This is a genomic window from Ruegeria sp. HKCCD4884, from assembly GCF_013110855.1.
Taxonomy (GTDB): domain Bacteria; phylum Pseudomonadota; class Alphaproteobacteria; order Rhodobacterales; family Rhodobacteraceae; genus Ruegeria.
On record NZ_WVRJ01000014.1, the window covers coordinates 1 to 57,671 of the forward strand.

At 56.7% G+C, this 57,671-nt stretch carries 54 protein-coding genes and 1 riboswitch (1 of these 55 running past the window's edge); of the genes, 21 read left to right on the forward strand and 33 right to left on the reverse strand.

Going from position 1 to position 57,671, the window contains the following annotated elements; all coding sequences use genetic code 11:
- Both GS636_RS17970 and GS636_RS17975 read left to right on the forward strand, forming a co-directional pair.
- The coding region (locus GS636_RS17970; RefSeq protein ID WP_216602954.1) for a helix-turn-helix domain-containing protein at positions 1-1,078 on the forward strand (1,078 nt) is incomplete at its 5' end.
- A gap of 301 nt (positions 1,079-1,379) precedes the next feature.
- A complete protein-coding gene (locus tag GS636_RS17975) occupies positions 1,380-1,847 on the forward strand; it encodes a cytochrome d ubiquinol oxidase subunit II (RefSeq protein ID WP_253762869.1) in 468 nt (155 codons plus the stop codon).
- Between the two features lie 48 nt (positions 1,848-1,895).
- On the opposite strand, the gene GS636_RS17980 is transcribed toward GS636_RS17975, so the two are convergent.
- From GS636_RS17980 to GS636_RS17990, 3 genes are all read right to left on the reverse strand, one after another.
- Positions 1,896-3,413, reverse strand: a complete 1,518-nt coding sequence (locus GS636_RS17980) for a cryptochrome/photolyase family protein (RefSeq protein WP_171671310.1) — start codon at positions 3,411-3,413, stop codon at positions 1,896-1,898.
- A gap of 245 nt (positions 3,414-3,658) precedes the next feature.
- The gene (locus tag GS636_RS17985; protein ID WP_171094499.1) at positions 3,659-4,237 is read right to left on the reverse strand and encodes a carboxymuconolactone decarboxylase family protein; all 579 of its coding nucleotides are present in this window, start codon (positions 4,235-4,237) and stop codon (positions 3,659-3,661) included.
- A 162-nt stretch (positions 4,238-4,399) separates the two neighbouring features.
- A complete protein-coding gene (locus GS636_RS17990) occupies positions 4,400-5,485 on the reverse strand; it encodes a hypothetical protein (protein ID WP_171671313.1) in 1,086 nt (361 codons plus the stop codon).
- Between the two features lie 96 nt (positions 5,486-5,581).
- On the opposite strand from GS636_RS17990, the gene GS636_RS17995 reads away from it, so the two are divergent.
- Together GS636_RS17995 and GS636_RS18000 are read left to right on the forward strand one after the other, a co-directional pair.
- Complete coding sequence (locus tag GS636_RS17995; RefSeq protein WP_171094953.1) at positions 5,582-6,505, forward strand: LysR substrate-binding domain-containing protein; 924 nt, start codon at positions 5,582-5,584, stop codon at positions 6,503-6,505.
- A gap of 99 nt (positions 6,506-6,604) precedes the next feature.
- Entirely contained in the window at positions 6,605-7,651 is a 1,047-nt protein-coding gene (locus GS636_RS18000) for an aromatic ring-hydroxylating dioxygenase subunit alpha (RefSeq protein WP_171671316.1), read from the forward strand.
- A gap of 110 nt (positions 7,652-7,761) precedes the next feature.
- Here GS636_RS18000 and GS636_RS18005 read toward each other — a convergent pair whose 3' ends face one another.
- The 5 genes from GS636_RS18005 to GS636_RS18025 are packed head-to-tail and all read right to left on the reverse strand — an operon-like array spanning position 7,762 to position 11,174.
- Positions 7,762-8,418: an energy-coupling factor ABC transporter ATP-binding protein gene (locus GS636_RS18005; RefSeq protein ID WP_171671319.1), complete on the reverse strand. Its 657-nt coding sequence runs from the start codon at positions 8,416-8,418 to the stop codon at positions 7,762-7,764.
- The gene (gene cbiQ, locus GS636_RS18010; protein ID WP_171671321.1) at positions 8,415-9,197 is read right to left on the reverse strand and encodes a cobalt ECF transporter T component CbiQ; all 783 of its coding nucleotides are present in this window, start codon (positions 9,195-9,197) and stop codon (positions 8,415-8,417) included. The genes GS636_RS18005 and cbiQ overlap by 4 nt, the downstream gene beginning before the upstream one ends.
- Complete coding sequence (locus GS636_RS18015; RefSeq protein WP_171671324.1) at positions 9,197-9,775, reverse strand: cobalt ABC transporter permease; 579 nt, start codon at positions 9,773-9,775, stop codon at positions 9,197-9,199. Before GS636_RS18015 ends, cbiQ begins: the two co-directional genes overlap by 1 nt.
- On the reverse strand, positions 9,772-10,383 hold the full coding sequence (gene cbiM, locus GS636_RS18020; protein WP_171671327.1) for a cobalt transporter CbiM: 612 nt from the start codon (positions 10,381-10,383) through the stop codon (positions 9,772-9,774). The genes GS636_RS18015 and cbiM overlap by 4 nt, the downstream gene beginning before the upstream one ends.
- A 5-nt stretch (positions 10,384-10,388) precedes the next feature.
- Complete coding sequence (locus tag GS636_RS18025; protein WP_171671330.1) at positions 10,389-11,174, reverse strand: DUF4198 domain-containing protein; 786 nt, start codon at positions 11,172-11,174, stop codon at positions 10,389-10,391.
- Positions 11,175-11,302: 128 nt separating this feature from the next.
- A riboswitch (cobalamin riboswitch) is annotated at positions 11,303-11,506 on the reverse strand.
- A 217-nt stretch (positions 11,507-11,723) separates the two neighbouring features.
- Between GS636_RS18025 and GS636_RS18030 the strand changes: the two genes are divergently transcribed.
- The 11 genes from GS636_RS18030 (at position 11,724) to GS636_RS18080 (ending at position 23,900) form a co-directional block, all read left to right on the forward strand.
- Positions 11,724-12,881 (forward strand): LacI family DNA-binding transcriptional regulator, encoded by a 1,158-nt coding sequence (locus GS636_RS18030; RefSeq protein WP_171671333.1) that lies wholly within the window; start codon positions 11,724-11,726, stop codon positions 12,879-12,881.
- Positions 12,878-14,233: an ABC transporter substrate-binding protein gene (locus GS636_RS18035; RefSeq protein WP_171185692.1), complete on the forward strand. Its 1,356-nt coding sequence runs from the start codon at positions 12,878-12,880 to the stop codon at positions 14,231-14,233. The genes GS636_RS18030 and GS636_RS18035 overlap by 4 nt, the downstream gene beginning before the upstream one ends.
- A gap of 57 nt (positions 14,234-14,290) precedes the next feature.
- A complete protein-coding gene (locus tag GS636_RS18040) occupies positions 14,291-15,523 on the forward strand; it encodes a carbohydrate ABC transporter permease (RefSeq protein WP_171671335.1) in 1,233 nt (410 codons plus the stop codon).
- On the forward strand, positions 15,523-16,731 hold the full coding sequence (locus GS636_RS18045; RefSeq protein WP_171671337.1) for a carbohydrate ABC transporter permease: 1,209 nt from the start codon (positions 15,523-15,525) through the stop codon (positions 16,729-16,731). The genes GS636_RS18040 and GS636_RS18045 overlap by 1 nt, the downstream gene beginning before the upstream one ends.
- 5 nt (positions 16,732-16,736) lie before the next feature.
- Positions 16,737-17,984, forward strand: coding sequence for a hypothetical protein (locus tag GS636_RS18050; protein WP_371808744.1), 1,248 nt, complete (start codon positions 16,737-16,739; stop codon positions 17,982-17,984).
- Positions 17,984-19,039, forward strand: a complete 1,056-nt coding sequence (locus GS636_RS18055) for an ABC transporter ATP-binding protein (RefSeq protein WP_171671342.1) — start codon at positions 17,984-17,986, stop codon at positions 19,037-19,039. The genes GS636_RS18050 and GS636_RS18055 overlap by 1 nt, the downstream gene beginning before the upstream one ends.
- A 323-nt stretch (positions 19,040-19,362) precedes the next feature.
- Positions 19,363-21,105, forward strand: coding sequence for a thiamine pyrophosphate-dependent enzyme (locus tag GS636_RS18060; RefSeq protein WP_171185683.1), 1,743 nt, complete (start codon positions 19,363-19,365; stop codon positions 21,103-21,105).
- A 40-nt stretch (positions 21,106-21,145) separates the two neighbouring features.
- Entirely contained in the window at positions 21,146-22,726 is a 1,581-nt protein-coding gene (locus GS636_RS18065) for an FMN-binding glutamate synthase family protein (protein WP_171671344.1), read from the forward strand.
- A gap of 89 nt (positions 22,727-22,815) precedes the next feature.
- Positions 22,816-23,202 (forward strand): CrcB family protein, encoded by a 387-nt coding sequence (locus GS636_RS18070; protein WP_253762871.1) that lies wholly within the window; start codon positions 22,816-22,818, stop codon positions 23,200-23,202.
- Positions 23,195-23,557, forward strand: a complete 363-nt coding sequence (crcB, locus tag GS636_RS18075) for a fluoride efflux transporter CrcB (protein ID WP_171185680.1) — start codon at positions 23,195-23,197, stop codon at positions 23,555-23,557. Before GS636_RS18070 ends, crcB begins: the two co-directional genes overlap by 8 nt.
- 43 nt (positions 23,558-23,600) lie before the next feature.
- A complete protein-coding gene (locus GS636_RS18080; RefSeq protein WP_171185678.1) occupies positions 23,601-23,900 on the forward strand; it encodes a DUF202 domain-containing protein in 300 nt (99 codons plus the stop codon).
- Positions 23,901-23,922: 22 nt separating this feature from the next.
- On the opposite strand, the gene GS636_RS18085 is transcribed toward GS636_RS18080, so the two are convergent.
- Positions 23,923-24,855, reverse strand: a complete 933-nt coding sequence (locus GS636_RS18085) for a GlxA family transcriptional regulator (RefSeq protein WP_171671347.1) — start codon at positions 24,853-24,855, stop codon at positions 23,923-23,925.
- Positions 24,856-24,935: 80 nt separating this feature from the next.
- Here GS636_RS18085 and GS636_RS18090 point away from each other — a divergent pair, with 80 nt between their 5' ends.
- From GS636_RS18090 to GS636_RS18105, 4 genes are all read left to right on the forward strand, one after another.
- Complete coding sequence (locus tag GS636_RS18090) at positions 24,936-26,096, forward strand: acyl-CoA dehydrogenase family protein (RefSeq protein ID WP_171671349.1); 1,161 nt, start codon at positions 24,936-24,938, stop codon at positions 26,094-26,096.
- A 2-nt stretch (positions 26,097-26,098) separates the two neighbouring features.
- Positions 26,099-28,114: an acetate--CoA ligase family protein gene (locus tag GS636_RS18095; RefSeq protein WP_171671352.1), complete on the forward strand. Its 2,016-nt coding sequence runs from the start codon at positions 26,099-26,101 to the stop codon at positions 28,112-28,114.
- 3 nt (positions 28,115-28,117) lie between these two features.
- A complete protein-coding gene (locus tag GS636_RS18100; RefSeq protein ID WP_171094540.1) occupies positions 28,118-28,897 on the forward strand; it encodes a carnitinyl-CoA dehydratase in 780 nt (259 codons plus the stop codon).
- Positions 28,898-28,963: 66 nt separating this feature from the next.
- Positions 28,964-29,434, forward strand: a complete 471-nt coding sequence (locus GS636_RS18105; protein WP_171671355.1) for a hypothetical protein — start codon at positions 28,964-28,966, stop codon at positions 29,432-29,434.
- Here GS636_RS18105 and GS636_RS18110 read toward each other — a convergent pair.
- The 5 genes from GS636_RS18110 to GS636_RS18130 are packed head-to-tail and all read right to left on the reverse strand — an operon-like array spanning position 29,425 to position 37,568.
- Positions 29,425-30,495 carry a polyprenyl synthetase family protein gene (locus GS636_RS18110; RefSeq protein ID WP_216602955.1) on the reverse strand — a complete coding sequence of 357 codons (1,071 nt, stop codon included), beginning with the start codon at positions 30,493-30,495 and terminating at the stop codon, positions 29,425-29,427. The genes GS636_RS18105 and GS636_RS18110 overlap by 10 nt on opposite strands.
- A gap of 3 nt (positions 30,496-30,498) precedes the next feature.
- Positions 30,499-32,601, reverse strand: a complete 2,103-nt coding sequence (locus GS636_RS18115) for an FAD-dependent oxidoreductase (RefSeq protein ID WP_171671357.1) — start codon at positions 32,599-32,601, stop codon at positions 30,499-30,501.
- Positions 32,594-33,418 carry a DUF3237 domain-containing protein gene (locus tag GS636_RS18120; protein WP_171671360.1) on the reverse strand — a complete coding sequence of 275 codons (825 nt, stop codon included), beginning with the start codon at positions 33,416-33,418 and terminating at the stop codon, positions 32,594-32,596. The genes GS636_RS18115 and GS636_RS18120 overlap by 8 nt, the downstream gene beginning before the upstream one ends.
- Positions 33,419-33,432: 14 nt before the next feature.
- Entirely contained in the window at positions 33,433-34,317 is an 885-nt protein-coding gene (locus GS636_RS18125; RefSeq protein WP_171671363.1) for an encapsulin, read from the reverse strand.
- 53 nt (positions 34,318-34,370) lie between these two features.
- Positions 34,371-37,568 (reverse strand): adenylate/guanylate cyclase domain-containing protein, encoded by a 3,198-nt coding sequence (locus GS636_RS18130; RefSeq protein WP_171671365.1) that lies wholly within the window; start codon positions 37,566-37,568, stop codon positions 34,371-34,373.
- 465 nt (positions 37,569-38,033) lie between these two features.
- On the opposite strand from GS636_RS18130, the gene GS636_RS18135 reads away from it, so the two are divergent.
- A complete protein-coding gene (locus GS636_RS18135) occupies positions 38,034-38,498 on the forward strand; it encodes a class I SAM-dependent methyltransferase (protein ID WP_171671368.1) in 465 nt (154 codons plus the stop codon).
- Positions 38,499-38,801: 303 nt separating this feature from the next.
- Complete coding sequence (locus tag GS636_RS18140; protein WP_171671371.1) at positions 38,802-39,848, forward strand: glycosyltransferase; 1,047 nt, start codon at positions 38,802-38,804, stop codon at positions 39,846-39,848.
- Positions 39,849-39,894: 46 nt separating this feature from the next.
- Here GS636_RS18140 and GS636_RS18145 read toward each other — a convergent pair whose 3' ends face one another.
- The 19 genes from GS636_RS18145 to nirJ form a co-directional block, all read right to left on the reverse strand.
- A complete protein-coding gene (locus GS636_RS18145) occupies positions 39,895-40,152 on the reverse strand; it encodes a hypothetical protein (protein ID WP_171185655.1) in 258 nt (85 codons plus the stop codon).
- A 13-nt stretch (positions 40,153-40,165) separates the two neighbouring features.
- Positions 40,166-40,858 carry a NapC/NirT family cytochrome c gene (locus tag GS636_RS18150; RefSeq protein ID WP_171185653.1) on the reverse strand — a complete coding sequence of 231 codons (693 nt, stop codon included), beginning with the start codon at positions 40,856-40,858 and terminating at the stop codon, positions 40,166-40,168.
- A 29-nt stretch (positions 40,859-40,887) separates the two neighbouring features.
- Positions 40,888-41,325 (reverse strand): nitrate reductase cytochrome c-type subunit, encoded by a 438-nt coding sequence (locus tag GS636_RS18155; RefSeq protein ID WP_171094559.1) that lies wholly within the window; start codon positions 41,323-41,325, stop codon positions 40,888-40,890.
- A 12-nt stretch (positions 41,326-41,337) separates the two neighbouring features.
- Positions 41,338-42,255: a quinol dehydrogenase ferredoxin subunit NapH gene (gene napH / locus GS636_RS18160; protein WP_171671373.1), complete on the reverse strand. Its 918-nt coding sequence runs from the start codon at positions 42,253-42,255 to the stop codon at positions 41,338-41,340.
- The gene (napG, locus tag GS636_RS18165) at positions 42,252-43,070 is read right to left on the reverse strand and encodes a ferredoxin-type protein NapG (RefSeq protein ID WP_171185649.1); all 819 of its coding nucleotides are present in this window, start codon (positions 43,068-43,070) and stop codon (positions 42,252-42,254) included. The genes napH and napG overlap by 4 nt, the downstream gene beginning before the upstream one ends.
- A gap of 27 nt (positions 43,071-43,097) precedes the next feature.
- Positions 43,098-45,590 (reverse strand): nitrate reductase catalytic subunit NapA, encoded by a 2,493-nt coding sequence (gene napA / locus GS636_RS18170; protein ID WP_171671376.1) that lies wholly within the window; start codon positions 45,588-45,590, stop codon positions 43,098-43,100.
- Positions 45,587-45,880, reverse strand: coding sequence for a chaperone NapD (locus GS636_RS18175; protein ID WP_171094567.1), 294 nt, complete (start codon positions 45,878-45,880; stop codon positions 45,587-45,589). The genes napA and GS636_RS18175 overlap by 4 nt, the downstream gene beginning before the upstream one ends.
- Positions 45,877-46,383 (reverse strand): ferredoxin-type protein NapF, encoded by a 507-nt coding sequence (gene napF / locus GS636_RS18180; RefSeq protein ID WP_253762873.1) that lies wholly within the window; start codon positions 46,381-46,383, stop codon positions 45,877-45,879. The genes GS636_RS18175 and napF overlap by 4 nt, the downstream gene beginning before the upstream one ends.
- Positions 46,384-46,525: 142 nt before the next feature.
- The gene (locus GS636_RS18185) at positions 46,526-47,422 is read right to left on the reverse strand and encodes an FAD:protein FMN transferase (protein ID WP_171671381.1); all 897 of its coding nucleotides are present in this window, start codon (positions 47,420-47,422) and stop codon (positions 46,526-46,528) included.
- Entirely contained in the window at positions 47,419-47,934 is a 516-nt protein-coding gene (locus GS636_RS18190; protein WP_171647289.1) for a nitrous oxide reductase accessory protein NosL, read from the reverse strand. The genes GS636_RS18185 and GS636_RS18190 overlap by 4 nt, the downstream gene beginning before the upstream one ends.
- On the reverse strand, positions 47,931-48,752 hold the full coding sequence (locus GS636_RS18195; RefSeq protein ID WP_171671383.1) for an ABC transporter permease: 822 nt from the start codon (positions 48,750-48,752) through the stop codon (positions 47,931-47,933). The genes GS636_RS18190 and GS636_RS18195 overlap by 4 nt, the downstream gene beginning before the upstream one ends.
- A complete protein-coding gene (locus tag GS636_RS18200; protein ID WP_171671385.1) occupies positions 48,749-49,642 on the reverse strand; it encodes an ABC transporter ATP-binding protein in 894 nt (297 codons plus the stop codon). Before GS636_RS18200 ends, GS636_RS18195 begins: the two co-directional genes overlap by 4 nt.
- The gene (locus tag GS636_RS18205) at positions 49,632-50,888 is read right to left on the reverse strand and encodes a nitrous oxide reductase family maturation protein NosD (protein ID WP_171671388.1); all 1,257 of its coding nucleotides are present in this window, start codon (positions 50,886-50,888) and stop codon (positions 49,632-49,634) included. The genes GS636_RS18200 and GS636_RS18205 overlap by 11 nt, the downstream gene beginning before the upstream one ends.
- A 1-nt stretch (position 50,889) precedes the next feature.
- Positions 50,890-52,797: a TAT-dependent nitrous-oxide reductase gene (gene nosZ, locus GS636_RS18210; protein ID WP_171671390.1), complete on the reverse strand. Its 1,908-nt coding sequence runs from the start codon at positions 52,795-52,797 to the stop codon at positions 50,890-50,892.
- A 14-nt stretch (positions 52,798-52,811) separates the two neighbouring features.
- Positions 52,812-54,935, reverse strand: a complete 2,124-nt coding sequence (locus tag GS636_RS18215) for a NosR/NirI family protein (protein ID WP_216602959.1) — start codon at positions 54,933-54,935, stop codon at positions 52,812-52,814.
- 44 nt (positions 54,936-54,979) lie between these two features.
- Positions 54,980-55,444 carry a DUF2946 family protein gene (locus tag GS636_RS18220; RefSeq protein ID WP_216602956.1) on the reverse strand — a complete coding sequence of 155 codons (465 nt, stop codon included), beginning with the start codon at positions 55,442-55,444 and terminating at the stop codon, positions 54,980-54,982.
- A gap of 88 nt (positions 55,445-55,532) precedes the next feature.
- Positions 55,533-55,796, reverse strand: coding sequence for a hypothetical protein (locus GS636_RS18225; RefSeq protein WP_171671396.1), 264 nt, complete (start codon positions 55,794-55,796; stop codon positions 55,533-55,535).
- On the reverse strand, positions 55,753-57,276 hold the full coding sequence (locus GS636_RS18230) for a nitrite reductase (RefSeq protein ID WP_216602957.1): 1,524 nt from the start codon (positions 57,274-57,276) through the stop codon (positions 55,753-55,755). The genes GS636_RS18225 and GS636_RS18230 overlap by 44 nt, the downstream gene beginning before the upstream one ends.
- A gap of 76 nt (positions 57,277-57,352) precedes the next feature.
- A protein-coding gene (gene nirJ, locus GS636_RS18235; RefSeq protein ID WP_171671398.1) for a heme d1 biosynthesis radical SAM protein NirJ crosses the window boundary here: on the reverse strand, positions 57,353-57,671 show its 3' end. The gene runs 896 nt beyond the window's last position; the window shows 319 of its 1,215 coding nt (coding positions 897-1,215); its start codon lies beyond the right edge, outside the window; the stop codon is at positions 57,353-57,355.

Here is a 57,671-nt window from a genome sequence, read left to right on the forward strand (position 1 = left end):
CCCCGCCAAATCAATGGCGGGGTTTTCGCCAATCGGAAACAAGCGTTCCGATGTGGCGCTGACCGAAACAAGGTTGGTAAATCAAATGAAACACTATGTTGTCTCGAATGCTCACGAGAATGCGGTAAATGGAACGCCCTCGGATTTTGAGCGGTTGCGGTGCATCGATGTCATTTTGTACCGGAGCTCTGACAAAGCCTCGGCAGAAATGGTTTTGGAATTTTACCGGGCATTGAACAGATTGGTGGACAAACATTCTTATGTGGTGAACTTGCGTGTGCCCGCTGAAGATCCTGCTGGAGGACCGCTGTATTGGGCGGGACGGACAGCCATTTTTTGGGGCGATTTCGAAACCGCTTGGTGTCCAACCGCAGCAGAGAAATCCTGGGTCAGTCAGGTCTTGAACCTTTCTCCCAGATCCATCCTTGTCGGAGGCGCGGTCATGCTGCTGGCTCAACTCTGCGGCGCGGAACGCAGCACAGCTGCAGTACATTCAGGTTTTGAAGCGGCAGCGTTGGAATTGGGGATCAGAAACAGCGGTACGTCGACCCACTTTTCCGTTGACGGGCGTGTACACAGCGCCAATACGCGCTTCAGTGCCCTTCGCCTTTTGACCGAGTTTGTGTCCTTGGATCATGGCGAGCATTTGGCGGATACGCTACGGCGCTATGTCGGTTTGACCGAACCCCGGCGAACAACTGAAAGCCAGCTTTCAAACCGACTTATTCGAAAATCCAATGGAGATCGCATTGTAACTCTGGCGGTTGAGACAATGCTTGAGAACATTGAAGATCCGCTGAGAATTTCCGATCTGTCAGATTTACTTGGGACATCCATCCGACAGCTTCAAAGGCGCTTTCTGTGCAAAACCGGTGCGACCCTTTTGGACACGTACAAGGAGCTCAGACTGGAGAGGTCAAATAGCCTGTTGAAATATACTGATATGCCGCTTGTCGAGATTGCGTCTGCGACGGGCTTTTCCTCGAGAACGGCGATGTCGCGGGCCTTTTTCAAGCGCTATAAGTCGCGCCCAGAGCAGGTACGGAACGGGCGCTTTCTTGGGCACGCACTTGATTGAGGCAAAGCGGCAAACACGCAGTTTCTAAGCGGCAAGCCCAGAATGCGCTGAGATCTGAGAAACGATTCTTGCGCGATGGCTTGAGAGCCAAAGTCAGGCAACTAAAAGTCGCGTTCCTAGCCACTCAGATTTAGGCCAATCTGCCGCAGGACGGGTTATCGCGGGGCTTCATGCTGGGTAAATACATCATGGGGTTGGACCGCAGTTTCGGAACCTGGGTCTTTGCCATGATCACAGCCGATTTCTGGCTGTGGGGTATTCCTTTATTGGCGCTTGCTGGATCATCCTGAAGACCAACGGCTTGTTGCAGAAAAAGGCTGTGCGTTGGGCCAAAGGTGGAATTTGGGGGCTGGTTTTGGGCCTGAGTGCCGTTTCGCTGGCCACCCCCTGGGTCAGCCCACGCATCTTTGACAAATGGTTCACATTCCCCGAATTTTTCCTGTTTTTGCCCTTACCGCTCATGTCAGGCATTCTGATCGCTTTATTGTGGTTTGCTTTACGTCATCTTCCAACGCGGAATGACAACTGGGCCTGGTTTCCCTTTGCGGCATCTATCGTTTTATTCACGCTTGCCTTTTTCGGGATGGCTTACAGTTTCTATCCCTATGTCGTCCCTGAGCAAATGACGATTTACGAGGCCGCGAGTGCACCAGAAAGTCTTTTCATAATCCTGATCGGATCGATCTTTGTGCTTCCCGTTATCGCGGGTTACACGGTGCTGTCCTACACGATCTTCCGGGGTAAGGCGACTGAGCTGCGTTATGACTGAGCCCGCATGTCGAGGCGCAATGCAAAAATAGAAGGTGGTGCGGGTAAGCTAAAGCTGGTCCAACACCAACTTCGCGCTTTCAAGATAGTCTTGCTGTTTGTCAGGGGCCATTCGGCCCCACGTTCTGTAGGCATGGCCTAACCGGGGATTGTCGCGCAGTTTTTCCGCATTGCGTACCAGAAAATCCCAATAGAGAGGGTTGAACGGGCAAGCGTTCGGGCCGGTTTTTTGCTTCACATCATAGCGGCATGTGCCGCAATGATCCGACATCTTGTTGATGTAGTTGCCGCTGGCTGCATAAGGTTTCGACCCCAGTAACCCTCCATCGGCAAATTGGCTCATGCCGATGACATTAGGGGCTTCAACCCATTCATATGCGTCGGCATAAACAGCCAGATACCACTCATGCACTTGTGCCGGGTCGATTCCGGCCAACATGGCGAAATTTCCTGTGACCATCAGGCGTTGAATGTGGTGGGCATAAGCTTCATCCCGTGTCTGCAAGATTGCCTGTTTCATACAGGCCATGCCCGTATCCGCAGTCCAGTAAAACGCGGGAAGGGGGCGTGTGGCATTCAGGAAATTCTGCTGCGTATAGCCCGGCATTTGCATCCAATAGATGCCGCGCACAAACTCGCGCCAGCCGATGATCTGGCGAATATAGCCCTCGACCGCGTTTAAGGGGGCTTGGCCTTCATAATAGGCGCGCTCAACGCGGTGGCAGATTTCCAGCGGCAATAGCAGGCCGGCGTTCAAATATTGTGCGAGAACCGAGTGATACAGGAAAGGCTCATCCGTCAACATCGCGTCCTGATAGTCGCCGAAATGCGGTAAGGCGGTTTCCACAAAGTGTTCCAGCGCTTGCAGGGCTTTGTCCCGAGTTACAGCAAACCAGAACGGGCGCAGCGTCCCGAAGTGGGTGCTGAATCGAGCGTCGACCAGTTCCAGAACTTCGGTGGTGATTTCATCCGGTTCGACATGCACAGGCTGCGGCATGAAGAAATCTGACTTTGCGGGTTTGCGGTTCTCTGTATCAAAGTTCCATTTGCCGCCCTCGGGCGCATCGCCGTTCATCAAAAGCCCGGTTTTGCGGCGCATTTCACGATAGAAATATTCCATCCGCAGCTGTTTGCGCCCCTCGGCCCATTGGCGGAACTCGGCATCATCAGCGATGAACCGGTCATCGGGCAGGACTTCCAGGTCGACGCATTCGGAAAAGGCGTGGCACAGGCGGTATTCGCCGGGTTCGGTGACGACCGCCGTTTTCAATCCTAAGTCTTTACGGGCGCGGTCGATTTCACCCACAAGGCTGCCGGTATTGTCTGGATCATCCAGCTTTACATACCGGACTCGCCATCCGGCCTGTTCAAGCTTTTGCGCAAAGTGACGCATTGCCGACAGTACAAAGGCAATTTTCTTCGGGTGGTGCGGAACATAGCGTGTCTCATCCCGGACTTCTGCCATAAGGACGACGTCGCGCGCGGCTATACCTTGTCGCAGCGCAGCCATCTTGGTGGAAAGCTGATCGCCAAGGATAACAATTAGTTTTGGGCGCGTTTTATTCATAAACGCGAAGCTAGAACGTTAGCGTCAGTAGACCAGACCAACATACGCGCCAAAGATTGTGCCGCTGCGGCAGCATAACACCCGTTGCCTCAAAAAGGGGAAAAGTGAGAATTACACCGAGACTTTCGCAAAATGTTTCAGGATTTAAAGAAACAGGCTACACGCATCAGTTGCATCCAGTGCTGCCACCGCACGGGCTGGTTTCAAAAGAACGCAAAGTTGGTCTGGCAGAAAAGCTCTTGGGTTTACTCACTGGCGTAGTAGCCAACCACATCGCCATCTGTTGTTACGCCCAAACCGTTCAGCAATCGATTGGCGTAGTTGAAGTAGCCAACGATCTGGTTGATTTCGAGGATCTCGCCGTCGTCCCAACCTGCTTGTCTAAGAGCGGCGACGTCGGACTCGACCATTTTGGCCGGGGCCACTGTCAACTTCTCGGCGTAGATCAAAGCCTCCAGATGCGCGCCGTCGAAGGCGTCCTGCGGTTTGTGGGCTTTCAGCGCGGCCTCGATCTTGTCCGCACGCGCCTCATCGCCAATCAGGTGTCGGGCATTGGCCCAATGATTGGCGTAAGAGTAAGGACACGTGTTCAGTGTCGAAACATAAGAGCTGATAACTTCCTGAAACCACATGGGGATCGTGTTGCTGTCGTCGTGCAAGCACGCGCGATACAGCACCACGTGCCCTTTCATGGTGTTGGGGCGCAGGGAATGCACCCGCATGACATTGTCCACGGTACCGTGCGGTGTCCGGGCAAGGTCCAGCACCGCCTGCAGAGGTGCATCGGCATCTTCGTCAGAAATCATCCGTATCCAGGCAGACATGAAACGGTTCCCTTTCCTTAGTCATGAGAGCTGTGTTTGCGGCAGGACAGAGCATTGTTCCGCCGATCTATGAACAAGCACTGCCTGCTAAGCAACCAGATTGAGCCTGGTGCGGCGCTGCACCGTGCCCGTATCTCGGATGGTACTACTAAGTCAGACAAGTTAGCCGGCTTTTCGAAGCCCGATATCCATGTCCGGATGGGCAAACAGCCCCGCAGCGCATGGATACCGGCTTAGAATTTCGGTGCCACCCGGAAGGCGATCTGCATAGAAACGCCCGTTTTCCCAATAGGTAGTGCCATCGATGACGATGCTGGGATCGATAACGTTCCAGCAGATTTCACCCGGCGCGTAGGTGCCGCATGTGTGAAAATGCAGGATACGTGGATTGCCGAAGGCAGCCCCGCCCCAACGTTCGTAGTTCTGGCGCATGTCCCAAGGATAGCCGCATCCGGGATGGATGCCTGCGTGCCAGGAATGAACGAGGTTTCGCTCAATGCCGAACTGTTCGGACACCCGATCATAATGCGCTTCGGCCCGTGCCACATCCGTCGGATGCCCTTCGAACCCCGTCAGGCGACCCTGATCGAGGCGGGCGAGAACCGGGTGAGTGAATTCGATTGTGTAGTCATCATAATATTTCGAGCCCGTCCCCGTCAGAAACGTCAGTGCAACACGGCCAGAAAAGCTGTGCGCCGGTACCGGTGTGAAAACTGACATAGGGAACCGCAGGACCGAAGTATCGCCCGACGGGTCGAGGTTCATTTCAGGTTTTCCACGCACATCGGTGCCCAGAGGACAGGTGAACCGAACCTCCTGCGCGGTGTTCAAAACCTCATTGATCCCGGCCTTGAGCTCCATGAAGGCGTCATGATGGCCATTTGAAAAACCGGATCCGAATTGTTCCCGGCTTAAGGCAAAACTGACAATGATCTTTTTGCCTTTTGGCATCTGCGAAAAGCGCAACTGATCCCCAAGGCGCGCCAAAAACAGGATGATGTCAGCAGTCTCGAACCGGGCCAGCAGCTCTGGGGACAAATGCGGTTTGTCAGGGTTGAAACCCACATCAACCGTATCCACGAACAAGCCCATGGACTGGGCCACCCCTGAAACAATTTTCACGCTATCCGCGTCGAAATACCCAAATTCTGGCGGCTCGTACGCGATCAGCAGCCGGTCACCTGCGGTTGCTTGCGCACAGTTGGTCAAAAGGTTTTGCGCGCCGCGTTCGGGCGTAATGTCCGACATTCGCGTCTCCTGAGGGTTTGGGTTTGTAGAGATTACCAACCGGCGAGGTCACCAATCTATTTGAAAGTGATTATGAGTGACATTAGAGTTACTAATATGATCTTGAACTTGCCCTATTCCGCACTAAGAGCGTTCGAGGCCGTTGTCCGCCACTCGGGGTTTTCGCCTGCGGCGACGGAATTGGGCGTTAGCCAAAGTGCAGTCAGCCAGCATGTGCGCAGCCTTGAGGAATGGTTGGGGCGCGAGTTGCTGGTTCGGGGCGCGCGCCAGTCACGCCCGACCCGCGAGGGGGAGTTGCTCGCGCTTGCGATCTCAGAAGGGTTAGGTCGCATTTCGGATGTGTGCGCGCAACTCAGGGACAAAACCCGTTCGGACAGGACAATTGTGATTTCATGCCTGCCGGGTTTTGCCTTCAACTGGTTGTTTCCACGCCTTTTACGCTTTGATATGGCGCATCCGGACCTGTCGATTTCTATTGCAACTGACACCGGGCAATTTCCATTTTCTGGTGCGGATGCCGATATCGGAATTCGGTACGGTTTGGGCGATTACCCGGGCTATCAGGTCGATTTGCTTATGAATGAGCAATTGTTCCCGGTCTGCGCGCCGTCGCTGTTGCCTGATCTGCGAAACGTTGAAGACCTCGCCAGACACACAATGCTGGTGGATGAGAACCTGCATCACGGGGCAGCCAGCCCCACATGGGAGTTCTGGGCGCGGCGCTGTGGTCTGACTCTGCCAACCGCGCTTCGAACACGCCGATTGGGACAGTCCAATATGGTTGTTCAGGCGGCAATCGAAGGTTTAGGCGTGGCATTAGGGCGGGAACCGTTGGTCATTGATATGATGAGCGACGGCCGCTTGGTTCGGCCCTTCAAAGAAATGACCCAATCACCGCTGTCTTATTGGCTGGTCCAACCGCATGAAACCAAAGACAGCGCCAAAGTGTCCGAGTTCCTGACATGGATTCACTCCGAAGTTGCCACACAACCCGAAATCCCGCAGTCTGCATCCTTTTGAAATTAGCCTAGCTTATATAAGCCATTAAAACTCTGGCATGGTATGTGAGTGTTCAGCCACTCATACTGGCAAAAGGCACCTAGAACATTGGAGAGCTGAATGTTTCTGAGAAACTGTTGGTATGTCGCCGCCTGGAGCAAGGACGTCGGGCGCGAACTGAAGGCCGAGACGTTTCTGGGTGAAAACATCGTGCTCTATCGACAAGAGGACGGTACTCCGGTCGCGCTAGAAGATGCCTGTCCCCATCGCAAACTTCCGCTTTCAAAGGGTAATCTGATCGGCGATATCGTCGAATGCGGGTATCATGGCCTAAAATTCGATTGCTCAGGCAAATGTACCGACAGCCCAACTCAGCGCGGAATGACCCCGCGCCGGGCGGTCGTGAAATCCTATCCGGTGGTGGATCGGTACAGGTATCTTTGGATTTGGATGGGTGATCCTGCCCTTGCGGATCCGGACAAGATTTTTCCGATTGAGAATTTCGATGACCCAAGCTGGGGCAAAACCGATGGTGGTGTGATGGATATCGACTGCCATTACCTGTGGGTCTGCGACAATCTACTGGATCCCAGCCATGTGGCCTGGGTCCATGTCACGTCTTTTGCGGGCGCGGGCACGGATGAAGAACCGCTGGATGTTGAGAAAACCGATCGTGGTGTGATCGTGTCACGCTGGATCGAAAACAAACCGCCTTCACCGTATTACGCAAATCTGGTCGCGTTCGAGGGCGACTGTGATCGGCTGCAGCACTACGAGATGTGCCTGCCTGCAATCGCGCTGAACAAATCTGTTTACACGCCCGTTGGAACCGGCGGCTATGGCAAACCCCCGGTCGACAAGACCTATGTCAATATCTCGTACAATTTCATGACGCCGATTGACGAAGACCGCACCCGCTATTTCTGGTTCCAGCATCGCAATACGGATCCCGACAATGCTGAAGTTTCAAAGTTCATGAATGACGGCGCGCGTATGGCCTTTCTTGAGGACAAAGAGGTGTTGGAGGAGGTGCATCTTGGCATGAAGCACGCCAAGACACCTCATATCGATCTTGGCTTGGACAAGGGGGCCAAACTGTTCCGCAAGGCGCTGGACACTGCCATTGAAGCTGAGACGGCATCCGCCGAACTTGCAGTTCAGGCCTGAGCTCTGGTCTAACGATCCACTTCAAATGATCGGAAACGTGGCCGGAAATAGGGCAGATCGGCAGGATCTTGGTGCAATGTATTAGCCAGCTGAAACTGGTGTCTTGCAGGTCAAAACCCAGCCGAAACCAGTTTTCCATTTCTCAGCTCAAGCGTGTCCGGCGCCAATGCCTGGCGGAAGGATGGGGCATGGCTTACCAGCAAAATGGCCTGTGGCAGGTCCTTTAGGATCTCCAGCAGACGGGCCTCGTTCTTGGTGTCGAGCGCATTGGTTGGTTCGTCCAATAACAGCGCTTGCGGCTCCATCGCCAGCACGGTGGCAAGGGTCACAAGCCGTTTTTCACCCCCGGACAATTTATGCGTGATGCGGTCTCGCAGGTGCATCAAGTCCAGATCGGACAGCACCTTGTCAACGATGGCAAGCGCTTCGGCCTTGCTGCGGCCCAGATTGAGCGGTCCAAACGCGATGTCTTCTGCAACGGTGGGGCAAAATAGTTGGTCGTCGGGGTCTTGAAACACCAGCCCGATCTCGCGGCGTACCTCGTGGAAATCTGCTTTGGCCCGTCGGTCCTTGCCAAGGGCAATCACGCGTCCTGCGGTCGGTTTCTGCAATCCAAGGGCAATGCGAAACAGCGTGGATTTTCCCGCGCCATTGGGCCCTGCTATTGACAGGCGTTGCCCCGGATCAAGTGAAAGCGATGCCCCGTCCAGCACGGATGCCTGCCCGGGATAGGCGAAATGGATATCTTCGAGTTTAAGGATCGTCATAGGAAATCCAGGCAAAGAAGACCAAGGCAGATCGAACCCAAGGTCACAGCAAACATGCAATCCCGCCGGGTCAGGTAGAAATCCTGCAGCAAAAGAAGACGCCCAGAAAAACCTCGGCACTTCATAGCGCCCAGTATGCGTTCTGACCGTTCGATGGCACGCACCAGCATCATGCCCACCAGATAGCCAAAGCTGCGATACGTGTGCCAGTTGGTGCCGGGGCGGAAGCCACGAACTTTCATGGCGCCGCGAAGGCGCAGATATTCTTCGCGCAAGACTTCGATATATCTGATGGTGAACATCAACAAATGCACAAGAGCATCTGGGCAGCGTAGTTTGTGCAAAGCATGACCCAGAGTGACGGGTTCCAACGTGCCGACCAGAACCATCAGGGTCAGGACCACGGCGTTGGCTGTCAGAGCGATCTCAATGGCTTTCCACAGTCCCTGCCAACTGGCCGGATACCCAAACAGGGTGAACATCGCGTCACCGGGCATGGAAAAGGGCAAAAGTATCAACATGAAGATGATAAAGCTGTCCATCATGGCCATGCGTTTAAGTGTGCGGCGCACGGGTAGGCGAGACATCAATAGCAAGCCGATAGAGATTGCCAGAGCCACAATCAACGCGGGGATGCTGGATAGCGAAACCGTAACAACAGCAAAAAAGCACGTCATCACGATCCGCATCCTAGGGTCCAACTCTCCGATCACCCCGAAGGGTGCGCTGGCATCAGCTTCGGCCAGCGTCTTTGCCTGGGGTTCCAGAGCGTGAGCCATCAGGCGGCCATTTTCCGGCGTGCAGCGACAAAAAAGCCGATACCGAACAGACCGATGATGTAGCCGATCCCACCAAGAACGGTCTGCAAGTCGTTGTGTTCGCGATAGGCTGCAATCTCACGACGCAGAGGGCGGGTTTCGTCTCGCACCGCTTGGGCAATGGCCGCGCGCTCCTCGTCGGTTAATGACGCGACAGTCGTCGCGGTGTCGTTTGCGTTTTCAACCTGCGTAACAGGTTTTACAAGCTCCGCATCCACGCCCAAAATCTCAGCCACTTCCTCGGCGGGCATGGTGACCTCGGCAAGATGACCGGCGCCCAGATCTGCTTTGAACGTGTGCGCGACAGGTTCGGTGGGGGTGTAGAGGAAGAAACCATCGGTATCTGTGACTGTTCGCCCCAGTTCAGCGCCATCGGGGCCGTAAACAACAACTTCTTGGTTTTCAGCCATGTCGCCGTTGGAAAAGCCCAATTCCCCTTCAATCGCGTCGCCTGCAGGAAAGACCCCGGCGATAACTTTATGGGCCAGCGCAGGAAGCGGGGTAAGCCATATCGCAACAACAAAAATTAGCTGTCTCATACGGGGGCACCCCTCAGAAAGAGTTCAGGCTTGACCTTGCGGGCCAATAGAATAGCAAAACCGGTAAGTACCGCTTCGATTGCCATGACGGGAATGTGTGCAAAAAAGACCAGTTTCGCGGCTGGTAGGAATTCGTCACCAGACAGAGCCAGAGAGACAGCGACAAGGGCCGTCGTGGCTGCAATCGAAAACGCTCCTCCGATGCCGCCCCAAACAGCGCCCTGCACCGGAGAGCCGCGTGCGATCAATCGGCCAAAGATCATCCATGTCAGCACCGCCGGAAGTGCGATGTTGACCGTGTTAATCCCAAGCACAGTCAAACCGCCAAAACCAAAAAACACGGCTTGAAGCAGCAAGCCAACAAACAGCGCAGGAAAAGCGGCCCAGCCAAGCAAAAGCCCAGCCAGACCGTTCATTATCAAATGCACAGAGGACGGGCCGATCGGCACATGGATCAGCGAGGCTACAAAAAAGCTGGCCGACAGGACGCCCGCGGTGGGAATGCGGTCGAGGTCCAGCGATTTCAGCCCTATGGCAATGCCGCCAGCCGCTGCGATTGCGCCGCCGATCACAACTGGGTTCGAGAGGGCTCCGTCCACGATGTGCATAGGGGTTACTCCAGATCCCAGGCGCGGATCCAGATCACAGCATCCTGGCTCAGTTCTTTGCCTTCATATTCGGTTTTTGGGCCCGAACCCAAAGCAGCAAAACCCCAGTAACCCGCTTTCGGTACACCAAAGGTGAAATAGCCGTTCTCATCTGAAATCGCGACCAATGCGCCGCCCGGCAGTGGGGATGCTGTGGCGTCTTTGGCACCGTTTCCCGCCAGATCGGGCTCGGCTGCCATGTATTCGATTTCGATCTCAGCACCGGCAACCGGTTCGCCTTCGCTCAGTACACGGCCGGTGAAGGTGGAACCTGCAATGACGTTATAGGGCTTGTTCAACGGCAGAATTTCGGTCGCCAGACCTTGCGGTTGATCCCAGTCGGTGGGCAGTTCATTGCGGTTCAGGTAAGCCTTAGTGATCTGCTGGATATAGATATCCTCGGATTCTTCGTAGTAAGGCGCAGGTACCGTCACCAGCACATAGTCGCCGGAACGTTTCACCGGGACCGAACCGAGAAAGGCTTTGGCGCTGTTCTCGGGGCCTTCGAATGTGGTTTCTTCCAATGTACCCAACAGATCGGTCTTTTCGCCGTTGTGGATCACATAGAATTCTTCTGGCTTTTCCAGGGTCATCACGTGCCCGGCTTCAAACGGATGCCAGAAGACCAACTTGACCGGAACGTCGCCCGGACGCTCGATCATGGTATCCTCGGTGTATTCCAGCAAGAAATGAGCCTGAGCCAGCGCGGGCAGCGCCGCAGTAGCGGCCGCGGCCAACAAAAAGTGTTTCACAAATACGTCCTTCTCACGTCGCGCCTTCCCCGGCACGCATTGGTTTTTGACATAGGGGAATGCGAAACTATCTGCCCCAACAGGCAAACAGATCCGGCGCACACCCCGTCGCCGATGATGAGCACCCTTTCCGAGGGCGCATGTTCGGCAGGTCTCCTGACTTGCGGGTCTTAACGCTAAACTGGCCTTCCCGGGTGTGACCCAGTGGCGTAATCAGTCTCGCTCGCCGCTTACAGTTGCGGGGGCAGTTGCAGAATTGGCCAAGAATGTGCCGCACTGCATTCCCTATTGCCTCCGGGTGACTCCCCGGAACCGAACATGGCGCGTTGATGACAGAAAAACTTGATCATGGTCAACTCCCGATTGCGGCATTGGGAGGGTCATCTGCGAATTCCAGAGGTGTTCCGCTTTAAACTCATCGGCTGCGGTGATGTCTAAGTGTTGGTGTTGTGACCTGTTCGTTGATTGGGAGTGATTGTCCGTCGCGGGGTGCTGGAATTAATTTTTTGATTGCCGAAACCGGTTTCGGAGCAGTTAAATGAAAGAATGATGGCGAATCCCGAATTGCAACAGCGACAAATCCGGTCCCAGCGCGCCGCGTCCGGTGGGCGGGTGAAGCTTGACGAATTGGCACATCACCTTGGCCTTTCGAAAAGCACCGTGTCGCGTGCATTGAACGGGTATTCCGACATTTCAGAATCAACGCGAAAGCGTGTTGAGGTGACGGCGCGCAAGATGGGGTATCGCCCGCTCAGCCATGCTCAGGCTATTCGAACAGGGCGCGTGCGTGCCATTGCCATGGTCATCAACAGTGAAGAACCGGACCGGCACAATCCGTTTTTTCAGGACTTTCTGGCAGGGGCTTGTGAAGCTGCAAGTGCGTCTGACTGGACGATGACAATTTCGACCGCGAAGTCGAAGCAGGACATGTTAAATGTTTTGGGCCGTTTGGTCGAAGAACGAAAGGCCGATGGATTTATCCTGCCGCGTACCGAAGTAGATGACGCGCGAGTTGGGTACCTCAGCGACCTGCAGGTGCCTTTCATCCTTTATGGTCGGACAGGATATGGTCGAACCGGCTATCAGGACGATACGTCGTGGTTTGATATTTCCGGTGAAAAAGCCATGAGCGGCGCGGTCGAACGTCTGGTCCGTTTTGGTCACAGCCGTATCGGGTTTGTCGGCAGTGATCCAAAGTTCAACTACAGCCACCTGCGTCGGGATGGCTATGTCGACGGGCTTAGGGCTGCAGGATTGCCAGTCGATCCCGAATTGATCCGCGAAGGGGCCCGCACCCGCGAAGAAGGGGCCGCTGAAGCGCGCGCTGTATTGCGTCTTCCTGTCCCGCCTACCGCGATAGTATTTGCGACAGACCAAGCGGCACTGGGAAGCTACTCTGTTTGCGCAGAATTTGGCCTTGAGATCGGGCGCGATGTCTCGGTTCTTGGATATGACGGGGTCCCGGAATGCCAATACGCCAGCCCCGGGCTGACGACGTTCAGCGTCGACTCCAAACGGGCAGGCGAACGCCTTGCAACGATGCTTATACGTCAGACCCGCGGGGAAGAACCCGCAACTTTGCGCGAGCTTAGCCAGGCGGTGCTGATCGAACGCGACTCTGACGGGCCGCCACTGCTGACGTCGAACGAGTTGGCGAAAAAAATCAAACAATCCATGGAAGACAATCGGGGAGGAAACCGACCATGAAACTTACACCAAAAGCAGCTAGGCTGATGCTCGGCTCTTCGTTGGCACTGGCGCTGACGGCCATGTCGGTACAGGCGGACACGATCCGTTTCTGGACGACCGAAGAGCAGCCCGAGCGTCTGGCGAAACAGCAGGAAATGGCTGACCAGTTCAAAGCTGAGACCGGTACAACCGTTGAGGTGATCCCTGTCACAGAAACGGATTTGGGCACCCGCGCAACCGCAGCCTTTGCCGCAGGTGACTTGCCAGATGTGGTCTACCACCCGTTGCAGTACGCCCTGCCGTGGGCCGAAGCGGGCATTCTGGACACCGAAGCTGCGACCGAAGTGATCGAAGAACTGGGCGCTGATACTTTCGCTCCGGGTGCCTTGGGCATGGCAGCGTTCAATGGTGAAACCGCCTCGGTTCCGGTGGATGGCTGGACGCAAATGGTTGTCTATCGCAAGGACCTGTTCGAAGAGGCCGGCTTGGAGGCGCCTGACAGTTTTGCAGATATTCAGGCCGCACTTGAGGCGTTGCATAACCCGCCAGAAATGTATGGTTTTGTTTCGGCCACCAAAGTTGACGAGAACTTCATGAGCCAGGTGCTGGAGCATGTTTTCCTGGCAAACGGTGTCAGCCCTGTTGGCCCCGATGGGTTCCAGCCGCTTGATGAGGCCAAGACCACCGAAGTTCTGGATTTCTACAAGGCTATTTCCAAAGCTTCGCCTCCGGGTGAGCTGTTCTGGAAGCAATCGCGCGAGCTGTATTTTGATGGTAAAGCCGCCATGATCATATGGTCGCCATTTATTCTGGACGAATTGGCTGGTCTGCGCGACAGCGCCCCGCCGACCATCAACGACGACCCGACCTCGCGCGATCTGGCCAGCAAGACTGGTATCGTTACCAAACTGTCCGGCCCGTCGAACCCCGATGGCGCGGCCTGGGGTGATGTGCGGTATTTCGGTATCACCAACGATGCAGACACCGACGCGGCGATGGAATTCGTAAAGTTTGCCATGGATGACGGCTATACCCAGACGCTGGCTATTGCGCCTGAGGGTAAGTTCCCCGTGCGCCGTGGTAATGCAGACAATCCGACCGCGTTCTCTGAAGCCTGGGCGGAACTGCCCGTCGGTGTCGATCGCAAGGCCCCTCTGGGCGAGCTGTATGAACAGGCAATGATCGACGAGATTGTTGGTGGTCTGGACGTGGCGCAGCGCTGGGGCGTAGCCGAAGGTCAATTGGCGCTGGCGTCGAAAATGATCAACTCTCAGGCCATCAATCGTGTTGTACGTCAGTACATTGATGACGAGATCGACGCAGCCGCAGCGGTTGCAGCCATGAACGAAGAGCTGGCGAAGGTTCAGTAATCTAGTGGCAACTGCAGCGGCGTGCGCGCCGCTGCACCCAACCCTTCGAGGTACCCCATGACTTCGGCCACCCCACCGACCGGAACCGGGGCGTTAGCCAAACGCGAGGCGCGTCTGGCCTGGACGCTGCTGGCTCCGACCGTGATCAGTGTATCGCTTGTGGTGATCTTGCCTTTGCTGGCAATCTTCTGGATCAGCTTCAAGCCGTTTACCCTGTCCGATCTCCGCCCACCCGCACCGGTTGTGCGTGAAAGCCTGCGCGGATCGGGCGACGATCTGCGGATTGAATACCGTCTGCGCAACTCCAGTCAGGAGATCGCAATCGACGGTGTCACCCTTAGCGACGTTCTGCCCGACGGTGTCGTCGCGGGGGACGTTGCCGCCCCCTGCGTTTTGGACGGGCAGGACCTGTTTTGTGACTTCGGCACTTTGGAAGGGGGCCAGCGCGAGCGTATCCGCATTCCCGTTGACGTGGACGGCGACCCCGATGCCTTTGAAGACGTGGTCGAAGCGTCAGAACCGCGTGTGACCGGAAGCGGGCCGAACGTTCTGACCAACTTTGAATTCAGCCTCGAAAACTATGCTCGCGTCTTTGACGGGTCTGAGTTCTGGGGCGTGCTTTGGGTCACGCTGTTTTATACGGTGTTCGGAACCATTGGTGCCTTGGTCATGGGCCTGTTTGCAGCGCTTTTGCTGAATAAAAGCTTCAAAGGACAGGGGGTCATCCGGGGCCTTTACTTGTTTCCCTATGTCGCTCCTGTCATTGCGGTGGCCTTTACATGGGTCACGCTGTTTGATCCGTTTTCGGGTTCTGCCAATGCGCTTTTGATCCAGATGGGTCTGACCAGTGCGCCGATCAACTTTTTCGGCGAACGCCCTTTGGCACTGATCATGGTCACGGTGTTCGAAATCTGGCGCTATTTCCCGCTGTCCTTCCTGTTCATTCTGGCGCGGATGCAATCCATTGATAGCAGCATGTATGAAGCGGCTGATATGGATGGCGCGTCGCCCTTCCAGAAGTTCTGGTTGCTGAGCATTCCGCAACTGTTGGGCATCCTGTCGGTGCTGTTCCTGTTGCGCTTCATCTGGACGTTCAACAAGTTCGACGACATTTTCCTGCTGACTGGTGGTAACGCGGGTACCCGCACACTGACTGTGAATGTCTACGAGCAGGCGTTTGCAATCTCGAATATCGGGGCAGGCGCGGCGGTGGCCGTGGTCATCCTGCTGTGCCTGATCGCCTTCAGCTTTGTCTTCTTCCGCTTCATCAGCCGTGAGGAGGGTCTGTGATGCGCAAAGGTTTCATCACTGGCCCGGTTCTGGGCGCACTCTGGTTGGTCATCATTGCCAGCACTGTCGCCGTCAGCATGTCCTTCGCCACGGGCGCAGCGTTTCGCCCGCAGGTGGGTTTGAGCCTGATCTGGGGCGCGGTGGCAGGTCTTACCTATGTTGCGTTTCCGGCGCGCCATGCTCCGGCGCGTTTGGCGATCTCTGTGCTATTGGGTTTGTCTTGCCTAAGCGGTTTGGGCCCCGTTCTGATTGGCCCGGATACGACGGTGCTGGCAAGTCTGATCACAATCATCGCCGTTGCGGTTGTCATGCACCTGTCTTTGGCCGAGATCCTCAAAGAACTGCCTTTCGCCGAACTGACACGCCATGAATTCGAAGATGCGGTGATCCGCTTTTGTACCGGATTCGGGTATATCTTTTTCACGGCCATTGTCGTCATCCCATTTTATGTGATGGTGATGACCAGCCTGAAATCGCAGCAGGCGCTGTTGCAGAACCCGCTGGATTTCTCAGTAGACCTGAGCCAGGGCACCGCGTTGTTCCGCAGCTATACCGAGCTGTTCCGTGACTTCAATTTCGGCACTTATCTCTGGACATCCTTCTATGTCTCGGTCCTGACTGTGTTCATCACGTTGCTGTTCAGCGTCCCCGGTGCCTATGCGGTGGCACGGTTCCGGTTCAAAGGGCAAAAGGCGTTTTCGCGATCGATCCTGCTGATCTACATGGTTCCGATGATCGTTCTGGCGCTGCCGATTTATATCGCGTTTTCGCTGACGGGCCTGCGAAACTCGATCCTTGGCATTGTCATGATCTACCCGGTCACGACGATCCCCGTCGCACTCTATATGCTGCAAGGCTATTTCCGTGGCTTGCCCACCGAAGTGGAAGAGGCTGGTCTGATGGATGGTCTGTCGCGCTTGGCTGTGATTTGGAAGATCACCCTGCCGCTCAGCCTGCCTGCGCTGGCCTCGGTATCGCTCTATGTTTTCATGATTGCCTGGAACGAGTTCCTGCTTGCTTTCATGCTGCTGGACGATCCGTCGAAATTCACTCTGACCCGAGGCGTTACAATGCTGAATTCCTCGGAAATTCCCCGACAACACTTAATGGCTGGTGCGGTGATCGCCACCTTGCCGATCATGGCGTTGTTTCTGGGACTTGAACGTTTCATGACCAAGGGCCTGACTGCGGGGTCCGTCAAAGGATGACTGAGATGAACCAACATACAAACCCGGACCGCGAAGCGCGCAATATTCTGATTGCCAATGATCGCGGTGGTTACACAATCCCGACCGAGGGGCTGTACCCTTATCAATGGAACTGGGACAGCGCGATTGCTGCCCTGGGATTTGCAGAATTCGACATTGACCGCGCCTGGACCGAGGTCGAAACGCTGTTCTCGGGCCAATGGACGGACGGCATGGTGCCGCACATCCTGTTCCACCAGCAGGATGACGGATATTTCCCTGGCCCGGACGTTTGGGGGTGCAACGGCCCGATTTTGTCGTCGGGGATAATTCAACCCCCCATTGCGGCGACAATGGTCCGCAAGATTTGGGAGCAGGACCGCGTCGCTGGCGAGCAACGCTTGCGCGATCTGTTTCCAAAGTTACTGGCTTGGCATCGATGGATCATGAAGTGGCGTCTGGATGACCGGGATGCGGTCTGCACGACGCATCCATGGGAAGCCGGGCGCGACAACGCTCCCGACTGGGACAAATCGATGGCGCGCATGGACGCTTCAGATGTCGGTGAGTATCAGCGCCGAGACACCACACACGTAAACAGCGACGACCGGCCTACCAAATTTGACTATGACCGGTACATCAAGCTGGTTCAGATTGGTCGTGAGGCCGAATGGGATCAGCAGATCCTGCTGGAAAAGAACCCATTTCGGGTTGCCGACCCAACGATGACATTCACGGCGTTGCGCGCGGCAAGAGATCTGTTGGCCATAAGCGAAGAACTTGGTCTTGAAGCCGAAGGATTGCGTGCGGATGTCGATCGGCTCGAAAACGGTGCGCGGTCTTTATGGAATGAAGACCTGGGCAGCTTTGATTCCCGTGACGCGTATACAGGCGAGTGGGCGGGCAGCATCTCAAACGCGTCTTACATGTGCTGGTATGCAGGTATCGATTCAGAAAAGATGTTGGGGCGTTTGAATTCGGTTTTGGAGACCGTTCCTTATCCAGTTCCAAGCTACGATACATCGATGCCGAACTTTGATGCGCGCCGGTATTGGCGCGGTCCGACCTGGGCCATCATGAATATGATGATCGGATTTGGGCTGGAAGACATGGGCTACACGCAGCAGGCAGAAGACCTGCGTCAGAAAACTGCAAAGCTGATCTCGAACTACGGATTTGCTGAATATTTTGATCCAAAGGCCGGCAGCCCAGCCGGTGGCACTGCGTTCACATGGACAGCCGCCGTCTGGCTTCACTGGGCAGGGAGAAGCTAATGGGCAGCATTGAACTAAAATCCGTCGAAAAATGGTTTGGGTCAGCCCAGGTCATCAAAGGCGTGGACCTCAAGATCGAAGAGGGTGAATTCATTGTTTTTGTCGGCCCTTCAGGCTGTGGCAAATCCACCTTGTTGCGCATGATTGGTGGGCTCGAGGATATTTCGCGCGGGTCACTTCTGATCAATGACACTGACGTCACCGATCATCCGCCCTCGAAACGCGGGTTGACGATGGTGTTCCAATCTTATGCGCTTTACCCGCATCTGACGGTTGCCGAAAACATGGGGTTCTCGCTGAAAGTAGCCGGAGTGCCAAAGGCTGAGATCGCAGAGCAGGTCAATACAGCGGCAGAGGTTTTGAAGCTTGGACCGTTTTTGGAACGCCGGCCAAAAGACTTGTCAGGTGGACAGCGCCAGCGCGTTGCCATCGGCCGATCCATTGTGCGTGATCCCACCGCCTTTTTATTCGACGAGCCGCTTTCGAACCTCGATGCGGCCCTGCGGGTCGAGATGCGGTACGAGATCGCCAAGCTGCACCAAAGCCTCAAGCGGACGATGATCTATGTGACCCATGATCAGGTCGAAGCCATGACGCTGGCCGACCGGATCGTGGTTCTGGAATACGGCAAGATCGCGCAGGTCGGTACGCCCCGCGAGCTCTATGAACGTCCGGCCAATCTGTTTGTGGCCCAGTTCATTGGAAGCCCGAAAATGAACGTGTTGCCCTGTTCCGCTCAAGGCGGCAGCTATACGCTGGCACATGGCAGAGGGGGCCAATTTGCGTTTTCCGGCGAAGCCAACCGATTGGGTGTGCGCCCTGAACACATCGAAGTGGTTACAGCGGGCGAGGGCCAGACCGACGGCGTGATCGAGGTGATCGAATACCTGGGTGCCGATACGTTCCTAATTGTCGATGTCGGTGCTGAAGAAAACGTCACTGTGCGTTTGAATGGAGACACGGACCTCAAACCAGGCGCACAAATTGGTTTGCATTTCCCGACCAGCAAGCTGCACTTTTTCGATGAAGATGGTCAAACTGTGGGTCGGGAATAGTCCGATACACTGCCAGTAGTTTTTCAAGCACGCGTTGCGGTGTCGATTCCAGAACCGCAACGCGTTCTTTTTTGAATATATGTGCGGCTTTGTGCCAGCTTTCGCCTGCATCGCCTAGCTAACTGTCAAAAACACTTTGAACTTGTGGCACTTTATGGGCCTACAGGACCATGCTGTGTTTGTGTACGTCACATCCAATTGACCCTTGTGTGATTTGAAAAGTCGGTGAAGCGACTTTGATTTTTAGGATGGCTATTGAATTAAAGGCAGACACGATGTTGGCTACATCTTGTTGAATTTGCTCGAAACGAGAGAAGAGAGACATGGCGAAAAACGTGTGTGAAGTCCTGCTGGACATTTTGGCGGATGCAGGTGGTCGTCAGATCTTTGGCGTGGTTGGCGACGCGCTGAACCCTTTCCTCGAAGCCATGCGCGGGGATGACCGGTTTGAGTGGAAAGGGCTGCGGCACGAAGAAAACGCAGCTTATGCGGCTTATGCCCAGTCACATCTGACAGGCGGTATCGGGATTTGTGCCGGCACGGTTGGACCCGGAGCGTTGCATCTGATTAACGGGCTCTACAACGCCAAACGCGAAGGCGCCGGTGTCGTAGCGATCACTGGCCAGGTCGCCCACCGGGAACGCGGAACCGGTTATCATCAGGAAGTGAACCTGGAAAAAGCCTTTGATGATGTGTGCGACTATCAGGCGGTGATCCACACACCGGATCAGATGCCGCGTCTTGCCCAGATCGCCGTGCAACGTGCGCTCATCAACCGCGAGGTGGTGCGGATTGAACTGCCCATCGATGTATCCGAACAAAAGGTGCCCAGCCTGCACCAGTTCCACCCGCTTTTGAAACAGCCTTCTACCCTGATCCCACCCGAAGATGAGATTGCCCGTGCTGCGCAGATCATAAACGCAGGCAAGAAGGTGGCGCTTTTCGCTGGCGTTGGCTGCCGCGAGGCCAAGGATCAGGTGTTGGCCCTGTCGCAAAAGCTCAACGCTCCGCTTGCGCATACGTTGAAGGGCAAGGATATCTTCGACTACGACGACCCGAATGTGGTTGGCATGACTGGTCTCATCGGCAACCCCGGCGGCTATCACGCGGTACGCGATTGCGATGTGCTTGTGATGCTGGGCACCGACTTTCCCTATGAATGGTTCCTGCCAGAGACGGCCAAGATCGTGCAGATCGACCGCAGCGTCGAAAATCTGGGTCGCCGTGCGCCTATCGCATCGGGCCTGTTGGGGGATGTCGGAGCGACGCTGGACCGGCTGCTGCCTCAAATAGCCGAGAAAGAAGACCGAAACTTCGCCGATCACCAGGTTAAACTCTGCAACAAGTGGCTGGCGCAACAGGACAAAGAGGCCAGCCTCGAACGTGCCAGCGAACCGCTGCACCCGCAGTTATTCGCCCGCGAGATTTCCAATCAGGCCGCAGAGGATGCGGTTTTTGCCATGGATATTGGTGAATGCACCGTCTGGGTGGCGCGGCAGACCCGAATGAAGGGTGGGCGGCGAATGGTGGGTTCATTCAACCATTCCTCTCTGGGCTCTGGCTTGCCTTCGGCGCTTGGAGCAGCGGCGCTCGATCCCTCGCGTGAGGTCTGGACCTTCTGTGGCGACGGCGGCTTCGGTATGTCCATGCAGGATTTCGTGACCGCCGTGCGCTACGACTGGCCAATCAAGGTGATTGTGTTCAACAACCAAACGCTGGGCTTTGTGAAGATGGAGATGGAGGTTGCGGGCTATGCCGTGAACCCGATGGCCACGGATCTGGTGAACCCGGATTTCGCCGAATACGCAAAGGTCTGCGGTGGGGATGGCGTGCGTGTGGAACACGCCGCTGACATCAAAGATGCCATCGCGCAGGCCAAAGCCAGCACCAAGCCGTTCATCATCGACGCCATGGTCACGCCGGGTGAATTGGTGATGCCCCCACATGTGGACACCAAGATGGCCTGGGGCTTTGGTATGTCCAAACTGAAAGAAGGGATCCTGCTGGCGAAGGGCGACCACGCCCAGTGGGACAATTGGGTCAAAGAGCTCAAGGCGCAGCTGTAACGCGGGTGCCAATCCAATTTAGAAACCGGAGATCGGACGCATGATTGTACGCAACATATACTACGCGGTGGCCTTTTTCGGCCTGCCCCTGACCTTGCTGCTTGGCTGGTTTTGGACCCCAGCACTGTGGCTGTTGGTGATCGTGCTGCCCTATATCGCAATCGGGGCTTATGACCTGATGACGACCAAGCACAATGTGCTTAATAACTACCCGGTTCTGGGCCATTTTCGTTACATGCTGGAATTCGTCAGCCCAGAAATACGCCAGTACTTTGTTGAAACCAACGAAAGCGGCCGGCCCTTCAACCGCATCACGCGCGGTCTGGTCTATGCCCGTGCCAAGGGCCAACAGGATACACAGGCGTTTGGCACCCAATACGACATCACGCAGGTAGGCTATCACCGCACCAACCATTCTCTGTTGCCGAAAGAAGTGGAAAAAAGCGAAGAGCGGGCGACGCTGGGTGGGCCTCAATGCTCTAAGCCTTACGATGCGTCGCGCCTGAACGTTTCAGCGATGAGCTTCGGAGCGCTGAGCCATACCGCGATCCGGGCGTTGAATGGTGGCGCCAAAGACGGTGGGTTTGCCCATAACACAGGAGAGGGTGGTATTAGCCCGCATCATTTGGCGGAAGGCGGTGATCTCATTTGGCAGATTGGCACGGGCTATTTCGGCTGCCGCACCCCCGAAGGTGGGTTTGACAAAGACAAGTTTGCAGAGAAAGCCCAAAAGGACGTGGTCAAAGCCATTGAGATCAAGCTGAGCCAAGGTGCGAAACCTGCCCATGGCGGGGTTCTACCTGCGGTCAAAGTCGACGAGGAAATCGCAGAAATTCGCGGTGTTGAACCCCATAAAGACGTGATCTCACCCCCTGCACATTCGGCATTTGATACCCCCACCGGGCTGATGGAGTTTGTGCAGCATCTGCGTGAGATGTCGGACGGCAAGCCAGTGGGTTTCAAGCTGTGTATCGGTAAACGGTCCGAATTCATGAGTATCTGCAAGGCAATGCTGGATACCGGGATTTTGCCCGATTTCGTCACAGTCGACGGAGCCGAAGGCGGCACTGGCGCTGCGCCAGTGGAATATTCCAACAGGTTGGGGATGCCGTTGAACGAAGGGTTGATCTTTGTCGATAACTGCTTGCGTGGCATCGGTGTGCGCGACAAGGTCCGAGTCATCTGTTCCGGTAAGGTCGCAACAGGCTATGACATGATCGAAAAACTCGCCTTGGGCGCAGATATGTGCAATTCGGCCCGCGCGATGCTGTTTGCCGTGGGCTGTATCCAGTCGCTGCATTGTAATACCAACCGCTGTCCCACGGGCATCGCCACTCAGGATCAGGAACGTGCAAAGGCCGTGAATGTGCCGCAAAAGCGTCAGCGGGTGCATCGCTATCATGATGCCACGCTGGAAAGCTTCCGCGAAATTCTGGGTGCAATGGGCTACGAAAAGGTCACGGACTTGCACCCTTCGGATATTCTGCGCCGCTCAACAGACGAAAAAGAGTTCACATATGCGGACCTTTATGAACGGCTTCCCGAAGGTGGGTTGCTGTCAGACAGTGTCCCTGCGGGATTTGCAAGCGATTGGGAGCGTGCATCGGCCCAACGGTTCTGACGCACTGAAGGGTCGATCATTGGCGTTTAATCCCCAAGCCTGTATGGACGTAGATCGAAGAATGCGATTCTGATCAGGGGGCCAAGGACTTGCAGCGAACACTCATGTATCTCGCCGTCTTTGTCGGCGGCGCGCTTGGGTCGATGCTGCGCGAAATGCTGTCGCTTGAAATACCCGGCGTGCCCTTCGTGACTGCAACCTTCGGGATCAATATTGCCGCCTGTCTGTTCATCGGCTGGCTCTATGCGGTGCGGCACAGGGTTCATGCCCATGTCATCCATCTAGGCGCGGTTGGGTTTTGCGGTGGGTTGTCGACCTTTTCCTCATTCGTAGCCGAGCTCGACCGGCTGTCCCAAGCAGATATCGCCTATATGGTCGCAGCTCTGGCCCTTGAAATTGTTTTTGGTCTTGCCGCCGCCATCCTGGGTGAAGCGATCGGGCGCAAGTACCACGCAGGAGAGCACCCGGATGAGTGATCTCTATTTACACGCAGCATTTGCTTTGGGCGGCGGTCTGGGCGCGGTCGCTCGGCATATGCTCAACCGTATGATCACGCATGAACTGCCGCTTTCGACACTCATCGTGAATGTGGTGGGTTGCCTGTTGCTGGGTTTGTGGGCGGGTTATCTGGGTGAACCCCACTTAATGCCCGAGGAGGAACGCCGTTTGGTCTTTGGTTTCTGCGGAGGCTTCACCACGTTTTCCAGCTTTGCCTATCAGTCCCTGCAACTCCACCGCGAGCGTACCATCCTGATGGCAGCAGGGAACATTTTGCTGAGTGTAGCTTTGTGCTGGATTGCGTTCTGGTTCGGCCTTCAAGCGATGTGGTGAGGTTTTCACTTGAGTCCGGCAGCGAATTTCGCATCCATAAGGCATGGCTGACCCAACCCCTCCTTCCGATCTCAAGTCCCGACGCGCACTGGACAATACGGTGTTGGCCTTTCTACGAACCGAGTTGGCCAACCGGCGCACCTTGCTGGCCTATGTAAAAACCGCCTTGGGGGTGGCGATTGCAGGATTTGGATTAATGCAGTTTGCGGATGCGGATTCGGTTTTTGTCTGGGTTGGAATGGCTGTTCTACCTTTATCAGTTTTGATTTTGGTCTATGGCATCATCGACTACATCCATATTCGCCGCCGGATCGAACAGGAAAAGCGTGACGCGCGGGTCTGAGGGTGAGCCATCGGATACAGGGTCAGCTTGACCGAAACGCGGTCGGGGCCTGACCGAATTCTGCTTTGAACGCGCGGGTCATCGCGCTGGCGTTTTCGTACCCGCAACGCCCAGCGATCTCGGCGATGGATTGTTCTGTTTCCTCTGCCAGATTACGCGCTAGCGTCAGTCGCAAACGCCGATAAAGTGCCTGCGGGGTGGTTTTCAGTTCGGCACGTATGCGGGTTTCGATCCGTTTTTGCGAACATCCGATGCGCCGCGCGATCTGTGTGATTGACAACGGGGTTTCAATATTTGCCTGCATCACGTCCAACGCCCGATTGACCAGTTTGTCTTCGGATTTCAATGGCAAAGAATAGGGATCGCGCCCGTTTCGCCCCATCAGTAATTGCGCCACCTCCAGAGACAATAGCGGGCCGTGATCCTGCCGAATAAGTGCTAAGGCGAGATCGAACGCCGCCATCGCCCCGGAACAGGTCAGCCGATTGCCATCGATGACAAAGCGTTCACGCAAGGTTTCAACCGCCGGAAACTGTTCTTCGAACCGAGATAACTCGTCCCAGTGAATGGTTGCCCGATGCTCGTCCAGCAAACCCGCCCGCGCCAAAAGCCAGCTGCCGGTATCCAATCCTGCGATCTGCGTATGCCGTTTTGCCGCTGCCAGCACGACCCGAATGGTTGCCTGTGTATCGAGTTTCAGAAAACCATAAGACGGCATGACCACAAGGACATCGCCCCTTTGATCCCCAATCGCTCCGTCCGGCGTGACACTCAGCCCGCTCGAGCTTTGGACCGGTGTTCCGTCCGGCGAGCAGAACCTCCACTCATAGAGCGTCTGCCGTGACATGTTGTTCGCCGCTCGCAGTGGTTCGACCATGTTTGCTAGGCAATGGTTCGAGAACCCATTGAAGAGCAGAATGTTGTATCGCCGTGGCAAAAATTTCGAATTCTGCATGATGTACGCCTAAAACTGCATGTCGAGAATTTGAGGGATGACGTTCTTTGGGTCAACTACTGATCCAAGGGATACGCGCCATGCAATTCGGTTTGTCCGAAGAACAAGAAATGATCGTCTCGACGGTCCGCAGCTTTGTTGAAAACGAAATCTATCCGCATGAAGAGGTGGTCGAGCGCAGCGGTACCGTCCCGCTCGAGTTGGGCAACGAGATCAAGCAGAAATGCATCGACTTGGGATTTTACGCTTGTAACTTCCCTGAAGAGGTTGGTGGCGCGGGCTTGTCCCATCTGGATTTCACTCTTGTTGAGCGTGAGCTTGGCCGCGGATCGATGGCGCTGACGCATTTCTTTGGACGCCCGCAAAACATCCTGATGGCCTGCAATGATGAGCAACGCGAACGTTATCTGCTGCCTGCCGTACGCGGTGAAAAGATGGATGCTTTGGCGATGACCGAACCGGATGCCGGGTCGGACGTGCGCGGCATGAAATGTCAGGCAGTGCGCGATGGGGGTGACTGGGTAGTCAACGGCTCGAAACACTTCATTTCTGGTGCGGAACACGCGGATTTCTTCATTGTCTTTATCGCAACCGGCGTGGACGAAACCCCCAAAGGCCCCAAAAAGCGCATTACCACTTTCCTGGTGGATCGCGGCACCCCGGGCTTTGAAGTGCGCGAAGGGTACAATTCGGTCAGCCACAAGGGCTACAAGAATTATATCCTTTATTTCGACAATTGCCGTCTGCCGGATGCACAGGTTCTGGGCGAAGTCGATGGTGGTTTTGCCGTTATGAACGAATGGCTCTACGCAACTCGCCTGACGGTTGCGGCGTTCTCGGTTGGGCGCGCGCGGCGCTGCTTTGACTATGCGCTGAACTATGCGGCCGAGCGCAAGCAGTTCGGCCAGCCTATCGGAAAGTTTCAGGGTGTAGGCTTCCAGATCGCAGATATGATCACCGAGATCGACGCCGCCGACTGGCTGACCCTTGCCGCCGCCTGGCGTCTGGACCAAAACCTGCCTTCGAACCGTGAGATTGCCTCGGCCAAGCTTTATGCTTCTGAAACGTTGGCGCGAGTGACGGATGCGACGCTGCAAATCTATGGTGGTATGGGTCTGATGGACGACTTCCCGATCGAGCGTTTCTGGCGCGATGCACGCGTTGAACGCATCTGGGACGGCACCAGTGAAATTCAGCGCCACATCATCAGCCGTGATCTTCTGCGTCCACTGGGCGCCTGACCATGAACAAAGACCTGACCCGGCTTTTGCGCCCGAAAACTATCGCTGTCATTGGCGGTGGTGCCTGGTGTCAGCAGGTTATTCTGCAATCCGAACGTATGGGCTATGCCGGGCAAATCTGGCCAGTTCATCCCAAAGCCAACGAAATCGCGGGACACAAGGTTTATGGCCAGATCGAAGACCTGCCTGAAGCCCCGGATGCGGTGTTCATTGGCATCAACCGCCACGCCACTATTGAGGCGGTTCAGGTCCTCTCCAGCATGGGCGCGGGTGGGGCGGTCTGTTTTGCCTCGGGTTTTTCCGAAGCCGTCGCTGAAGACGACACCGGCGGGGACTTGCAGGCGCAGCTGATCGCCGCAGCCGGTGACATGCCCATACTTGGCCCCAACTGTTATGGCTATATCAATGCGTTGGACGGTGCGCTGTTGTGGCCGGATCAGCACGGGGCGACGCCGGTGGACAAAGGCGTCGCGATCCTGACTCAAAGTTCGAATATCTCGATCAACCTGACCATGCAGAAACGCGGCTTGCCGATTGCCTATATGGTGGCTTGCGGAAACATGGCGCAAACCAGTCAGGCGCAGATCGCTGCGGCCTTGCTTGATGATCCGCGCGTGACAGCCCTGGGTCTGCACGTCGAAGGTTTCAAGGACATCCGCGAGTGGGAGGCGCTGGCCGCAAAGGCCCATGCAAAGGGCATTCCGCTGGTCGCCCTAAAGGTCGGCGCTTCGGAACAGGCGCAGGCAGCGACGGTGTCTCATACCGCGTCTCTGGCAGGAAGTGATGCGGGCGCGCAGGCGTTGTTGGACCGGCTTGGTATCCCGCGTCTTTCGTCGCTACCGGATTTCCTCGAAACGTTGAAACTGCTGCACTGCTACGGTCCATTACCCAGCGGTAACATAGCCTCGATCAGCTGTTCGGGGGGCGAGGCGAGCCTGATTGCAGATATGGCCGTCGGCACCGGTTTGACCTTCCCACCGCTAAGTGATGATAAAAAGACCCATCTACGCAATGCGCTTGGTCCTATGGTGGCGCTGAACAATCCGCTGGATTATCACACCTATATCTGGCGCGATGAACGCGCGATGTCGCAGGCATGGTCCGGTATGACGGGTGAGGATATCGACCTGACGTTTTCTATCGTCGATTATCCGACCACCGACGCCACAGATTGGACCTGTGCAACGCGGGCGGCCTTGCAAGTTCGTGCGGACACTGGGGCACGGTTTGCCATTGTCGCGACCCTGCCAGAGTTACTGCCTGAAGATGTGGCGAATGACCTGATGACAGGCGGCGTCGTGCCTTTTATGGGTATCCGTGAAGCGCTTGCCGCCACGCGCGCGGCGGGTCAGGTCCGTGCCCCCTGTTTGCTGCCCGTTTTGCTGCCAGGCAGCGCCGAGGCGTCGCGAACCCTTACCGAGGGGGTGTCCAAACAGGCGCTGGCTGAATGCGGTTTGCGCATCCCTCAAAACCGCACAGTCAGTGGCGAAGAAGAAATCCGCAAAGCGTTGCAGGACATGCAAGCACCTTTTGCTGTTAAAGGCGTTGGGCTTGCGCACAAGTCAGAACACGCCGCCGTTCGGCTGGGCATCCAGGCCGAAGACGTGGCCGATGTAGCGGCCGAAATCGGCACCGAAGCCATTCTGATAGAAGAGATGATCACGGGAACTGTCGCGGAACTTTTGGTTGGTGTCGTTCGTGATCCGGCGCATGGGTTTGTACTGACCATTGGGGCAGGGGGCGTGCTGACTGAAGTCATGCGTGACACAGTTTCTCTGCTGGTGCCCAGCGCGCCTGAAGACATCCGCACGGCGCTTGGTCAGCTGAAAATTGCGCCTTTGCTTGCAGGCTATCGCGGCCAACCGGGGGCTGATATGGATTCGATCATTGCCGCAGTCGATGCTGTTCAGGCCTATGTTTTGCAAAACGCCGACACGCTTGGCGAGGTCGAGATTAACCCTCTCCTCTGCACGCGGGACGACGCGGTTGCGGTGGATGCACTGATAAGGAAGGCCTGAAAAATGGACCCAATCAAAACCCGCCGCGACGGAACGATCCTCGAGGTGACGCTGGACCGCCCCAAGGCCAATGCCATTGACCTTGCCACCAGCAGAATCATGGGCGAGGTCTTTGCCGCATTTCGCGACGACCCAGAGCTTCGCGTAGCCATTCTGACCGGCGCGGGCGATAAATTCTTTTGCCCGGGCTGGGACCTGAAAGCTGCCGCCGATGGTGACGCTGTGGACGGAGATTATGGTGTTGGCGGGTTTGGAGGTCTGCAAGAGCTGCGCGACCTGAACAAGCCCGTGATCGCAGCCGTGAACGGCATCGCCTGTGGGGGCGGGCTTGAGCTTGCCCTTTCAGCGGATATGATCCTTGCCGCTGATCACGCCACTTTCGCCCTGCCGGAAATCCGCTCGGGCACTGTGGCAGATGCTGCCAGCGTCAAGCTGCCCAAACGCATTCCATATCACATTGCCATGGAACTGCTGCTGACCGGGCGTTGGTTCGATGCGGAAGAAGCCAATCGTTGGGGGCTGGTGAATGAGATCGTCGCTGCTGATCAACTCATGGACCGTGCCTGGGAACTTGCCCGCCTTCTGGCCTCGGGGCCGCCTCTGGTTTATGCGGCAATCAAGGAGATCGTGCGCGACGCCGAGGATACCAAATTCCAGGATGCGATGAACCACATCACCAAACGTCAGCTGCGCACTGTGGACGTACTCTATGCCAGTGAAGATCAACTGGAAGGTGCCCGCGCCTTTGCCGAAAAACGCGATCCGGTTTGGAAAGGGAAATAAACAAACCCGGCGATCAGTAGGTGGATTTTCCATTTACTGATCCACGCCGCGGGTGCAAATTAAGTTATGCCTTATTTCGAGCGTAAACCCTACGAAAACCCGTCACGCGCAATTAGCTCTGTTGCATCGCAGCCGGACACTCAACCGATTTCGGATATCGCGCGCCGCGTGCTTGAGACAGAGCGCGGCAACCAAAAACATCTCGAAGGGCCTTTTACCTGTCGCAAGATCTGCCACCCTGGCGGTACGGCTACAATCTTGTTGTCCTTTGCTGCGGCTGAAGGTGACGAGCCGGTTGAAATGCAATTCGAACCTGGTGATCTGACCAATCCGAATGGGGATATTCTGCCTGCAAACCGCGTAAACGTTGTTCCACCCCAAATCCAACTGGTTGCCGGAGAGACCACAGATGTAGCGATTGTAGTCACCGTGCCGGATTTGACGGAACCGGGCGCTTATCATGGCCGGATCGCCTGCACCGGGACCGAGCAAACTTCGATCGTTGTGGTGTTTGAGGTTGCAGGTGCTCAGACCTGACGGGTCACGAGGTAATCCATGAACTGCGCCAGAAATGCACGCGGGGCGTCTTGGGTGCCTGCAAATACCTGCGCAAATTCCTGACGGGCAGATGCAAGCAGATCGTTGGCCGCATCTTGCGCAAATCGGATGCTGCCATAGTGGCCCATACGCTCAAGCACCCATTCAACATCCTGATTTGACCGGTTTTCACGCGGGTTTGACAGCATCTCGGTCAATCGCTTCTGTTCCGGTTCATCGACGTGCAGACCAAGCTGACCCAACATCAGCGTGCGTTTGCCCTCATAGATGTCGCCACCAATTTCCTTGCCGTATTTGTCCTGTGAACCAACAAGGTTCAGAACATCGTCCTGAATTTGAAACGCTGCGCCCAGAAAAAAGCCGAACGCGTTGAAATCATCCAGATTCAACGCGCCAGACGCTACATCCTGCGGCCGCGCAATCAATGCCCCGATCCGCATGGGGTGAATGAAACTGTACCAACAAGTCTTTTTCAGACACATCCGCAAATAGTCCGACGCGTCCACATTCAGCCGATTGTCCCGTATCCAACCCAGCTCCAACGCCTGACCTTCAATGGATTGCTGCAGCAGATGGTCGAACTCATCCACAACGCGCATTCCGGTTTCCAGCCCGAGCGAACCCAGATTTTGCCGCAACAGCCGCAGGGCCAGCGCTTGCATCCCGTCGCCTGTATTTATGGCCAAAGGGACACCAAGCCGCTGGTGCATACATGCCCGCCCACGCCTGAAATCGCTTTGGTCTTCGATATCGTCGTGGATCAGAAAGGCATTGTGCAAAAGCTCCAGCACAGCTGCGGACACCCGTGCTTCCTCGGCATTGCCGCCAAAGGCTTCGCAGGTGGCCAGCAATAGTGCGGGCCGTAGTCCTTTGCCTGATGTTTCGATATAATCCCGTATCGGACCATACAGATAAGCCTGGGGTTCACCCGTTGGCAAAAGCCCCAACAGAGTTTCACGCGCGCGATCCCCGTAAGAGGTCAGCTGTTTCAGAAACTCCTGCTGTGCCGCAGGGTCCAGATGTGCGGTTCCGGGTTTCAATGGTTAACCCTTCTGCGAGATGATCACGCGGGGTTTGCTGTTCTGTGCACGGTCGGAGGCGAAGGGTCCATCCGTCATTGGCAGAGCCCTGGACAGAACATCAGACTGACCGCTGTCGCGACCCAGATCATAGGCTAGATCTTCGGCCACCTCATCTCCGGGGATCGGAAGATCAGCGGTGGGCTCATAGCTAGCCATCAGATCAAAAAGCTCTTTCGGCGGACAAATCATGCGCAGCGCTTCGGCAATGGCCGGGTCTTCGATGATCCCGCCGGGCTTGGAGTATTCAGCAGTCGGTTCCCCAATGACCGCCAAAGGTCCGTCGCCGCCGCGATCAACCCCTGTCGTGTCCTGACCCATTTTGAGTGCAGCCTCAACCGCAACCGCGAACCGGTTGTCCCAAGGCAGACCCGCTTGATAACGCGCGTAGTCATAGGCGCGCAGCGGTTTCAGTATATCAGGCTCGTGCAGGTCCCAGATCTGGCAGGGCTGGGCATCCGATCCGCTGCGTTGCAGGATCGCGTTAACCGCCCGGCGCGCGGCCTCATTCGCTCCTTCCATTGTGGCAAGGTCAGTGAAGGTGCGCACATAATCGGAGGCCAGAAAGAAGTTCGGGATCAATGTGGCCGCATCTGGCCGCAGCCGCCAACTGTTGATTCGGTTGACCAGCAGAGGTTCCACATTGCTTTGTCGTTTGGGATCTTCGGGGTCCTGCACGATGTCGGGGTCGAGGAACCAATAGTGCATATCCTCATCCCGCAGCACAGTCTCGCCATCCACATTGAGGCTGCGCTTGAGCTGCTCCCAAACCTCTTTTGCAATCTCTTCCCGGGTGCAATTGCGCGCGGTCTTGCCGTTTAGACCCGGCTTGTCCCATTCCGAAATGTCAATTGAAAGCAGACCCTTGGTTTTGCCTTCAGCCCAGTTGTCAAAGTTGATCCCCGGCCAGAACTGTTTTTGCGACACGGCGGTCAAAGCCCACGGGCTATCGATGAAGATGACGTGGCCGTTGGTCAGCGTGACCTCTTTGGTCAAATAAAACTGAATGCCGTTCATCCACTGCACGTCGTTCGCAAGAAGCGGCAGTTTGGCAAGCGCCGGATCGGCCGCCATCATCTCGGGCGTCAGAAGTGGCGCGATACGTTCGATCGGCATGGCGCTGATGAACCAGTCGCCTGTGACTTTCTGCTCTTTGCCATCCTGTTCGACCGTCGCACCGGTAATCCGCCCGTTTTGGCATTCGATGCCAGTCACCTTGGAGTCGAATTTGTAAACGACCCCTTTGCTTTTGAGGTAATCCAGCCAGGGTTGAATCCAGACAAGGTTTGTGGGCCCATTCAGCAACCTGTTGCACTGCGGTTCGGGGGTGGCGATGCCCAACTGCAACTGTACAGCAATGTCGCCCACGGTCTTGGTGCTGGCAGTTGTGGCTTTGGCGGCCACCAAAGACCGGGTCAGGCCAATGGCAAGGAACTTTTGATATGCTTCCGAGCGGTCTTCCGCCCCGATGAAATCCCACCATCCGATCCGTTCGTATTCGTCGAACCGGCGTTCCTTGCAGGATGTCGCTATCCGCCACATGCAGGCAACGAAGTGCTCGACATCCTCATATGCGATCTGGTCCCGTGGCGAGAGCGCGAAGGCAATTGTCTTGAACGCATCTGCAACGTCCTTAAGGGTGCGAGGAAATCGCTCGGGCACAATAATGCCGGGCTTGTCAAACTGACTGACCAGAACCTGAGTGGTCGGCACCAGATTATCAAAGCACGTGCCCTTGTCGTAATAAGGCGTGCGGGCCATCGTGTCGGTGATGTGCCGATAGAAGTTTGGGAAGAACCGGAACCCGTGCTCGCCGGGCAACCATGGGCGTTTTACGCCGGGAGGATAGCTGGCCCCGTCCATCTCGGCCCATTTTTCCAGCGCCTTGATGTGCTTCGCCTTCGAGCCGTGATCGCCTTCACCCTTCATCACCGGAATGCTGCGTGCCTTGCCGCCGGGGATCATTTGACGTTCGTGGATCTCAACCTCGAACCCGCGTTCAATCAGTTCGTGCGCGGCGCTCATGCCGGCCACGCCACCGCCAAGAATGACAACTTTTTCAGCCATCTGATGTTCCTTTCGCGGAATAGACGTCAAAGCGCAAGGTGATGTCCGACAGGCTGGCTTCGCCGATGCCAAAACCCTGCACCCGGTTCATCCAGCTATAATTCGGGTTCGATGTCAGGTAACGCGGCGCGAGCCGCACAGGGGCCGTGGCGGGCAGGTTACTCTTCAACACTGCGGCGTAACCGTCGGGACCGAATTCACACACGCCGGTATCTTCAAACAGGATCGGCGCACCCCCTTCGGTTGGCTTTATCAACGCTCTGGCATGTAGCAGCCCCACGCCGTCAGGGCGCACGCGCATCCAATCGCCTCCAACCGGTTCAATCACCCCTTTTAGGTGCGGGCCTTCGACTGTTCCGCCTTCTTTGATCGCAAAATGCAGCCAGATACCGTCTGGTGTCTCGCCCGAGATATGAAAGTCGCCGGTGAAGGGCACAGTGAATTTGGCGATATGCTCCAGAACCGGTGACTGCTGCGCTGGCTTTGGCTGTTGCGCGGGTGCCGCACTCGGAGCCGTGTCAGGTCCCGGGTCATATTCGCGGCCCCCGGACGTCAAAACCGGACGCCAGTTGAGCGACTTGCCCTGCATCACCGATGGCAAGGTGGCCGCAAAGTGCTGAAGACCTGTTTTGGGATCGCGGTGCAGAGGCCAGCCGCGAATGGCCCGCTCGGGGCCGCCGACTTGCGAACAGATCAGCCGCACAGTGTCATGAGGCGATACGGATGGTCCGGCCTCGATCAAGGCGCGTTTGTCTCCGGCCGCACTGATCGTTTCTGACCAGCGCAGGGTGACACCGCGGTCTGTAAACTCGCGCACGACCAAATCCTCGGTCAGCAGGTGAGAGTGTGGATTGCCTGTTCTTCCTTGATCCGCAGGCGGAATTTTTGTTGCACGCGGAAGACATGCTCGCCTTCGGCCGACGTTTGCAGATACTTGACCGAGATTTCGGATGGCACAACGATTTCAACCGGCGCCCCTTGCAGTGACACAAGCGCCGCTTTGTTTGCGGGTAATGTACCCGAACGCAGCAATGGACCATCCAGAAACGGCAGAATGCTGTCGCGTGGCAGGACCATCGAGTTGTCCATCGGCGTTGTAACAGCCTGGAACAGGCCATTGCCCATCACACAAGCGTATGGGCCCAGATACCCGCGCGATTCCAATTCGTTGATACCCGCAACCACGGCTTCGAACACTTCGGGTCCGGTGCAGGTTTTCTTCTTGGAGGACGACGACCCAGAAGATTTCTCGCCCGCTTCCAGTAAGCCTTCATATTTGCCACCTCCGGTGACGGTGTAAATCGGCGGCAACGAGGCTGGCGCGCCAGTGGCGGGTTTGGGGCCTTCTCCTGTATCGGGTTGACCGTTGAAAATGATGTCATCTTCGACCCGGGCCACAATCGCAGCGGCGCGGCGGAACATGATCATGGCTGCCGACAATTCGGGATCCGCCACTTGAGCGTTTTTCAAGTAGACGTTTACTGAAACTGTGGTCAGGCGCGTGGTGTCAAAGTCATTGACACCAAGACGTTTTGCGGTGCCGTTTTCGTTATCGATCAACTCAAGCCGGTTCAGCGGGACCGATTGCGTGTCAGCCGGCAACGGCCCGTACAGTGGCAGAAAACTTGCGGCCACCCGAGCACGCAGCGCTTCATCATGGACGGCTTTGTTTACAGCGTTCCACTGGTCGTCGCCCCAGTCCAATGCGTCGGTCATTTCAAATCCCTCTTGGTTGTGCTGCCTTCATCGGTGAGGCACTTGGTTTTTGTTCAATTTGCTTCGTTCAGTCGATCCAGAAGTCGCTTGGCGCGATCTTCCTGGACAACAGCGCCGATACTGCTGGCCAGCTTCAGCGCCAATTCTGCTTCATCCCGGGCGGCACCTAATTCTCCGCGTGCGGCAAAGGCTTTGGCTCGCACTCGGTGATATTCCGGTTTGTTCAGCGTTTCTCCGCGTTCCCAGCCCGGGGTGCAGACCGCCTCAAGACGGTCCAGAGCTTTATCGATGTCACCATGGTCGACCATGATTTCCGACAGCACGATCTGATTCTGCGGGAATGTGAAGTTACCGCCCGATTTGGAGATCAGGTTCATACGCGCTTCGATTTGTTCCGGAACGCCAGCAAGGTTACCTTTTCCGGCCTGTGCAAGGCCCATATAGATGTCCTGCATGGCATGCAGATACAGGAACCCTTCTTCATCCGCGATTTTGCGGGCTTCCTTCATTGTGGCGTCCATTCTGTCCCATTCACCCGCATAGGGCAGGAACATACAACAAGCCCCCATAATATAGACAAGGTTAGGCGCATGGTTCAGCGCTTTGCTTACCTCGATAGACTGAAGGCGTGCGGCTTCGGCGTCGTCGAACTTGCCTTGCTGCCACAACAGGCACCCCTGGATGGCCAGCAATGAGGCCAAGGTCGAGGACTGCGTCATCGGCATCATCGCCATATCAAGTTCGGGCGTGATGACGGCAAAGGCGCGGTCGAGCTGGTGTTCACAATCGGCGAATTCACCCCGGAAGTAGTGAGTAAAGCTAAGGGCTCGGGCCGTCAGAACGTTGGCGACCGGATCTTCGGTCATTCCGGCCATTGCATTTAGCGCTTGTCCCATCTCCATAGCATGGTTCATTTGACCGCCGACAAAGAAGTTGGTCCAGCGACAGAAGGTAGCCGCAAAAAGCGTCTCTCCATCGCCCAGAGCCTGGGCAAGTTCCATCGCACGGGCGGCTGTTTCCCCGACCTGATCCGCAGACCAGCCATAAATCGCCATATAGGCGGGTAGAATGTTCATCTGAACCTGCAATTCGAATCCATCTCGTTCGTCAGTGGCGGGCATTGTTCCGAGATTACGCAGTGCCGCCCGAAACGCCGATATCGCAGGAAGGTTTGCCAGTCGGGACAGGGCCAGTTCTCCAGCCGTGAACCAGTGGGTGACGGCCTCGTTCTTTAGCCCTCCCAAATCGCAGTGATGCGCGATGGTGTCAGGGGCAGGGCTGCCAAAGGCCTTATTCCCATCCAGCAGGGCTTTGGCAATTTTCAGATGCAGTTTCTGTCGGTCTTCCCGCAGCAACGAGTTATAGGCTGTGTCCTGAACCAGTGCATGGTTGAACGTATAGGTGGCCGATCCTTCATCGCTGGTGGCCAACAAAACACCGGCCGCAATCAATTGCAGCAAGGCGCGGTCGACATCCATGTCAGCCTGCGCGACCGCCTTGATCATATGGGCCGAAAAGCTGCGCCCGATGACGGAACCCAGCTGCGCAACCGGTTTGGCGTTTTCCATCCGGTCAAGGCGCGACATCAACGAATCCTGAAGGGTGGATGGCACGCTGAGTGCGTCCAGAACCTCGGCATTGATAGGTGCGTCGGCGGGCAATTGGTCTAGAACCGCTTTGGTCATTTCTTCGATATACAGAGGCACCCCATCCGCTTTTTCGATGATCTGACGGATCAGAATAACCGGCAGGCTATAGGGTTCGGCCACGCGGCGAACCAGTTCGGACGCTTCGGTGCGTGCTAGCGGTGAAAGATCAACGCTTGTCGCCTTGTCCTGAAAATGCTCGGGCGGCTCGTATTCTGGTCGATGTGACAGAACCACGAGAACGGGGAAGCCAACCAGATTGTTCGCAAGCGCGTCCAGCAGATCCAGAGTGGTTGCATCGGCCCAGTGTAGATCCTCGACCACCAACAGCAATGTGCCACGCCTGTCGCAAATGCTGCCGAGGCTGCGCAGCAGCACGTCCATGGATTTGCGTGCTTTTTTAAGAGGATCCGGTTCGGCAGGAGCACCCGAGTCGATGCCCGCCAGATCCAGCAGGACAGGCAAGTCCGTTTCGTTGACTCGAGGGGCGGACTGAACAAAACCAAATATAGCAGCTCGGATATTGTCGTCCGTCTGGTCCCCAGACACGCGCCTTAGTTCACTGACCACGGGGTGCAGAGGAAGGCTGGCCAGATGCGGTGTGCATTGCAGTGTCAGGGGCCTGACCCCAATTGCTTCCGACAACGACTTGATGAGCCGCGACTTGCCTATACCCGCTGCGCCGCCGACAAGGGCCATTCGGCCTGACCCGTCCTGTGCTTCAGTCCAGAGCTGCCTCAGGGCCGACAGATCGTCGTTCCGGGCTACAAGCTTGACAGCAGATCGCCCTGCCCGGGCGTCAAAACGGCTGGTGGATACAGTTTCCTTTAACACGCAATAAACTTTGCGCTGATTTTCGAAGCCTTTGAGATCGTGGCTGCCACGCGGTTCGAACTCGAATGTGCCTTGCGCAAGGCGCATGGTTTCTGAGGATACAATCACCTCGCCCGGTTCGGCCAACCCTTGTAGCCGGGACGCCAGATTTGCTGTCTCGCCGACCAAGAATTCCTCTGACCCCAGACTTTTCGAGGACACGACCCCCACAACAACCATGCCGGTTGCGATTCCCGCGCGCAGATTCAGCTTTTCGCCGAACTTATTCTCGAGGTTCTGAACTGCCTCGATCGTCTCCAGAACTGCACGCACGGCGCGCTCTGCATCGTCTTCCATGGCTTTCGGATAACCAAAATACACCATGATTCCATCGCCCTGACGATAGGCCAAATGACAACCATGCTGTTTCAATGTGCCGATCGCCGTATCCAGATACAGATTCATGATCTGCATCAAGTCTTCGGGGTCGTACCGCTGGGCCAGCTGGGTGGACCCAACGAGATCACAAAACACCAGCGTCAGTTGCCTGCGTTCAGCCTCGGACCGAACACCATCTTTATTCGAAGTGTCTTTGCTTCTTAGTTCCGCGTGCGCTTTGCGAAACCGTTTTCTTTCCCCAACATTTAGTCCAAGGTCGCGCAGTTCCGGGTCTGTCAATTCGTCCAGAAGCAGGTCGTCGACACCTTCTTGCCGGAACATCGAAAGATGATCCTTCAGGCCGGCCAGATTAAGTATTTTGGATATACGTTTTGCCTCAAGGACCCGCGTCATTGTTCTGCGATCCTGCTCATATTTTTCCCCTCATCGCTCCACACGTATATATTGTATTTGCATAGGCAAAAATAGAGAGGAATTTTTTGGAATCCATCTTACGCGAGGGTGCATTCGTTAACGTGTTACCTTGTTTGAAGAATTCCTTTTGAGATTTCAATACTCTTTGGTCTGCTTTGCGTAGAAACCCTGAATTTAAGTTTCAATGTGATCTTTCGCGGTTCATTTCACTTTCTTCTATCCAGTTTTAACTTCGTGGCTTCCTAAATGCGCTCAGATTAAGAAATGAACTCATCCTGCCTGATTGCACGGAAAGAAGGCTGCATGCGCACTCTACCCGTCGCTGTTGATGATCCACCTTAACTGCGTTCAAAACCAGCAGTTTCGCCAATTGACAATTTCATAACCCTCGCTCAATGCGGTAGGGATGATCGCAAGTCTGAATTCACGGAGCGCGGCTCCAAAATGCGCAATCTCACCCAACTGGCCAAAAAACACGGTACTGACAAAGGGCTGACAGATCTGGCTCATGGTTACACACGGCTATACGAGCTTCTATTTCACCCGCTTCGGGATAAACCAATTCGGCTTTTGGAAATGGGGTTGTTGCGCGGTGGCCCAGAGGTGCGTGGAAGGCAGGCGGACCGTCAAACGGATCGCGTTCCATCGGTCGATATGTGGCTAGAGTATTTTGAACATTCGCATATCACGGGTCTGGATATCTCGGACTTTTCCTGGCGCAGAGGTCCTAGGTTTGAGTTCGTCCAATGCGATATGGACAAACGTGAAAACATCCAAGCTGCGGCCGCTCAGTTTGAACAGCCCTTTGACGTGATCATCGACGACGCTTCGCACGCCTCGCATCATCAGCAATTCGCGCTATTGGAGATGTGGCCAAAACTCAAGGATGGTGGGGTTTACATTATCTAGGACCCCCACTGGCAACCGGGCACGTTCGAGAACCCGGATTTTCCCAAGACGGGAGATCTGTTCCATGACTTCCAACGCAACCGCCGGTTTGCGCACTCGGATCAGGAGATCGAGCGCGATCTGAACGCCCTTGCGGATGAAATTGGGTTTGCGTTCGTCTTCCCCGACAAGTTCAAGCGACGCGGTGCTCCCAAAATCCTGGCGATGCAAAAAGTTCTTGGCCAGTATGATTGATAACCCACCGCTTGCGGTAGTGTCCGGCCCGATTGTACATTCAAGTTGTGGCCCACGGGATTGTTCCCAATGATCAGCTATAAAAAAATGGCCGTGGTGTTGTGCGCGGACGAAAACCAGATTTGGCAGGCGGCCTATGCGTTGGTGCGATCTTTCTTGCTCGACACGACCAACGAGATTCAGCATTACCTTTATGTCTCGGCTCAGGTCGATCCGCGGTTGGACGCCCTGTTTTCTAGATATTTCAGGATCGTCTATTGTCTGGACGACATTGTCCCACCCGAAAAATTCAAATCGCATGGTTACGTGTCCCAGGCGACTTTGCTCAGGCTGAAAGCACTGGGCGATCTGTCTCAATTGCACGAATTTGTGCTGTATCTCGATGACGACATCGTGCAGCGCTGGGGGTCGCCGGCTGATCTGATGCGGTTGAAGGGTTTCGAACAGCCCATTGCGGCCGTGGCCGATAACACACGCTGGACGCAGGGTAGGTTCTGGAAAAATGCGGATTTCAACGTGTTACCTGCAGGCGCGCAGCAAAAGTACTTCAATGCCGGCATGCTGTTCGTAAACAGTAAGGCTTTGATCGCGGAAAACACCTTTGAAAATGCACTTGAAGCGTTAACAGATGCGTCTGATCCTTTGCCTTTGGCCGATCAAAGCGCGCTTAACATTGCTGTGGACGGAAACTGGCTGGAGTTGTCACCATCGTGGAATTGGCAGCACTCATACCTGCCGGGCAAGATCATAGCCTTACTGAACCCTCGTTATGTCCACTTTACGGGACCGGTCAAACCTTGGGCTAACACGACCCGCGAAATAGAAGAGATCTATACCCTGTCCCTTTTAGCCTTTCTAAAGCACTTCGGACTGGAAGATGTACACAATGCAATGACGGTCGAGAATTATCCGAAGAAACGCCTGACGCATTACATGAAAAGGACGCACGGCATTTCAGGAAACACCCTGTCCAGATACGACAAAAGCTTGCCCTACTTTTCAGACGGTACTTTTGCGGATCGCCAATCCGGCATTCTTGCTTTTGGGGCAGATACCGACAGGCAGGATTTTCCGTTCCCCGCCCTTTTTAGCTTCTTTGCATTGAAACCTGATTGAACCTTACGTGCGTCGGTCCCGCCAGGGTGGCGGAACCGGACCTGTGTCAGGCCGTAGCTCCCTTGAGACGAATGGCTGTGCCCAAACTGCCTGCGCAGAGGCCGACCACAATAGCGATCATCAGTTCCAACGCTTCGACGTGCGCGAATTGAAAGCCAGCAAAAACCAGCGTTTCAAACACGCCAACCGCACCGCCCAATGCCGCCCCAAGCCACAACTTGCGGGTCATCATACCAAGGGCCAGCCCCAGAATGCCGGGCAGGCTCAAGATGTTGCCGCCAATGGTTCCCAGTATTTCTAGCATCTCCGCTCCCCCATCAATTCGAGCTGTTGTTCAGGAAGTCGCGGATATCGTCACCCGATGCATTCGCATGTTCTTCCAGAACTTCGCCTTCAAGTCCCGCGGTCACATTCTCATATGTTTCAAGGTAGTTCGGCGGCAGGCTGTGCGCGATGCCCTGATGGCAATCGATGCAGGTCATGCCGGTGTCAATAGCGCGCTGGTGTTCTGATGCAGCGCGGGTTTCCTGAATAGTAAAGTCCATATAGTCGAAGTTGTGACAGTTCCGGCATTCGCGGCTGTCAGACGCCTTCATCTTTTTCCACACGGCAGAGGCCATTGCCAGACGGTGATCCTCGTATTTCTCGGGCGTGCTGATGGTGCCAGCCAGCTCGTGATAAACGTCCTTCACGGCCATGATCTTGGCTTTGATCTTGTGGTTCCACTCATCCGGAACGTGGCAGTCGGAACAGATCGCGCGCACACCGGAGTGATTGTTGTAGTGGATCGTTTCGCGGTATTCGCCCAGGTTGGTTTCCATCGTGTGGCACGAGACACAGAACTCTTCAGTGTTGGTCAGTTCCAGCGTCCAGTGAAATCCACCCCAGAACAGGATACCGGCCAGAAAGCCGGCCAGGATCAGAAAACCCGAGCTGAACATTACTGCCGGTGTCCATATCGCGTTCCACAGGCGACCCAGCATGCCGCGTTTTTCAGGGGAGTCTGCCATGTTGGTGCTCCTTTCAGTCTTGCGTTGGATCAGTTGCCGGTGGAGGGCTGGAACACGTTTTCGACCAGCGGTGGCGCGTCAGCTTGTGGGACGTGGCATTGGTTGCAGAAGTAACGGGTCCCGGCGATGCGATCCAATTCGCGCCCTTCGCGATCCAGATAATGGGTCATTGAAAGTGTAGGCGCGTTACGCTCACCCGCCTTGGACCAGTCATGGCAGGACAGGCATTGATTGGTTCGCACGTCGATCTGATATTGCTCGATTGAGTGCGGAATCAAAGGCGGCTGCTGACGATAGTTGCGCTGCATGCGCCCTTCCACAGTTTTGTGTATTTGATCCAGCGGGATTGGCTCGTCGACTTCCGCACCTCGCAGGGTTTCGACCTGAGCGGATTGGGCAAGTGCCCATCCGCTTAGCAACAATACGGGTAGAAGGGCAATTCCGCCTGTAACGATTGATCTTTTCATCTTGGCACTCCCCTAGATAGGTCTGGCAGCGCGCGTCTCGGGCGCGGCAACTGGATCGGAAGGTTGGACGAGGTGGTCGTCGAACCGGTGAGTAAAGTTAAAGACGTCGACTGCGCAGACATCGATGCAGCGTCCGCAGTTTGTGCAGTCGGGCGATAGGATTACTGGCGTACTTCCGGGCTTGCCCTTCAGCGCGGGTGAGATCACCTGATTTTCCGGACAGACTGCATAGCAATCCATGCAGTCATCACAGGCGGCGCGATTGGTGGCGCTGACACGTAGCAGGCTTTTTGACCCAATCAGGCCATAGAACGCACCGACTGGGCACAGATGACCACACCAGCCATGACGTGAGACAATCACGTCAAAGATAAAGATTGCGGCAATCATGGCCCAAACAAAGCCCATGCCGAAAACCAGCCCGCGATGGAGCATGGTGATTGGGTTTACCAGCTCCCACGCGATCACACCGCTCAGACCCGACACAAGCAGGACAGTCGCAAGGATCCACAGGCGCGTGCTGCGCTTGGGCTGCCAACCTTTAGGCAGGTCCAGCTTTCGATGCAGCCAGTTCGCGGCATCGGTGACAGGGTTGATAGGGCAGACCCAGGAACAATAAACCCTGCCACCAATCAGCGCATAAATGGCCAGGACGATCAGCCCGCCAATCAACGCAGTCATCTCGGGCCAATGACCCGCAATGAAGCTTTGTAACAGGATGAATGGGTCAGTCAGAGGTAACACGCCCAGCGTCAGTGATCCCGCCAGGTTTCCTTCCACGATCCAGATGCCAAACCATGGGCCCAGCAGAAATAGGATCAGAAAGAACAGCTGACTTGCGCGGCGCAACAGCATATAGCGATGTGCGCCGATCCAGCCTTTGCTGTCGACAGCCTCCTGACCGACAGGCATATGTGTACGGGTACTCATTGCCCGACCCCGGGCAAATCATAGCCGGGTGCAAACCCGCCCGGAGCGACCAAGTTGTCGGTACCGGGTCCTGGCAAACGGTCGGGCAGATCGATGATCCCTTCGACCACCGGCGCGCCCTTGGTAGCCTTTTCTTCCCAGCCTTTGCGGTAGTGTTCTGCCGAACGACCACGCGCCAGGCGCGTAGGCAGAACTTTTATGGCGGCTTCGGGTAGAACGCAGCTTTTTTCGCACATGCCGCAGCCAGTGCAGCGATCGGAATGGACGGTCGGAATGAACAGCGCGTGATGACCGGATCGAGTATTATGCTCGGTCTCGAGCGTGATCGCCTCATCAATCACCGGACAAACGCGGTAACAGACATCGCAACGCAGGCCGAGGAAGTTCAGGCAGTTCTCCTGATCGACCAGTACCGCGACGCCCATTTTGGCATCGTCGATATTGTCCAACCCGGGGTCCAATGCCCCTGTTGGGCATGCGGCGACGCAAGGAATGTCGTCGCACATTTCGCAGGGAATATCCCGCGCGGTGAAAAACGGCGTTCCGGTTGCTACCGCATCCGATCCAAGCTCGGCCAGTTTCAGGGTGTCGTAGGGGCAATCCCGCACACACAGACCGCAGCGGATGCAGGCCGACAGAAACTCCTTTTCCGGCAATGCGCCGGGCGGGCGCAAAGCCTCGGCTGGCAGCGCGCGGGCGTCGCGGGCCAGATAGGCCAGCACCGACCCGGCGACAACGCAGCCGCCCGCCGCGCGGGCCGAGTCCTGCAGGAACCGGCGCCGTTGCGGCGAAAGGGGTGTGTCGACAAGAGGCATAGGAGTTACCCGTACAATCCTTGCTGGTTACGCACGTTCGACCTTGCAGGCGCACTTCTTGAAGTCGGTCTCTTTCGACAGCGGGCAGGTCGCGTCCAGCGTCAGCTTGTTGGTCAGCTGGTGTTCATCGAACCAGGGCATGAAGACCAGACCACGCGGCACTTTGTTCCGACCCCGTGTTTCAACGCGGCTGGTGACCTCGCCTCGGCGGGTAGACAGAACAATTTCTTGCCCACGGCGCAAACCGCGATCCTTGGCGTCTTCAGGGTGCATATACACCACAGCCGACGGATAAGCGCGGTGCAGTTCGGGAACCCGGCGTGTCATCGAGCCCGAGTGCCAATGCTCCAACACGCGACCCGTTGACAGCCACAGATCGTACTCCTCATCGGGCACTTCGGCGGCAGGTTCGTACGGTGCAAAGATGATCTTGGCCTTGCCGTCTTTGTGACCATAGAACTTCACATCCGCGCCTTCGGGTACGTAGGGGTCATAGCCTTCGCGGAAGCGATAGAGCGTTTCCTTGCCATCCACGACCGGCCAACGCATACCGCGCGCCTGATGGTACATGTCGAACGGAGCCAAATCGTGCGCGTGGCCACGCCCGAAATCAGCATATTCCTCGAACAAGCCTTTCTGGACGTAGTAACCGAAATGCTCGGCATCGTCGTTGTCGAAGCCTTCCGCGGTTTCGGACAGCGGGAATTGGTCAACTTTGCCATTGGCGAACAGCACGTCATACATGGTCTTGCCGCGATGTTCGGGCATCTTGGCCAACAACTCTTCGCCCCAAACTTCTTCGACGGTGAAGCGTTTCGAAAACTCCATCAACTGCCACAGGTCTGATTTGGCCTCACCCGGTGCTGGTACTTGTTGCCGCCAGAACTGGGTGCGGCGTTCTGCATTGCCATACGCGCCTTCCTTCTCGACCCACATCGCGGTGGGCAAGATCAGGTCGGCGGACACCGCCGTAACTGTCGGATAGGGATCAGACACGGTGATGAAGTTTTCCGGGTTGCGGTAACCGGGATAACCTTCTTCGTTGATGTTGGGTGCGGCTTGCATGTTGTTGTTGCACTGAACCCAGTAAGCGTTCAGCTCACCATCTTTTAGCTTGCGGTGCTGCAGCACGGCGTGGAAGCCGGGCTTGGGAGGAATGGTCCCTTCCGGGATGTTCCAAGCAGTCTCGCAAATCTTCCGGTGCTCATCATTTGCGACGACCATGTCGGCGGGCAGGCGATGGGCAAAGGTGCCGACCTCGCGCGCGGTACCACAAGCCGAGGGCTGGCCGGTCAGCGAGAAGGGCGAGTTTCCGGGTTCCGATATCTTACCCACCAGCAGGTGCACGTTGTACATTAGCGAGTTCACCCAGGACCCGCGTGTGTGCTGGTTGAAGCCCATGGTCCACAGGCTCATGACCTTGCGGGTTGGGTCTGCATATTGCTGCGCCAGTTTCTCCAGCTTGTCGGCAGGGACACCCGACAATTCAGAAGTGTATTCCAGCGTGTAGGGCGCGACAGCCTCGGCATATTCCTCGAAACTGATGGTTTCCAGCTTGCCCGAGTTCGGGTTCGCGGCTTCCTGCTGCAACGCATTGGTTTCACGCAGGCCATAACCGATATCCGTTGCGGTTTTGGTGATATTGACGTGGTTACGCACGAAATATTCGTTCACCGCGCCATTCTGAATGATGTAGTTGGCGATATAATTCAGGATTGCCAGGTCTGTCTGTGGTTCGAACACCATGCCATTGTCGGCCAATTCGAACGAGCGATGTTCGAAGGTCGACAGCACATGCACCTCGCATCCCGGCTTGGTCAGGCGCGTATCCGTCAGACGCGACCACAGGATCGGGTGCATCTCAGCCATGTTCGAACCCCACAGCACAAAGGTATCGGCGTGTTCCAAATCGTCATAGCACCCCATTGGCTCGTCGATGCCGAATGTGCGCATGAAACCCACAACGGCCGAGGCCATGCAGTGACGTGCGTTGGGGTCGATGTTGTTCGAACGGAAGCCCGCCTTCATCATCTTGGCGGCAGCATAGCCTTCCCACACCGTCCACTGACCCGAGCCGAACATGCCGACGCTGGTCGGGCCTTTCTTGGCTAGGGCCTCTTTCCACTTGGCGGCCATGACATCAAAGGCTTCATCCCAACTTACGGACTCGAATTCACCGTTCTTGTCGTATTCGCCGTTGGTTTTGCGCAGCAGTGGGGTGGTCAGGCGATCCTTGCCGTACATGATCTTGGAGAGGAAGTATCCTTTGATACAGTTCAGACCCCGGTTCACCGGCGCGTCCGGGTCCCCTTGCGTGGCAACCACGCGACCGTCTTTGGTGCCAACCAGAACCGAGCAGCCTGTGCCACAGAACCGGCAGGCGGCCTTGTCCCAGCGGATGTCGGGTGCACCGGTCTGAGCATTGGCCTGGCCGGCCGCCATGGGAATACCGGCAGCCGATGCCGTTGCGGCAGCGGCAGATGCCTTCAGGAAAGTGCGGCGGGATTCAGAAACAGTCATTGCATGGGCCTCCTGCTGGTCGGTTGGCTTTGGGCATTGGATTGCGGAGATGCCTCCGCGAGATCTTCGAAATGGTGATAGGTCAGTGACAGTGAGATCACGCCGGGAATCTGATGCAGATCCATGATGGTTTCCGAGGCCAGCCGGTCGGCGGTATCCTCGACAACCACCACAAACCGGCCATCTTCGGCTTCGGCATGAACCTCGACGCCTTGGGTGCCGGTCATGGCCGCGCGCGCGGCGTCGGTGTGATCGGGGGCGATGTGGACGAGACAGCCACAGATGTTCATTGGGTCACCTCCGGGTGTCGTGGGGTGGGACGGTGAAGCGCTATGGCCCCGGCGGGACATGCGGCGGAACAGCTGCCGCAACCGATACAGACTTCGGTATCAAGCGCAGGTTCCGCACGTCCGCCCAGTTGTAGGCGAAAGCGGATGGCGTCTTGCTCGCAATTGTCCTGGCACAAACGGCAGCTCACCCCGTTCATAGACAGGCAGTTTTCGGCCTCAATCTGCGCGCGCCAAGGCCACTCGGCGACAAGCTCGGGCAAAAGCGCCGGTGTCGGGCACGCGCCAGCGCATTCACCACACAGGGTGCAGCCGCCTGCGGAAAGATCCAGAACCGGAAAACCACTGTCGTCGAAAGTGATGACGTCTTCGGGGCAGGCTTCGGCGCAATCCTCACACCGTGTGCACAGTTCCGCAAAGTCCGACACGGCAGCGCCCGGCGGTCGGATCGCGTTGCGATCTTCCCGAAGGGTGCGCGCGCTTAGGAAAGCGCGTCTACTCGTCATCTGGCTCATTGCTGGTGACTCGAAGTTGGATAATTTCGTTCGCGTGTTTGTTTTCATAACCGCCCCATCGTGGTCGCGATTTGACCTAAGTCATATTTGTTCAGAAATTTTATTGATCACTTTGAGACTTGAAGGGGGATTTTCATGCGTCTAATTCGATCCGGGCGCCTGGAAACTGCCGCGCGATTTTGTTCGCTTGCCGGTATGGAGCGGCACAAAGTGCGGTCGATAGACCATCCGCCAGACTGGCGTCCGGGGCAGAAATCGAAACCGTCCTGTTGTCGCGCGCTGGCCCGTTTGGGGTGATGATGTGGCCAAGTCCAGGGCCCAGTTCTGAGCTTAAGGACGACGATGTGGCAACTGCACGGTTCTGCAACGAAATGCGTTTCAACACTCTTTGATCCGGTGCGGCGATACCGACGTTCCAGGGGGTGCCATCGCCTCGCGTGCCCAAAGCGGCGACCTCTCCCATGTTTACCAGAACATCGCGCAAACCAAATCCACGCAGAAGTGCTGCGATCCGATCTGTAATTGCGCCCTGTGCGATGCCGTTCAGCGTCAGCGCTGACTGACCGGGTACAGGCAGGCGCACTACTGAAGTATCGAAATAGACTTTTTCCCAACCGATTAGCTGTTGAACTTCATCCAGATTTTCAGAAGGGGGCTGCGTCGCCATTGCCGACCACAGAGGTTGTACGCTTGGATCAAACGCACCTTCCGAAGCCCGATGCAAAGCTGTGCATAAGCCCAGTACACTCAAAAACTCAGGAGCCGGTGCGTTCAGTACACCATGCCTGTTTAATTGGCAGATCTGCGAGTCAGGACGATAGAGGCTGAAGATGTCCTCTAACCGAGTTATCTCGGATTCCACGGCCTTAATGATTGGCGCAGCGTCGGTATGAGACAGTCCGACCAGCCGCAGACTTGCGGCGGCACCAAGTGCAGCTCCGTTCCACCGTGCATCCGACGCCAACGCCGGACCGGACAAAGAGCAGGCAGCTGAGATGAACAAAAACCGGCGGCGAGTCAGGGCAGTCATGCGGGTGTCTCCAGCGGTAGATCAAGATCAACAGGACCAAGCACTTCGGCATCCGGGATGTCTGGCAGGCTCATTGCCGCGCCGCCGTAAATAGTGATGAAAGATTCGGCGTCTGTAGGACGGGCAAACGGCACCACCTCTCGCGCACCCATGCCGCCAGCGACATTGGCGCCGACAACAAAGGTCGCACCATCTGCAGCGATCCAGTTCGAAATTCCGGGCTGACGCCAGCTTGGCGCGACGCCCATGTCGCTGACGTATACAGCCGTTATATCTGCATCACGTTCGGGGCTTTTGAGGTATGCCACCATATCACGCACCTGCGCAAAAAACAGTGGGGCGGGGTAGCCTTCCAGATGGATCTGACCTTTAGGACCGCCATGCTCGGCAATATTCATCTGGCAGAAAAAGCTCAGCGCGTCTGGGGTCAGATCAACCGGATTGGGGGCTTTCGCAACCTCTTCCTTGCAAGCCGCCAGCGCGACCAACGCGATTAGGGCGAGGTGTTTCATGGTTCAACCCTCCGAAATGCAAGCCGCGCAAGGGCGAAGGCCACCACGGGCCAGATCAGCAGTGACGCAGGTGCTGCCCAGACGGGAAGGGCCTGCGCAGCCCCGGTCATGCCGGATGCCATGGCCACGCCTTCGGTCGCGGCGATGTTCCACAGCCGGAATGCGTCGGCCGGGTTGGCCACCATCACCCATGGAAAGACGGATTGGGTGAAGCTGCTGCCCTTGTCCATGACGACAGCCCCCAACAGGCCCAGATCATAGAGGACGACAAAAACCAGCCAGAGCCCGGCCGACAGACCCGCCGCCGCCGTGGCCCCCTTTGCCAGGGCGGACAGCAGGTATCCCAGCGCCAGAAAGACAGCGCCCAGCAGGATGGATGTGAGGATCAGACGCGCCAGAGCCAATAGGCTGTCTGGCCCAGCGCCCCCAAAAAACGCGGCTACGGCGCCAGCGGTGCCGAAGCCTACGGCCATGGCAAAGGACAATGCGGCCAGATGTGCTGTGAACTTACCCAACAGGATTTCTCCGCGTCCTGCCGGGTAGGACAAAAGCAGCGACAGGCTGCCCCGGTCCACGTCGCCCGCAATGGCGTCGAACGAGATCATCAGCGCCAGCAAGGGGGCAAGATAGACCGACAGCGTAGTCATAGACGCGACCGAGACGGTCAGCATGTCAACGCCCAGTGTTCCGGTTGGAGCGCTGCCTGCGAAAGTCAGCGCCAAAGCGAACAGCACCATGATCAGTGTGGCGACCAGCAGCCAGCGGTTGCGGCGCAGGATCAGCATCTCGGTGCGGGTGATGGCGAGGAAACGGGTCATTGCAGTTCCTCCTGTGCGTAGTGACGATAGAGGTCTTCCAGTTTCGGCGGAGTCATCTCGACGTCCGCCACCGCGTCGCCCATGCCGGCGATGCGGCGCAGGGCTTCCATCTTGTCAGCCGGGGTACAGAGCAGTTCCACCGACGCGCCATTGATCCGGTTGCCGCCCAATTCGGCGGCCAAAGCATCGGCATTGGCACTGGCACGAACCTTCAGGCGGATCGGAAGACCAGCCAGCGCCGAAAGGTTGTTCAGCGTGTCGTCAACCACCATCCGGCCTTTGCGCATGATGGCGATGCGATCCGTGCGGGCCTCGACCTCGGTCAGTGCATGGGATGCGATCAACACGGCGGTGCCTTGTGCCGCCAGCTCGTCAATGATGGCATAAAGATCCTGTCGTGAGATCGGGTCCAAGCCGCTTGTCGGCTCATCCAGCAGCGCCACTTTCGGCTGGCCCAGCAGCACCTGCGCCAGACCCAGACGTTGCCGCATTCCTTTGGAATAAGCTCCGATCCGTCGGTCCAGCGCGTCGCTCAGGCCAACGCGTTCCAGAAGGCCGGGCACATCAGCTTTTGCGCCGGACAGTTTCGCAAACAGAGTCAGTTGCTCGCGGCCTGTCAGGGCCGGGTGAAACGACACTGCCTCGGGCAGATACGCCGTCTCGCGCCGCGCTTGGGCGCTACCGGGGGCGGCTTCTCCAATCCGGATTGTTCCACCGTTGATCGGCGTCAGGCCGAGGATGGATTTGATCAGAGTCGACTTGCCCGCGCCGTTGTGGCCGAGCAGCGCAACGCGCTGACCGGGGGCAAGAGACAGGGTGATATCGTCAAGAACGCGGGTTTTGCCTCGATCCTTGAGAACATGGTCAATCGTCAGGGCCTTATCCGTCATGAGGCACCTTTTTCATAGCTGGGGGTTCAGGGGCTTGCATCAGTGGATTGCTGTCCATCACACCCCCCGGCAGCAGTGCCGGGAAGGCCGATTGAGACCAGCGCACCAGCTGCACGGCGGGTGAGCCGAGCAACAATTTGGCTGCGGGTTGGGTCCACAGCACATGGTCCATCGAGTCATTGGGGCGATAAGGGGCATCGGCGATGCCGTTGCCATCCACATCATAGGCAGCGAAATCGGACCAGTAATTTCCGCGCCCGTCTTCAGACCACTCGACCCATTTGGTCGAGACGTATTTTACCTGCGTCCGGTTTCCGATGAAAGAATTGCCAACGATGCGGTTGCGCTCGCTGCCAGCGGTGAAATGGATGCCGATGCCGCATCCCTGGAACCAGTTGTCGGTGAATTCGTTCTTGTTGGAGTTATAGAGGAAGGTGCATTTTTCCTTGGCACCTTTCACCACATTGCCGGTGATGACGCTCTTGTTGGCATAGTTCAGCATCACGCCATGTTCGCGGTCGCCAATCGAGACGTTATTGGCCACGGTCACATTGGTCGTGAACATCACCGCATAGCCCAGATCGTTACCGATCGAGACATTGTCACTGACCACCGAATTGTCGGCATACATGTAATGCACGGCAAAACGCAGATCGCGGAACAGGTTGTCGGTGAAGGTGTTCTTCTTGGACGAGTTCACAAAGATCCCGTCGCGACCGTACCGGATGTCATTGTCTTCGACCCGCGCACCGGGCGCATTCCAGACATAAACCCCGTTGCCGCGGTCGTTCATACGCTGGTCTTGCCGTCCTTCGATCCGGTTACGCCGCACGATGCTGTCTTTCGCACCGTGGATGTCGATGCCATAGAGATTGCCCAGCAGCACATTGTCTTCAACCACCGGCGCGTAGGCCGTCTTGGTCAACTGGATGCCGCTGTCGATCCCGTCATGGTCCGAGCCCGATCCGATCACCGTCAGTCCGCGCACTGTCACGCCCGGCCCGGTCACGGTGATGACGCTGCCTTCGCCCTGACCGTCAATGGTGGCTTGTCCCAGCCCGTCAAGGGTAACGGGCCGGTCCAGAACCAGCGTTTCAGTATAAACACCGGGGCGCAGGCGGAGGGTATCTCCATCCGCCGCCTGCGCCAGTATCTCGTTGATGGCCCCCGCCCGGTTGGGCACATCCCAATCCGCCGCCCAAAGAGGCGAGCCGAGCAGGAGCGGTATGAGCAGGGACCAACGCATTTTATGCACTCCGGGGTTCAACAAACATCCGGCCGCGCATTTCCATATGCAGCGCGTGGCAGAACCACTGGCAATAGTACCAGTGCACACCTGGACGGTCGGCGATGAAGGTGACCGAGGCGGTGGCCTGCGGCCCGATCTCCATCGCGATGCCAAAGTTCGACAGACACAGCCCGTGGGTCACGTCGTCCACATCATCCAGGTTGGTGACATAGATCGTAACCTCGTCACCCTGTTTGACGGTGAACTTCTCCATGCTGAACACGGGTGCGGTCGAGGTCATGTAGACGCGGACCTTGTTGCCGTCCCGGATAGGTTCTTCGGCACCTTCGTCCAGATCGACACCATCTGCCTCGGCCTGTTTGCGGGCATCTTCCCACATCGGATCATTTCGATCCCAGACATTGACCGGGTTCACCTTGGACCGGTGCACGAGGATCGAGTCGTGCGGTTCCGCGAAGGTCGGGCCATCATGAACCACCTTCATCTTGTCACCTGAGATGTCGATCAACTGCTCGTTTTCCGGCTTCAGCGGACCTACGTTCAGGAAGCGGTCCTTCGAGAACTTGTTCATCGAAATCAGCCACTTGCCATCTGCTTCGGCGGTCTCACCCATCGATGTCGAGTTGTGGCCGGGCTGATACTGCACATCCACTTTGTCGAGGATCGGATCAACGTCCGAACCACCATAGGCTTCGATGGCCTTGGCGATGTCCCATTTCACCACCTGGCTGTCCAGGAACAGGGTGGTATAGGCGTTGCCCTTACCGTCGAACGCAGTGTGAAGCGGGCCAAGACCCAGCTGCGGTTCCGCAACGATGGCCGAGCGTGGATCAGCGTTGTCAGCAAACAGAGCGTCGACTTTTTCCACATCAATCACGGACACGGTCGGCGACAGTTTCCCGTTGATCATGATGTGTTTCTTGTCGGGTGCTGCGTTCACACCGTGTGGCGAGTTCGGTATCGGGATATAGCGGGTCAGGTTGCCACCGGCCTCTTTGCGCCCGTCCACGACCTTGACGCCGTTCAGTTCCTGATAGTTCCCGGCAGCCACAGCCTCTTCGATGCCTTTGAGGTTGAACACGACCACGTGGTCCAACTCGTTCTCGGTCATCTCGGCCAGGTTCATCCCCATTTCAGAGTTATATGAGGTCGAGAAGGCATATTTGCCCTGATAGTCGCAATCGGTGTTGTCGAGGTTACCAGAGACCATCACCTGCCATGCGATCTCCATCGTGTCGCCGTCAATGGCGGTGAAGATGTTCACGTATTGCGACGGATCGTCGAGGATCTGGCCGTCATTAACCAGCGGTGCTTCGTGCTCACCGTTAGCGAAGATGTAGCCGGTGCGCGGGTATTTCTGCGGGCGCAGGCCGTGGATGTCATGTGCGTTCGGGATCTCGATGATCTTGTCGCATTTCATCACGTCACAGCGCACACGGGCAACACGGGTGTTCGCCTTGTCGTTCATAAACAAATAGCGACCGTCATAGGTGCCATCGGTGAAAGACATATGCGGGTGGTGCAGGTCACCGTTGTCATAGGTGACCTTGCCGTTTGCGGCGAGGTATTCTTTGGTTTCAGGCAGCAAGCCTTCGGTCAAAATTTTCAGCGACTCGTTTGTCTGACCCCAGCCGGTGGCCGAGCAGCGGTTGAATACTGGCACCCGCATCAATTCACGCATCGAGGGCACGCCCAGAATGCGTAGTTCACCGGTCTGGCCCGAGGACCAGAAGCCATAATATTCGTCCAACTCGCCCGGTTCCAGATGCGCCTTGGCGGCAGCACTGGCTTCGCGCGCGGTCATCAGGGTTGATCCCAGACCGGTCCCGGCAATCACCGCGCCGGTGGCGGTTGCCCCCAGCATCCCGCGGCGTGTGATGTTCAGTTTCTTATCGTGTTCCGACATGATCGTTCCTCCTTTTAGGAAACGGTTTGCGGTTTGGCGTTCGGATGGTTCGCCGGTGGTTGCCCGAGGGGGGTCTTAGGTGTGACCGACCCTGTCTTGGCCCGCCGTTTCAATTGGCGGATAACGACGGGACATTTGTCCTCGGACTGGTAGAGCACCTGACAATGCAGGCAGGTGACGCACTCGTTCGGATTGATCTCACCAGTCGGGTGGATCGCCTGAACGGGGCATTCGTTGGCGCAGGTTTGACAGGGGCTGCCGCAGTCCTTGTAGCGGCGCAGCCAGTCGAACATGCGTATACGGGCGGGGATCGCCAGCGCCCCGCCCAGCGGGCAGAGGTAGCGGCAATAGAACCGTTCTATGAACAGCCCGATCCCCAGCAGAGCCAGCGCAAAGACCACAAATGGCCAATCGCGCATGAATTTCAGAATGATCGCGGTCTTGAACGGTTCGATCTCGGCATAGGTCTCGGCCAGCGGGATCGACACAAAGCTGAGGCCAAAGAGGCCAAGGAAGATCATGTATTTCGCGGGCCACAACCGTTCGTTCAGGCCCCAGGGCAGGGTCCATTGCGGGACCTTCAGCGCCCTCGCGATCTTGTTGGTGAGTTCCTGCAGCGCGCCGAACGGGCACAGCCAGCCGCAATAGGCCCCGCGCCCCCAAAACAGCAGCGCTGCGGCAACGGCGAACCATTGGATGAAGACCAGAGGATCGAGCAGGAAAGCATCCCAGCTGAAACCGGTGCGCAGGCTGCCTGCCAGCGCCATCAGGTTCACCACGCTCAGTTGCGCATTGGCGTACCAGCCGATGAAGAACAGCGTCATGGTCAGGTATCCGATGCGGAACCAGTAGAAGACGCGCGCGTTCATAGTGGCGTGGAACTGGAAGAAGAATGTCGCAGTCAGCACCAGAAGCATTGCACCCAGAACCGCGATCTCGATTGTGCGGTCCTTCCAGATGCGCTGCCACAGGGCAGCTTTGGCGGCAGCTTCGCCGGTGGCGTCATCGACCACCACGGGCGCGGCGACCGGCAGCAGGTACTGTTCCGGCAGCTTGTAGCCCAGGTCAAAGGTTAAGAACGTCTTTTCGACAGCACCAATCGCGCGCTGTACCAGCAGTTGAAGGCGGAACAGCTCAGCCGGATCAAACTCGGCATCAGCAGGGATTTTGAAGATATCCAGTTCAGTGAAACTCGGCGCATCCGACGCGGCAACTGTGCCCAAACGGCGCTGTTGCTTGTCAAAGAACCGAACCGAGCTGTCGCCCTGGATCAGCTGGATTCGGTCAAATATACCGCCCCGCACATAGCCTGAACCCTTGAAGCTGTAAGCTCCGCGACCCAGCACCAGAATGGCCTGCTCGCCTTCTTCCAGCCAGTTCACAAGGTTCTGGTATTCCGCCTCACCCAGCAGCGACTTGCCGATCGATGGGACCGAAACCAGCGCCATATGCATGTCGATGAAGGTGTCATCGGGTTCGCCCGGTTCTGGGCGTTTGATCGCCCTTTGATCGCCGGTTGCTTCAAACGCTGCGTTGACCTGCCCGATATCCAGCGTCAACCGCCGTACCGATCCGTCCCCGGACAGGGTGGTCCAGTCAAAGACCTCGTCCTGTGCCATATCGACTTCGCGTTTCGGCCCATCAGCTTGTAGCGGAGACAGCCCGCCCAACCCCAGCGCGCGCGCCACCTTAATGCCGCCGCGCACAAGGCTGTCGTCGATGACCATGATCGTGACCGTTGCGCCCGAGATGATGTCGAGGTCATGCCCCTCGCCACCGGTTTCGGCCTCGATCTTCAGGTCCAGACCGGCATAGCCTTCGGTCAGCTCGACCATGCGGGAATTGGGGATCCCGATCAGAACGATGGGTTCCGAATGCTTGACTAGTTGCACGCCAGTCAGCACCGCATTCTCATCGATACCGGCAACCACATGGATGGGTTTGCCGGAATACCCCGTCGTGCCCACAAAATCAGACGTCAGGAATGCCCAGGCAATGGTCTCGCCATCCTTCGTGATCGGCGCGACCGGAATGTCATCGCGCACCGGACCAAATGCATCGGCACCGGGGGCCAGATCGGCGGGTTCAATCTCGGGCAGGAAACTGGCCAGACTGTCGGCATGGGCGCTGATCGCCATCAGGCAGGACAGGGAGAAAGCCAGCAGAAAATGGATTGCGCGACTTACGACCACGGCGCACCTCCGATTATTTGGGTGGACGCCATGGACGCGCGCAGGGCGCGTTCAGATTCTTCTTCGGTCGCAAACGGGGGGCCTCGGGTTTCGGGCCACTGTCGTTTCGAGCTATAGTAGCTACACAGATCACCAATCCCAGGGCGTGCAATTTGCAGGGTGCGGTCCGCGACCAGCAGCGGAGTGTCGGGCACAGGTCCGGCCGTTGTTACCGCGCATAGTGCACAGTCGGCGCATTTCGGGCAGGGCGCGGTTGGATCGGTGCTTTCCTCCTCAAGGTCGACCTCAACCCAAACCGCGCCTGCCTCCGAGCAGATCTCCACCCACATGCTTTGTCCGGGACTCGCCAGCGCCGGAGCAAGCATTTGCAACAACAGAAGAAGGATGCCCGCCACTCCACATGCCGCACGCAAGACGCGGTCAGGGAGGATGTGGAGAAAGTGAAAGGCGGACATGGAGAATCCAACTCGGAAGTCTTTCCTGAACCGTATGGGATTCCGACTTGCCGATACTTGACTTTGGTTAGGCAGATAGATTCTTTGCTTACCTGTCTGCCTCGTCCATCAATCCGCGTACCCAGCGCCCAGCCAGCCATGTCGCTGGAATGCCCAAAGGGACGGACCACAGAAGTGCGGGAACAGGTTCAATTGCTCCAAACCCGGCGCTGTGTAAAATTAAACCCAGCAAAAACAGATTGATAGCCACGGTAAGCGCCGTGGCGGGATAAAGCAGAATGGCCAGCTTCCAAACCGGCCATTTGCCGTCAGTGGCTGGTGCCTTCCGAGAAGGTGATTTTGTTCCAGACATTGTACTTTCCAGACGGTTTGCGCATCGGCAGGCGGCGGACCTCTTCCAGCGTTTGCGCGTCATAGACGATCACCGCGCCATCATCTTCCCAGATCGAAACCAGCGCATGGCTGCCATCCTTGGTGAACTCCACATGAGCCACGGTTTTGCCTGGCGCGGGGCGCAGAGTTTTCACGATTTCAAGGCTCTGCTTGTCGATTACATGCATCGCATCCTTGTTCGGGCCAAAGAACACGTCGGCCCAGACATAAGGTGAGTTTTCATGACTGCGCATGAAGAACCCCGGTCCTTCCGTCTTGATCTGCTTGACGGTTTCCCAGCTTTCCATATCGATCACGGATACGGTGCCATCGGTCAGATGAGGGGTGGCCATCACGGTCGTATCGCCATACTTCCATGTAATACCGGACCCAAGATGCGGCATCCCCGGCAGGTCCAGATCGGCGACCTTGTGCCCGATCACCAGATCAATCACCTGACCGCCTTTGCCATCACGTGACGCCCCCATGACAAACTCATAGCTCTGGTCGAAAAAGAAATCGTCCAGATAGTCGGGCGTGGTGATCTTGCGCACGGGGAAGGGGTTGGGATTCTTGAACTGACCTTCAATGCGGAAATCATGCCCGATACCAAATTGTGGCGGGTTGGCCCCGTAGAACACCTCCCAAATTTCGGGCACGTCCTTCAGGGCCAAAACAAAGCTCTCCCGCGGTGGGGCCTGATAGACGGCAGACACCCTGCTGGGCACGCCTTTCTTGCTTTTGACTTCAATGACAGTGGCAACCGAGAGGTCCTCGGTCGACAGCAGGGTCAGGCTGTTGGGCAAGTAATTTGCAACGGCCACCCATTTTCCGTCGCCTGACATGGCGATGTTGCGACTGTTGAGGCCCGCGCGAACGCGCCCCACCTGTTTCAATGCCCAGATATCGTACTTCTGGACCCAGCCATCGCGGGACATGATGAAAACGTATCGGCCATCCGGGCTGAATTTTGGCCCGCCATGAACGGCAAAAGGGGTCTCGAACCGGTCCAGCACTTCAAACGTGTCGCCATCCAGAACACTGACGTGATGATCACCGGTCTCCACCGCCAGCGTGATGTTCATCGGGTCACTATCCCACACGGGTGTTTCGACCGGGGTATAATCCTCGTCCAGAATACGGCTGGCCATGATGTCAGCTTCACCCCATTCCGGGTCGCTCTCGAGCGGAGATTTTAGCCACCCCGCCAGTTCTTCGATCTGCAACGCGTCCAGCTCATGTGAAAACGCAGGCATCTGTGTCGCGGTGCGGCCCTCGGCGATCACCGCTGCAACCCGCGGCCCCCGCATCCGCTTTAACGTCTCGGGGATCAAAGCTGGCCCAACGCCGCCCAAGCGGTTCTCGCCATGGCATGACGCGCAGTGCTCAGCGTAATCCGCTGGCGCGTCGGCCCATGCCGAACCAGCCGTCAGAACGGAACACATCAGTCCGATCTTCATCTTTTTCCAAATACTCCCGCCGGAGGCTACAGAGCGCTCCACAGGTGGCACGATTTGCCGGAACAGGGACGGGTTATCAAAAGAACTGATGCGCCGGATCATAGCTTTTCCCCCGGAACGGCGTGACCTGCAGGCGCTCTCCTGCGTCATCCACGCCGATTTCTTCATTTGACAGGTAACAGGCCGGATCTTCGGCCCAGGGATCGCCTGTCAGTTGCAAGGCGCGAATGCGCGTGTTGCCACCGCAGACGTCCTTCAGCTCACACGCACCGCAGCGACCTTTCAGAGGGCGGGGGCGGGTCCGTAACATGTCCAGCATCGGGTCATTGCTGGTCCAAAGCTCTGAAAACGGCTTGGTTTTTACATTGCCGACCGTGTAATCGGACCAATATGTG

Bases quoted from the DNA above. Each gene is read 5' to 3' on its own strand.
- GS636_RS17980 (WP_171671310.1), bottom strand. From the start codon at position 3,413: ATGAATAAAACGCGCCCAAAACTAATTGTTATCCTTGGCGATCAGCTT.
- GS636_RS17985 (WP_171094499.1), bottom strand. From the start codon at position 4,237: ATGTCTGCCTGGATACGGATGATTTCTGACGAAGATGCCGATGCACCT.
- GS636_RS17990 (WP_171671313.1), bottom strand. From the start codon at position 5,485: ATGTCGGACATTACGCCCGAACGCGGCGCGCAAAACCTTTTGACCAAC.
- GS636_RS17995 (WP_171094953.1), top strand. From the start codon at position 5,582: ATGATCTTGAACTTGCCCTATTCCGCACTAAGAGCGTTCGAGGCCGTT.
- GS636_RS18000 (WP_171671316.1), top strand. From the start codon at position 6,605: ATGTTTCTGAGAAACTGTTGGTATGTCGCCGCCTGGAGCAAGGACGTC.
- GS636_RS18005 (WP_171671319.1), bottom strand. From the start codon at position 8,418: ATGACGATCCTTAAACTCGAAGATATCCATTTCGCCTATCCCGGGCAG.
- cbiQ (WP_171671321.1), bottom strand. From the start codon at position 9,197: ATGGCTCACGCTCTGGAACCCCAGGCAAAGACGCTGGCCGAAGCTGAT.
- GS636_RS18015 (WP_171671324.1), bottom strand. From the start codon at position 9,775: ATGAGACAGCTAATTTTTGTTGTTGCGATATGGCTTACCCCGCTTCCT.
- cbiM (WP_171671327.1), bottom strand. From the start codon at position 10,383: ATGCACATCGTGGACGGAGCCCTCTCGAACCCAGTTGTGATCGGCGGC.
- GS636_RS18030 (WP_171671333.1), top strand. From the start codon at position 11,724: ATGGCGAATCCCGAATTGCAACAGCGACAAATCCGGTCCCAGCGCGCC.
- GS636_RS18035 (WP_171185692.1), top strand. From the start codon at position 12,878: ATGAAACTTACACCAAAAGCAGCTAGGCTGATGCTCGGCTCTTCGTTG.
- GS636_RS18040 (WP_171671335.1), top strand. From the start codon at position 14,291: ATGACTTCGGCCACCCCACCGACCGGAACCGGGGCGTTAGCCAAACGC.
- GS636_RS18045 (WP_171671337.1), top strand. From the start codon at position 15,523: ATGCGCAAAGGTTTCATCACTGGCCCGGTTCTGGGCGCACTCTGGTTG.
- GS636_RS18050 (WP_371808744.1), top strand. From the start codon at position 16,737: ATGAACCAACATACAAACCCGGACCGCGAAGCGCGCAATATTCTGATT.
- GS636_RS18055 (WP_171671342.1), top strand. From the start codon at position 17,984: ATGGGCAGCATTGAACTAAAATCCGTCGAAAAATGGTTTGGGTCAGCC.
- GS636_RS18060 (WP_171185683.1), top strand. From the start codon at position 19,363: ATGGCGAAAAACGTGTGTGAAGTCCTGCTGGACATTTTGGCGGATGCA.
- GS636_RS18065 (WP_171671344.1), top strand. From the start codon at position 21,146: ATGATTGTACGCAACATATACTACGCGGTGGCCTTTTTCGGCCTGCCC.
- crcB (WP_171185680.1), top strand. From the start codon at position 23,195: ATGAGTGATCTCTATTTACACGCAGCATTTGCTTTGGGCGGCGGTCTG.
- GS636_RS18080 (WP_171185678.1), top strand. From the start codon at position 23,601: ATGGCTGACCCAACCCCTCCTTCCGATCTCAAGTCCCGACGCGCACTG.
- GS636_RS18085 (WP_171671347.1), bottom strand. From the start codon at position 24,855: ATGCAGAATTCGAAATTTTTGCCACGGCGATACAACATTCTGCTCTTC.
- GS636_RS18090 (WP_171671349.1), top strand. From the start codon at position 24,936: ATGCAATTCGGTTTGTCCGAAGAACAAGAAATGATCGTCTCGACGGTC.
- GS636_RS18095 (WP_171671352.1), top strand. From the start codon at position 26,099: ATGAACAAAGACCTGACCCGGCTTTTGCGCCCGAAAACTATCGCTGTC.
- GS636_RS18100 (WP_171094540.1), top strand. From the start codon at position 28,118: ATGGACCCAATCAAAACCCGCCGCGACGGAACGATCCTCGAGGTGACG.
- GS636_RS18105 (WP_171671355.1), top strand. From the start codon at position 28,964: ATGCCTTATTTCGAGCGTAAACCCTACGAAAACCCGTCACGCGCAATT.
- GS636_RS18115 (WP_171671357.1), bottom strand. From the start codon at position 32,601: ATGGCTGAAAAAGTTGTCATTCTTGGCGGTGGCGTGGCCGGCATGAGC.
- GS636_RS18125 (WP_171671363.1), bottom strand. From the start codon at position 34,317: ATGACCGACGCATTGGACTGGGGCGACGACCAGTGGAACGCTGTAAAC.
- GS636_RS18130 (WP_171671365.1), bottom strand. From the start codon at position 37,568: ATGACGCGGGTCCTTGAGGCAAAACGTATATCCAAAATACTTAATCTG.
- GS636_RS18135 (WP_171671368.1), top strand. From the start codon at position 38,034: ATGCGCAATCTCACCCAACTGGCCAAAAAACACGGTACTGACAAAGGG.
- GS636_RS18140 (WP_171671371.1), top strand. From the start codon at position 38,802: ATGATCAGCTATAAAAAAATGGCCGTGGTGTTGTGCGCGGACGAAAAC.
- GS636_RS18145 (WP_171185655.1), bottom strand. From the start codon at position 40,152: ATGCTAGAAATACTGGGAACCATTGGCGGCAACATCTTGAGCCTGCCC.
- GS636_RS18150 (WP_171185653.1), bottom strand. From the start codon at position 40,858: ATGGCAGACTCCCCTGAAAAACGCGGCATGCTGGGTCGCCTGTGGAAC.
- GS636_RS18155 (WP_171094559.1), bottom strand. From the start codon at position 41,325: ATGAAAAGATCAATCGTTACAGGCGGAATTGCCCTTCTACCCGTATTG.
- napH (WP_171671373.1), bottom strand. From the start codon at position 42,255: ATGAGTACCCGTACACATATGCCTGTCGGTCAGGAGGCTGTCGACAGC.
- napG (WP_171185649.1), bottom strand. From the start codon at position 43,070: ATGCCTCTTGTCGACACACCCCTTTCGCCGCAACGGCGCCGGTTCCTG.
- napA (WP_171671376.1), bottom strand. From the start codon at position 45,590: ATGACTGTTTCTGAATCCCGCCGCACTTTCCTGAAGGCATCTGCCGCT.
- GS636_RS18175 (WP_171094567.1), bottom strand. From the start codon at position 45,880: ATGAACATCTGTGGCTGTCTCGTCCACATCGCCCCCGATCACACCGAC.
- napF (WP_253762873.1), bottom strand. From the start codon at position 46,383: ATGACGAGTAGACGCGCTTTCCTAAGCGCGCGCACCCTTCGGGAAGAT.
- GS636_RS18185 (WP_171671381.1), bottom strand. From the start codon at position 47,422: ATGACTGCCCTGACTCGCCGCCGGTTTTTGTTCATCTCAGCTGCCTGC.
- GS636_RS18190 (WP_171647289.1), bottom strand. From the start codon at position 47,934: ATGAAACACCTCGCCCTAATCGCGTTGGTCGCGCTGGCGGCTTGCAAG.
- GS636_RS18195 (WP_171671383.1), bottom strand. From the start codon at position 48,752: ATGACCCGTTTCCTCGCCATCACCCGCACCGAGATGCTGATCCTGCGC.
- GS636_RS18200 (WP_171671385.1), bottom strand. From the start codon at position 49,642: ATGACGGATAAGGCCCTGACGATTGACCATGTTCTCAAGGATCGAGGC.
- GS636_RS18205 (WP_171671388.1), bottom strand. From the start codon at position 50,888: ATGCGTTGGTCCCTGCTCATACCGCTCCTGCTCGGCTCGCCTCTTTGG.
- nosZ (WP_171671390.1), bottom strand. From the start codon at position 52,797: ATGTCGGAACACGATAAGAAACTGAACATCACACGCCGCGGGATGCTG.
- GS636_RS18215 (WP_216602959.1), bottom strand. From the start codon at position 54,935: ATGGCGATCAGCGCCCATGCCGACAGTCTGGCCAGTTTCCTGCCCGAG.
- GS636_RS18220 (WP_216602956.1), bottom strand. From the start codon at position 55,444: ATGTCCGCCTTTCACTTTCTCCACATCCTCCCTGACCGCGTCTTGCGT.
- GS636_RS18225 (WP_171671396.1), bottom strand. From the start codon at position 55,796: ATGTCTGGAACAAAATCACCTTCTCGGAAGGCACCAGCCACTGACGGC.
- GS636_RS18230 (WP_216602957.1), bottom strand. From the start codon at position 57,276: ATGAAGATCGGACTGATGTGTTCCGTTCTGACGGCTGGTTCGGCATGG.